Origin of the sequence: Bariatricus sp. HCP28S3_A7 (genome assembly GCF_052066375.1) — a bacterium.
Taxonomy (GTDB): domain Bacteria; phylum Bacillota; class Clostridia; order Lachnospirales; family Lachnospiraceae; genus Allocoprococcus.
Genome location: NZ_JBQHSG010000018.1, coordinates 1 through 46,437, shown reverse-complemented (window position 1 = coordinate 46,437; position 46,437 = coordinate 1). Strand labels below are relative to the sequence as shown.

37 protein-coding genes, 1 pseudogene and 1 riboswitch are annotated in these 46,437 nt (G+C 43.8%); of the genes and pseudogenes, 5 read left to right on the top strand and 33 right to left on the bottom strand.

Annotated elements, in window-relative coordinates; all coding sequences use genetic code 11:
• Positions 1–621 precede the first annotated feature (621 nt).
• The 28 genes and pseudogenes from ACTNA4_RS11715 to ACTNA4_RS11580 all read right to left on the bottom strand — a co-directional run bounded on the left by ACTNA4_RS11715 (position 622) and on the right by ACTNA4_RS11580 (position 33,554).
• Positions 622–1,014, bottom strand: a pseudogene (locus ACTNA4_RS11715) (glycosyltransferase family A protein).
• A 40-nt stretch (positions 1,015–1,054) separates the two neighbouring features.
• Positions 1,055–2,158 (bottom strand): NAD-dependent epimerase/dehydratase family protein, encoded by a 1,104-nt coding sequence (locus ACTNA4_RS11710; protein WP_441030214.1) that lies wholly within the window; start codon positions 2,156–2,158, stop codon positions 1,055–1,057.
• The gene (locus ACTNA4_RS11705) at positions 2,106–2,819 is read right to left on the bottom strand and encodes an IspD/TarI family cytidylyltransferase (protein ID WP_441030212.1); all 714 of its coding nucleotides are present in this window, start codon (positions 2,817–2,819) and stop codon (positions 2,106–2,108) included. The genes ACTNA4_RS11710 and ACTNA4_RS11705 overlap by 53 nt, the downstream gene beginning before the upstream one ends.
• Positions 2,820–2,880: 61 nt before the next feature.
• Positions 2,881–3,912: an acyltransferase family protein gene (locus ACTNA4_RS11700; protein ID WP_441030210.1), complete on the bottom strand. Its 1,032-nt coding sequence runs from the start codon at positions 3,910–3,912 to the stop codon at positions 2,881–2,883.
• A gap of 1 nt (position 3,913) precedes the next feature.
• On the bottom strand, positions 3,914–5,071 hold the full coding sequence (locus ACTNA4_RS11695) for a CDP-glycerol glycerophosphotransferase family protein (RefSeq protein WP_441030208.1): 1,158 nt from the start codon (positions 5,069–5,071) through the stop codon (positions 3,914–3,916).
• A gap of 156 nt (positions 5,072–5,227) precedes the next feature.
• Positions 5,228–6,673, bottom strand: coding sequence for a lipopolysaccharide biosynthesis protein (locus ACTNA4_RS11690; RefSeq protein ID WP_441030206.1), 1,446 nt, complete (start codon positions 6,671–6,673; stop codon positions 5,228–5,230).
• A 633-nt stretch (positions 6,674–7,306) separates the two neighbouring features.
• On the bottom strand, positions 7,307–8,338 hold the full coding sequence (locus ACTNA4_RS11685; RefSeq protein WP_441030204.1) for a glycosyltransferase family 2 protein: 1,032 nt from the start codon (positions 8,336–8,338) through the stop codon (positions 7,307–7,309).
• 135 nt (positions 8,339–8,473) lie between these two features.
• Complete coding sequence (locus tag ACTNA4_RS11680; protein ID WP_441030202.1) at positions 8,474–9,499, bottom strand: glycosyltransferase family 2 protein; 1,026 nt, start codon at positions 9,497–9,499, stop codon at positions 8,474–8,476.
• A gap of 18 nt (positions 9,500–9,517) precedes the next feature.
• Positions 9,518–10,210, bottom strand: a complete 693-nt coding sequence (locus ACTNA4_RS11675) for an acyltransferase (RefSeq protein WP_441030200.1) — start codon at positions 10,208–10,210, stop codon at positions 9,518–9,520.
• Positions 10,200–11,339, bottom strand: coding sequence for a glycosyltransferase family 4 protein (locus tag ACTNA4_RS11670; RefSeq protein ID WP_441030198.1), 1,140 nt, complete (start codon positions 11,337–11,339; stop codon positions 10,200–10,202). The genes ACTNA4_RS11675 and ACTNA4_RS11670 overlap by 11 nt, the downstream gene beginning before the upstream one ends.
• Positions 11,340–11,449: 110 nt before the next feature.
• Positions 11,450–12,430, bottom strand: a complete 981-nt coding sequence (locus ACTNA4_RS11665) for a glycosyltransferase (protein ID WP_441030196.1) — start codon at positions 12,428–12,430, stop codon at positions 11,450–11,452.
• Between the two features lie 14 nt (positions 12,431–12,444).
• Entirely contained in the window at positions 12,445–13,530 is a 1,086-nt protein-coding gene (locus tag ACTNA4_RS11660) for a glycosyltransferase family 4 protein (RefSeq protein ID WP_441030194.1), read from the bottom strand.
• Positions 13,531–13,541: 11 nt separating this feature from the next.
• The gene (locus ACTNA4_RS11655) at positions 13,542–14,339 is read right to left on the bottom strand and encodes a glycosyltransferase family 2 protein (RefSeq protein WP_441030192.1); all 798 of its coding nucleotides are present in this window, start codon (positions 14,337–14,339) and stop codon (positions 13,542–13,544) included.
• A 24-nt stretch (positions 14,340–14,363) separates the two neighbouring features.
• Positions 14,364–15,569: a glycosyltransferase gene (locus tag ACTNA4_RS11650; protein WP_441030190.1), complete on the bottom strand. Its 1,206-nt coding sequence runs from the start codon at positions 15,567–15,569 to the stop codon at positions 14,364–14,366.
• Positions 15,569–17,077 carry an exopolysaccharide Pel transporter PelG gene (pelG, locus tag ACTNA4_RS11645; RefSeq protein ID WP_441030188.1) on the bottom strand — a complete coding sequence of 503 codons (1,509 nt, stop codon included), beginning with the start codon at positions 17,075–17,077 and terminating at the stop codon, positions 15,569–15,571. Before pelG ends, ACTNA4_RS11650 begins: the two co-directional genes overlap by 1 nt.
• A 92-nt stretch (positions 17,078–17,169) precedes the next feature.
• Complete coding sequence (pelF, locus tag ACTNA4_RS11640) at positions 17,170–18,624, bottom strand: GT4 family glycosyltransferase PelF (RefSeq protein ID WP_441030186.1); 1,455 nt, start codon at positions 18,622–18,624, stop codon at positions 17,170–17,172.
• Between the two features lie 24 nt (positions 18,625–18,648).
• Positions 18,649–20,514, bottom strand: a complete 1,866-nt coding sequence (locus ACTNA4_RS11635; RefSeq protein WP_441030184.1) for a DUF2194 domain-containing protein — start codon at positions 20,512–20,514, stop codon at positions 18,649–18,651.
• A 61-nt stretch (positions 20,515–20,575) separates the two neighbouring features.
• Positions 20,576–21,502 (bottom strand): hypothetical protein, encoded by a 927-nt coding sequence (locus ACTNA4_RS11630; RefSeq protein WP_441030182.1) that lies wholly within the window; start codon positions 21,500–21,502, stop codon positions 20,576–20,578.
• Positions 21,499–23,682 (bottom strand): NAD-dependent epimerase/dehydratase family protein, encoded by a 2,184-nt coding sequence (locus ACTNA4_RS11625; RefSeq protein WP_441030180.1) that lies wholly within the window; start codon positions 23,680–23,682, stop codon positions 21,499–21,501. Before ACTNA4_RS11625 ends, ACTNA4_RS11630 begins: the two co-directional genes overlap by 4 nt.
• Positions 23,683–23,712: 30 nt before the next feature.
• Positions 23,713–26,034: a hypothetical protein gene (locus ACTNA4_RS11620; RefSeq protein WP_441030178.1), complete on the bottom strand. Its 2,322-nt coding sequence runs from the start codon at positions 26,032–26,034 to the stop codon at positions 23,713–23,715.
• Positions 26,035–26,094: 60 nt separating this feature from the next.
• Positions 26,095–26,523 (bottom strand): S24/S26 family peptidase, encoded by a 429-nt coding sequence (locus ACTNA4_RS11615; RefSeq protein ID WP_441030176.1) that lies wholly within the window; start codon positions 26,521–26,523, stop codon positions 26,095–26,097.
• Between the two features lie 14 nt (positions 26,524–26,537).
• The gene (locus ACTNA4_RS11610) at positions 26,538–26,804 is read right to left on the bottom strand and encodes a PqqD family protein (protein ID WP_320812919.1); all 267 of its coding nucleotides are present in this window, start codon (positions 26,802–26,804) and stop codon (positions 26,538–26,540) included.
• Positions 26,805–26,839: 35 nt separating this feature from the next.
• Complete coding sequence (locus ACTNA4_RS11605; RefSeq protein WP_441030174.1) at positions 26,840–27,031, bottom strand: hypothetical protein; 192 nt, start codon at positions 27,029–27,031, stop codon at positions 26,840–26,842.
• Between the two features lie 5 nt (positions 27,032–27,036).
• The gene (locus ACTNA4_RS11600) at positions 27,037–27,723 is read right to left on the bottom strand and encodes a hypothetical protein (RefSeq protein WP_441030172.1); all 687 of its coding nucleotides are present in this window, start codon (positions 27,721–27,723) and stop codon (positions 27,037–27,039) included.
• Positions 27,724–27,776: 53 nt separating this feature from the next.
• Positions 27,777–31,073, bottom strand: a complete 3,297-nt coding sequence (locus tag ACTNA4_RS11595; RefSeq protein ID WP_441030170.1) for an InlB B-repeat-containing protein — start codon at positions 31,071–31,073, stop codon at positions 27,777–27,779.
• A 223-nt stretch (positions 31,074–31,296) separates the two neighbouring features.
• The gene (locus ACTNA4_RS11590; protein WP_441030168.1) at positions 31,297–32,067 is read right to left on the bottom strand and encodes a response regulator; all 771 of its coding nucleotides are present in this window, start codon (positions 32,065–32,067) and stop codon (positions 31,297–31,299) included.
• The gene (locus ACTNA4_RS11585) at positions 32,064–33,374 is read right to left on the bottom strand and encodes a sensor histidine kinase (RefSeq protein ID WP_441030166.1); all 1,311 of its coding nucleotides are present in this window, start codon (positions 33,372–33,374) and stop codon (positions 32,064–32,066) included. The genes ACTNA4_RS11590 and ACTNA4_RS11585 overlap by 4 nt, the downstream gene beginning before the upstream one ends.
• A 45-nt stretch (positions 33,375–33,419) precedes the next feature.
• Positions 33,420–33,554, bottom strand: coding sequence for a hypothetical protein (locus ACTNA4_RS11580; RefSeq protein WP_441030164.1), 135 nt, complete (start codon positions 33,552–33,554; stop codon positions 33,420–33,422).
• 251 nt (positions 33,555–33,805) lie between these two features.
• A riboswitch (TPP riboswitch) is annotated at positions 33,806–33,913 on the top strand.
• Positions 33,914–34,121: 208 nt separating this feature from the next.
• Between ACTNA4_RS11580 and thiS the strand changes: the two genes are divergently transcribed.
• The 5 genes from thiS (at position 34,122) to ACTNA4_RS11555 (ending at position 37,757) form a co-directional block, all read left to right on the top strand.
• Positions 34,122–34,325 (top strand): sulfur carrier protein ThiS, encoded by a 204-nt coding sequence (gene thiS / locus ACTNA4_RS11575; RefSeq protein ID WP_427820152.1) that lies wholly within the window; start codon positions 34,122–34,124, stop codon positions 34,323–34,325.
• 6 nt (positions 34,326–34,331) lie between these two features.
• The gene (thiF, locus tag ACTNA4_RS11570; RefSeq protein ID WP_441030162.1) at positions 34,332–34,976 is read left to right on the top strand and encodes a sulfur carrier protein ThiS adenylyltransferase ThiF; all 645 of its coding nucleotides are present in this window, start codon (positions 34,332–34,334) and stop codon (positions 34,974–34,976) included.
• Between the two features lie 30 nt (positions 34,977–35,006).
• Positions 35,007–35,783: a thiazole synthase gene (locus tag ACTNA4_RS11565; protein WP_441030160.1), complete on the top strand. Its 777-nt coding sequence runs from the start codon at positions 35,007–35,009 to the stop codon at positions 35,781–35,783.
• A 12-nt stretch (positions 35,784–35,795) separates the two neighbouring features.
• Positions 35,796–37,037: a 2-iminoacetate synthase ThiH gene (gene thiH / locus ACTNA4_RS11560; RefSeq protein WP_277647370.1), complete on the top strand. Its 1,242-nt coding sequence runs from the start codon at positions 35,796–35,798 to the stop codon at positions 37,035–37,037.
• A 93-nt stretch (positions 37,038–37,130) separates the two neighbouring features.
• Positions 37,131–37,757, top strand: a complete 627-nt coding sequence (locus ACTNA4_RS11555; protein WP_427820155.1) for a thiamine phosphate synthase — start codon at positions 37,131–37,133, stop codon at positions 37,755–37,757.
• On the opposite strand, the gene ACTNA4_RS11550 is transcribed toward ACTNA4_RS11555, so the two are convergent.
• The 5 genes from ACTNA4_RS11550 to ACTNA4_RS11530 all read right to left on the bottom strand — a co-directional run bounded on the left by ACTNA4_RS11550 (position 37,688) and on the right by ACTNA4_RS11530 (position 45,557).
• Positions 37,688–40,387, bottom strand: coding sequence for an AAA family ATPase (locus ACTNA4_RS11550; protein ID WP_441030157.1), 2,700 nt, complete (start codon positions 40,385–40,387; stop codon positions 37,688–37,690). The genes ACTNA4_RS11555 and ACTNA4_RS11550 overlap by 70 nt on opposite strands.
• Positions 40,384–41,511 (bottom strand): exonuclease SbcCD subunit D, encoded by a 1,128-nt coding sequence (locus tag ACTNA4_RS11545; protein WP_441025246.1) that lies wholly within the window; start codon positions 41,509–41,511, stop codon positions 40,384–40,386. Before ACTNA4_RS11545 ends, ACTNA4_RS11550 begins: the two co-directional genes overlap by 4 nt.
• A gap of 67 nt (positions 41,512–41,578) precedes the next feature.
• The gene (locus tag ACTNA4_RS11540) at positions 41,579–43,036 is read right to left on the bottom strand and encodes an SPFH domain-containing protein (protein ID WP_441030155.1); all 1,458 of its coding nucleotides are present in this window, start codon (positions 43,034–43,036) and stop codon (positions 41,579–41,581) included.
• Positions 43,037–43,078: 42 nt separating this feature from the next.
• A complete protein-coding gene (locus tag ACTNA4_RS11535) occupies positions 43,079–43,678 on the bottom strand; it encodes a hypothetical protein (protein WP_441030153.1) in 600 nt (199 codons plus the stop codon).
• 178 nt (positions 43,679–43,856) lie between these two features.
• Complete coding sequence (locus ACTNA4_RS11530) at positions 43,857–45,557, bottom strand: Na/Pi cotransporter family protein (RefSeq protein ID WP_441030151.1); 1,701 nt, start codon at positions 45,555–45,557, stop codon at positions 43,857–43,859.
• Between the last annotated feature and the right edge of the window lie 880 nt (positions 45,558–46,437).

Genomic DNA, 46,437 nt, shown 5'->3' with positions numbered 1-46,437 from the left:
AGAGCAGACTTCCAGAATATCTGCGCGATGCGCTTCATACACAGGTTGCAGTGGCATAAATCGCTATTTTATTAGCTGAAATATTGAATTTTCAAGGTACAAATCCCATTTTGGGTATGGGAAGTCTTAGTTACCAAATCCAAAAAACAAACGGAAGATATATTTTGTACTTTACCATACAAAACAATAATCTTTCAAATAACGTACATTGTGACGCATCTGCAAATTTCATTCCTTCTCTGAATTTCTTATCATTCATACACGCAACAAATTTTGAATAAGAACCACTTTTCCTGATTCTCATACTATTTTGCGCATACTCATGTGCAACCATCTTCTTATAAAATTCATCCTCTAACTTATGTTCTTTACAAAAATCGTAAATATTTTCAACCAACTTCATATAATCCAGAATGTATTTTTCTGAAAAAAATGACTCGTCATTGCATTCTCATTATCTCTTCTATAAAAATATAGTACCTCATCCATGACCGCCACTTTCTTACAATAAAAAGCACAGTCACGAATATAACAAAACTCCTCAGCAAAACGTATGGGTGCAAATCTCTCTTTTTTTGCTATTTCTGATTTAATCATTGAATTCCACACAAAATATTTTCGTTAATCAGAAATGGTCTTTTGTAATATATCTCCACAATTTGTTTTGACGTTCCCAGTTTCCCTTGTATCACCTACTCCCAATTCACCTTGAAATTCTTTCTGTCTCGAAAAGACAATAGCACAGTCTGGATTCTGTACAAATAGTTGCATCATTTTCTTCAAATGTTTCAAGTGATATACATCACTATCAATACAAGTACTATAATAACTATTACACTTATCCAACACATAATTTCTTGCCATAGAACCCCTCGCTATTTCTATGAATTACTTTTATCCAAGAATCCTTTTTGCATAATCATTAGCAATTTTAGATGACTGATTTGTAGATCCTTCATTCACAATCAATAATTCCCAATTTTTATAACTCTGATTCTTTCCTGTGATAGTCATTCACTACCATCAAAACTTTTATCTTTCACTGACAACTACATTACATACAATCATCTACCAAACCGCTTTCTTTTAGTATCAATACAGTGTGCTCTAGCCCCTCTTTTGCAGTAAATGTTTCTATATAACCAATTTCTGTTATTTTCTTCATATTCAATGAAGAATTATTCATCGGATTAAATACGCCCTTTTCTTCTCTGGATGGTTCCCTAATTTTTAATTCGACACCACCTGCTTTTGCAAGTATCTGTGCCATCTCTCTAATACTAGTAACATCTTCTGTGCCGATATTGTATGCTTCACCTGACACCCCGTTTATAAGGCAAACTAAAATTGCCATTGCTGCATCTATGCAATAGCAATAGGATCTTTTTTGCAAACCAGTGCTAAGCATCTCCAAGTTTTCTCCTCTTGCTGCCTTATATGCAAAATCGGAGGATATTCTTTTATCTTTTGTTGATGCCGTTGGTCCATAAACATGACCCGGTCTCACTATGGAAACATCAATACCATATTCTGTTGCATATGATTTGCATAACATTTCAGATGCGCGTTTTGATTCAGAATAGGAATTTCTTATATTATCAAGATCAATATAGCCATAATTTGTTTCTACGAATGGATCTTCCTTATCTTTTTGACCATACACTTCACTCGAAGAAATATAAACCATACGAGTTTTCTTTCCAACGCAGTAATTTAAAAGATTGTTCACACCGTTAATATTGGAAAGCATTGTTTCAACAGGTTTATTTGTGTAAAGTTCTGGACTGGCACTTCCGGCTCCATGTATTATAAAATCTACATCTTCTGCTATTTGGAGTGGAAGTATTGCATCGTATACAATAGGTATAATTCTTTCGTCAAACCTTTTTTCAATTTTATTTTGGTTTCTCCCAGCGCCCAAAATATTTATTTTTATTCCTGTTATTTCTTGCAAAATCAAAAGAACGTCTATCAAAGAAGAACAAATTAGTCCAGTCGCACCAGTAACAAGAACACTTTTTCCATCGAATGAACTAAAATCATACTTTTCTAACGCTTTCTTTATATCGTTTCTGTAAAGCGTACTATTTAGTAGTCCCATATTCTTATTTAACCCAATCCTCCTTTTTAGCAGCCAGTAAAGCCTTAAAAATCTCAAGGTCATCTACTGTAGTGATTTTCAAATTTTTCTCAGAACCTTTTGAAAAATACGATTTTTTTCCCAAAGCTTCCATCAAAGAACATGTGGCAGCCATATTTGTAATCCCTTTCGTCTTTGCTTCCTGATATGCATTATAAATATCGCCTAATAAATATGTATGTGGCGTCTGAGTTCTCCATAGTTCTTCTCTCCTAATAGATTTGCAAGAACTATTTCCGCCTTTTGAAACAAATACAACTTCCGTACACGGAATCACGGCTACAGCTGATCCATGTTGTTTTTGTTTAACTAAACTGTCTGTAATGATTTCTGAGCTTACCATTGGTCGGTTTCCATCATGTATCATTACAATATCATCATTTAAATGATCTTTTTTGACAGCTTTAATACCATTGTAGATAGACTCCTGTCCAGTAGCACCTCCATTTACAACATATTTTAGTTTTGTAATATTATACTGCTTTGCGTAAGCCAATAAAATTTGTTCCCATCCCTCAAGAATGACCACACAAATCTCATCGATACTAGGATGATTCTGAAATGCCTCCAATGTATAAATGATAATAGGCTTGTTTTCTACATGTAAAAATTGTTTTGGAATATCCTGGTGCGTCCTAATTCCTTTACCAGCTGCAGTAAGAATTGCTATTGTAGACATTATTTTCCCTCCCTGTTATTTACAAAGACATTAATTTCATGAATAGTCAATATGAAAGCTTTTATAGATTACATTTCAATAGTAGTGCTCCCATTAACTTTTGATACAAAAAGGCAGCCAAACCAGTAACAACGGCGCATATAAGAAAATATACATATTGATTCATATCTATACCACTCAGCGCAATCATCGGGAGTCGCTGTAATATATATATTTCAAAAGTATGTTTCCCAAGCCAGTTCAACACAGGGTTTCCAATTTTGATTCTGCTCGTCGCAAAAACAACAAGCAGTACAAAAAAGATTCCCCGCAATTCAACCATCGCAAGCCAAATCATGCCATGACACTTTAGGGCACACAGATACGATGCCATAAACGCAACAACACAGGCCACAACTATCATTAAATATCTACCCATCTTTTCCATCAACGTTTTGATTTTCTGTTCATAATTTCCAAAAAGCATACCCAGTGGATAACAGAAAATCGTATTGTAGTACCAACTTCCCTTTCCACACAGAATCAACATAACGACGTAAACACAACAGCCCGCAGTCACAAAGAGCATTGTTGTCATACTGTCCTGCCTAGATATAATCCCTCCAAAATAGGAAAAAGCATATAGCACCAGTATAGCTAGAATATACCAATTGCTGTTTCCCACAGACTGCCATGCCGTAAAGGAAAGAAGAATCGTTGATGTGCTGTACACCTTTCCCATCAATAGATTAAGAAACAGAAATAGACACACCGCAATCGCAAATTGGATCCACACCCTGAAAATTCGCTTGGGGAATTTCTGCAAGTAATCATTTTTCGTTTTCAGCGACACCATTATTCCATATCCAGAATAAAAAAGGAAGGTTGTGACAATAAGCTGTTCTAAATATCCATCAACAGTCCAAAATATTCTGTCATAAGCTTCGCATACAATATATTCTTTAAAATGCCGTAGAAACACCAGCATCACAAAAACACCGTTGACCGCCGTTGCCTGCTCCCGCTTCAGATAGGTATTCAGATATCCCCCAGAAAAGTCAAGCTTTACCTCGATAAAAGTCAAAATTACTACACATAATAAAATTAAATCCATATTATTTTTCCTTGGAGTTCACATAGTTCTTTATTAAAACATTCAAAATCTCTTCGCCCGCATTTTTCGTGCCTTCTCTAAATTTCTTAACCGCCATCCGGCGTTTCTCCTTTAACGGGTCTATACCATCTTTAAGATTGTCCAAAATCTTTTTCAACTGATCCCATCCATTGGCATAGTAGAATGTTTTTGTCACATAAGCAATCTGAGTTGATAATTCCTCCTTTTTCCCGCAATAAATCACTGGTTTCCCCATGAGGAAAAATTCTATAAGCGTTGATGAATAGTCTGCAACCAGAACATCCGCCGTGTTTAAGGCATCATCGTAAGAGAACTTTTCATCCAACGAAATTTTCTCATTTTTTTCAATATTTTCTTTATACGTTAAGACATCTTTCTCTGACATTAAACCATATTCGATATAGTTTTCAAACATCAATGGATGGGGACGAATAACCAGACGATAGTAATCCTGACCATTAATATACTCGAGAAGGCTATCACTATAATTGAAAAAGTGGGATGCTAGATTCCCATCACCTATTTGCTTTGCGGCAGTCCACCTTGGTAACCATAGAATCGTGTTTTCCATTTTCCGAGCCTCGTGAGCATTTATGGTATCAAACCTCGGATATCCAATATTATAAAGACGCTTTCCAAATAAAAGCTCACTCAACCACATTCTGTTTTTTTTGCAATATGAATAGGAAACATCCCCATCAGCGAAAAGGAACGATATGTACTTCGTGAGACCCACATAAAACGGACCAGCATACAAATTTGGGTATTTATTCTCATTTGGCATTGCATATCCATACGGCACGTAGCATACTTTGGCAATTAATGCCAATTTTTCTAACGAATACACATCAGGGTACTGAATTGTATACGGCACATTCAGGAATATATAATCCGGCATAAGTTCAGTCAGATCATAATATGTCTCTGTCTCAAAATCATAAGTATCTATCACTTTTCCACCACATAGCTGCTGACAGAATTCAACTACCGATGCATAGGTATCCCAAAGAAGCTCTTTGTATTCATTTGCGCATCTAGGGATAGGAAGCAAATATACCTCGCATTCGTCATTAGCAACTGCCGCCTCAAAAACAGTACGTACCGAATTGAATACTTCCGTTCTCTGGACAATGAACACGATCCGCATCTTCTCATTGTAGCGTGTTCTCACGATTCGGTTTCTCTCAGTCAGATATTGTCCTCTCGCTGTCCAAATATTATCCATACAAGCGCGGTAGAAACGGCGAAGCCCTTTTGGCATACTCTTTTCGATTGCTTGCCAGTTCATCTTCGATCATTCCTTTCTTTTAAATTGTCTGAATATATTTATAACATAAAAAAACGGTTCTAGCTTTAAAATCGCGGACATTCCCACATAAATGACTGCGCCCACCACCACCTGCATCAACAACGTCAGAATCGTAGGCATAGGGATTAGAGCAATGGGGTAAATAACCGCCCCCATCAGTAGCGCAAGCGCGAAACACGGGAAAATATCTTTAACCTGCTCAAAATAGGAGTAGCCTAGTAGCTTCCTGTTCGGAGCTGAGTTAAACATAGTGGCGATCACGGAATAAATAAGACCGCTTACCGCGATCGCCACTATCCCAAAACGCATGGCCAGTAGCAGAATCATAATGGAAATGGTCTTTTTTACGATTTCCAGTTTGAGAAAGATGTCGCTTCTGCCAACCGCCTTGATTGCGTTAAGGTTTGCTGTCTGCAGGGGCTCCAGCCCCTGCGTAAAACAGGTAATCTGCAAGAATGGCACTGCCAGTAACCACTTTTCCGTGAGTAGCAGCACAACCAGCGGCTTGGCCACAACTGCCAGTCCAACCATCATGGGCCACATCAGATAGCTACTGGTCACAATCGCTCGTCTAGTGATTGCCTTGACGGTTTCCTGACTATCCTGCACTCCGGCCATAGTGGGAAGCAATACGCTGTCGATGGAGGCATTGATATTTGATACAATCAATGATGGAAAGGACTGTCCCTTTTCATAATATGCCAAATCCGCGGACGTATAGAGCTTTCCGATAATCAGCGTTCGAAGATTTGTATAAAACGTGTGAAGCAATGCGGAGGCCAACAACTTCCCTCCATATCTCAGAAGCCCCTTCAGTCTAGTAAAAGAGAACTGCAGTTTGGGTCTCCACCTTACAGTGAGCCAGAGAACCATAGTGTCGATTATTGCATTAAAGAGGCTCTGCGCCACCAACGCCCATATTCCAAATCCCATGTATGCCATGGAAATTCCAATCACTGCTGCGCCGATTGTTCCGCCTAGCGTCGCAAAGAAAAATCGCTTAAACTGTAATGTCCTGCTGACATAAGCCTGTTGGACATTCTTAATTCCGGCAATCAGCAGTGTAATTCCCAACACTCTGATCACCGATGTGAGTTCTGGGTTGTGATAAAAAGTGGCGATGAACGGTGCGCAGGAAAACAGTAGCAGGTACAGGACAATGCACATGACCAGATTAAAGAAGAATACCGAGGAAAAATCTAAATCGTCGGCATCCTTTTTCTGAATCAAGGCATTCCCCATCCCGCTGTCCACAAATACCTGCAGTATGGCTGTAAAAACTGTTACCAGAGCCATGAGTCCATATACCTCCGGTGCTAATAGTCTTGCCAGCACAATCGTTACTAAAAATGTCACTCCCTGCGCTCCACAGCGCTCCAAAAACCTCCATAGCAGAGAGGATACCGTTTTTTTCTTTAATTCATTTTCCACAAAAAAATCCCCGCGTATTTATATATTTTATTTAATATTTATTACAAATAGCCAATCTAATCGCTATGTTTTTACTCTCACAAAATGCAAATACTCTTTAAGCCTTTGCCGTATCATAAAGAAACCGCGTCAAACCTATTTATCTCTTACCAAATATTTTTATTCTCATCCGTTAATCTTAAAAATATCATACTTGGTGCATAAGAATTATTTATGCTTTCTGGTACAAATTACAATGTAAATATAGTTGAGTCCTCGTTTCGATACCGTTCTATCTGCTAACTGTCATTCCAAATCTGATCACCACCGCAAACAAATATTGTATATATAATTAGCACTTCAGATATGGAAACATATTCGTATCTCTGTTCACTATGCGAAATATTTTTCATAAATTGCTCAAATACTTGCCTCTTTTTATAGTCTTGTAAAGAACACATATCCAAGATAATATATTATATTTTTTATCGATATCCTATTTTTTGTTTTTAGTTGTTCTTAGAATTTAAAGACATAATCAATCTGCTCTTCCGAAATTCCCACATATCTTTCTAATACCAAAGGCAGCGCATATTCCTGCAGTAAACCGCCAAAGTTGTGTTATCATGATATAGCGTGACAATACCATCTTTTTCACTCTTTCCCATGTGCAACATCCTTCATCCTCTTAACCACTCTGTAATATAGAGGTCCAAGCAACAATATCAGCCCTTCGAGGCGATATTTTACGAGCATAAATTTCACACGTATAAGTCCATGCTCCAGTTCAAAGGGGTAGATGCTACGGTATCTATCGAATTCCATGATTTCTTTCAGCTTTAATAATTTCTTTCTTTTCTCCCTAAAGGAAAGCGGACAGAAGCTTGAACTCAACTGATAAATTGCCCACATATAATTACCATATGCTATCCCTGCATAGGGTAATGGATCCATATTCTCCAGAAGAGATCCAATAAATCTACATTGATGATTCCACTGCATACCAAGATACTCTATCGTACTCTCCACCCACCGATGACATGTAGAACCATCCAAATAACGATAATGATAAAACACATCTTCTATGTACGCTATTTTTTCAGCCATAGATAGGGCATCCATTAAATAGCAGACATCTTCCCCATTAAAAATACTTTCAAATTTTATGTTTTTTACTGTCTCTCTCCGGAATAAACAGTTCCACAGATTTTGTGGACTTTCTTTCCAAAAATGAATAAAATCCTCTTTTATTTCATTTTTTAACAGTATACGCTTTCCATTCCAACAGTACTTGCCGGTATTCTGTCCGTTACTCAATTCATATGCTACACCAAACTCTACAATATCTGCCTCTGTTTCCTTCATACGATGGATTGCACATTGTAAAAGACAATCATCAATCCAATCATCTGCATCCATAAAATAGATATATTCTCCTGTTGCATGGTCCAGTCCAATATTCCTGGTCGGTCCAGGCCCATGACTCTCCGAATCATTTTCTAACAGAATAATTCTGCAATCCGTTTTAGCGTATTCTATACAAATCTGTTTACTGTCATCCGTAGACATGTCATTAATGAGAAGTAATTCAAAATCTGTGTATGTCTGTTTCAGAACAGACTCGATTGCCTCACATAAATACTTTTCCGCATTATAGACTGGCATTATAATCGATACTTTTGACATATTATCCTCCGCTTTAATATTTACTACCTGTTCTGTATTCTCCGTTTCTTCCTCTTTCCATTTTGATAAATTATATACTACTGACTCGTTACTCCAACTTGCAAAGTGAAAATTTATCCTGTGTGAAATAGTTTGTTAATTAGTGTAAATCATACCACATATTTTGAAATATAAAGTCCCCACTAAAATCAACATCATCTCCAAATTATACTTTACAAGCAATTTCACAATTTTCCTAATACCTGAATAACTAGTACATTTAAATTTATTTTTAAAATTATTAATGTCCATCATATTAGCAATATATTTTATCTGTCTATACTTTTTTGTTAATGACAATGGACATCTCTTTTCACATAAGCAATATAAACACCATGTATATCTTTCTATTGCTGTATTTTTCACTATTTGAGAACTGTCATCTAATCCACAATATTCAAGAAATTTTCTTTCCTTATCCCATATCGCAATATATGATTCCATAAACATATCGTCCCATTTATCCGAATGTGTAATAGAATCTTTCACAATCCTATAATGATAATATTCCTTATCTATTCCACATACTTTTCTGACATTACATAATAAATCCATTTGAAAACAAATGTCTTCGCCAGTTTTGTATTTATTTTGCCGTACATTCAGCAACAACTCAGTTCTGATTAACTCCTTGCATGACGCCCATGTCCCGCGTACAATCTCATTTGCAATATTCTTAAAATCCTGATATTCAAAATTTCCACATGGCTTCAAAGGTTTTTTTATCTTTTTTCCATTATCCTCAATAATATATCCAAACGGAACAATATCAGCCCCCTTTTGTTCTGCTAAAGTAACTGTGTCCTGCAACAAATCTTTCTCAATCCAGTCATCTGAATCAATGAAATATGTATACTTTCCCTGTATTTGTTCCATTCCATAGTTTCGCGCGCTACCCGGTCCATGCTCCCCTGATTCATTTTTATAGAATCGAATTCTGCTATCTTTTGCAACATACGATTCTATAATCGAAACACTTTTATCCTTAGAACCATCATCAACTATCAGCAGTTCCCAATTTTTATAACTTTGAGAAATCACACTTTCAATTGATTCTGATAAAAACCGTTCACAATTATATACAGGCATAATGATACTTACCAATGGTTGATTCTCATTCATCTTGATACTTTCCTCCAATTACCGTTCCCACTCAATCTCTTCTTCAATCACTTTTGCCGGACATCCTCCAAGCAATAGTTTCTCTCCTTCAAACTGCTTTGTCACAAGGCTATGATATGCAACAATACTTCCATCCGGTATGCAACTGTTCTTCAAAATATGCGAAAAGGAAGCCACCCATACATGAGCACCTATTTTGATTTCTCCGTGATTACAAACTTTTTCTTTGTTTTTATGTCTTACCTTATGATTATCTGAATCCAGTATTTCCACGTTCCAACCAAACAAAGCATGATCTCCAATGATAATTCTGTCATTGCATGAAATAGTACAATTTTTATTACAGAAAAAATCATCTCCTATTTCTAGCAATCCCAAATCCAAAATCAAAGATATTCCAGAAGACATAGTACATCTACCATTGAATTGAATGGATGAATTTTCATTTAATAGCAAATAATTCTTTTTCCCCTGTTCTCTTCCTTCGGTACCTCCCCATCCAATCCGAACCATGAATGTCGTCGGTTCACAACCAAACTTAATATTTCTACTCAATTTATCAATATGCGTTCTATATCCAATAAATAATGGCAGTTTTAAAGCTGTCTTAAACGGAAGACAACGAAAATTCACATAAATAGTAATTGGTAAACTTATAATCAAAGAAAAGATATCTCTTATCTTTAACGAAAACACATCTTTAATTTCCATTTTTGTTCTCCATATTTTCAAACATAATTTTATTGATTAAATCAATGAAATTCTTGTAGTAAATTGCTTCATTATATCTTTTACTTTGTATCTTAGCATCCTCTGATATTTTTCTTCTTATTTCAGGATACTCTTTTAGATACAGAATTGCCCTTCTCAAATTATCTTCAATATTTCCTCTTTCAATAATCAAAGTACTATTCTGGTTTATATATTCTGTCATTCCACCAGAATTTGTCACTATTGTCGGAATCCCTTCAGCCATAGCCTCAACAACAACCAATCCTGCTGCCTCTTCCCAAAGTGAAGGCACACACTGCACGTCCGCTAACAAACTATACTTATATAATTCACCATTATCTATATACCCTGTAAATATAATACGCTCGCTATTATCCTTAGCCAATTTCTTCACTTTTCTTTCATAAGATGAAAATGCCCATTTCCCAAAATTTGCGCTTCCAATACAGAGTAACTTTACATGTTTATCATCAATTGAAAGAACAGCCTTCATCAATTCCAATATACCTTTTACCTGTATCAATCGTCCCACATACAAAACAACAAAGTCATCTTCCTGCAATCCCAATTTTTTTCTCAGTTTTTTTCTTTCTTCTTCCGAAATTGTTTTATTAAACTTGTCTAAATCAATCGCATTCCTTAAAACATGTGTATCTACCGGAATCTTGCATGCTTTTTCATATTCCCTGACAACAAACTCACTTACCCCAATCATATGTCCATACCCTTTAACGACTTCTTCTTTCGGAATAAAATGAATATGCGCATGGAATACAAGTTGTTCTCTCGTATACCCTTTTGCTATATCAATAACCGCCTTCTCATCTCCGCCTTCTACAATCAATAAATCAAATTTTTCATTCTGAATCACCGGAGCGATTTCATTATAATGTCTTTGTAGCACTCTAATTGTTTTACCTGTCAATTCTCTGACTGCCAAAAACACGGCATGCTTCGCCAAATTCCAAAAAGTATTAGTATGAGTCCACACAAACCTCACATCCGGATATTTTTTTGCTGCTTCTACCGCCTCTTTATGATAAACAGAAAAAATCGTCAAACGAAATCCATCTTCCTTTGAGTACTTTTTTACAATACTTGTAATCAATGTTTCGATTGCTCCACCGCATACCGCCGGAACCGGCATAACACCGCCCATTATGATTCCTATGTTATACATTGTAATATCCCTTTCAGTTCGTTCTTCCCCGCTTTAATCTATAAAAACCTTTCCAACGCTCCCCGGAATTTCATCCCCACAGCAAACGTAAAACATGGATTTATCCCAATAAGCACAAGTGAAATCTTTTGAATTTTAGACAGTTCCTTCTTCTTCAATTCTTTAACGATATCCTTCGTTCGTTTTTCTGCCTGGATAAAACTTTTTTTCTCATTACTATTCGCTATCAGTCTTTTACTCTCTTCCAAATATTCCAAAGAATATATCAATACCTTATATGCCTGCTCTGCATAATTCTGTTCTTTTAAATATATAAAAATTCTCTCTTGAAACGCCTCCATAATATCAAAATCTCTCGCAATACGTTTCTTTCCCATGATTCCACTGTTGCGTTGCCTATAATAATACAGACACTCTGGAATCGTCAGAACCTTAATATTCATCTGATAAATATCGTTTGCCCAAAACTCATCCTCATGATATTTTCCAAATCGAAACCTTTCCTTTCCGAAAGTTTCTCTTTTATATAGTTTGTTCCACGCAACTGTCCAAATTCCATAATTACGTTCATTTTTTTTGATATAGAATACTTCTGTTCCAGACAGGATCTCGAATTTTGCATTGGTGGGAAAATCTTTTTCTCTGTCATTTTCGAAATAATAAAGGAAATTACAAGCTACAATATCTGCATCCTTATCTATCATACTTTTGTACATACATTCCACCATCGTAGGCGCGATATAGTCATCACTATCAACAAACATGAAATAGTTACCGGTCATTTGGTCCATTCCTCTATTTCGCGCATCAGAAAGTCCCCCATTTTCTTTATGGATTACCACTACCCGCTCATCCATCCCGGCATACCCATCACAAATCTCCCCCGATCGATCCGTCGATCCATCATCCACCAAAATCAATTCAAAATCTGTAAATGTCTGCGCTAATATACTGTCCACACATTGTCTGATATAGTTTTCCACCTGATACACAGGCACAATAATACTAACTTCTGCCATGCTTTTATCCTCTGCTATACCAATTCATTTAGAACATTTTTCCATTTTTCAATAATAAAGTCATCCTGATATCTTTCGAACCCTATCATCGTATTCGCCGCCAACTCTTCTAACATATCCGGATTGTCTATCAGATGATTAATTACACGAATCATATACTCCCATTCAAACGGATAAATTAAAATCCCATTCTTATGATCTGTAATAATCTCCGAAGGCCCGATTTTTACATCAAAACTAACACAAGGCACATGCATTTGTAACGCCTCTACAAGGCACATTCCAAATCCCTCATATCTGGATGTTAAAACAAAGAGTTTCGCTCTATTAAGATACCATTCTACGTTATCTACCGTTCCTTTTAATATCAACTTTTCTTCCAGTCCATTTTCCAAAATAGCCTGCTCTAAAATATTTCTTTCTTCACCATCTCCCAGGATCAACCATTTCCAATCCCGATGCTCTTTTAACACAGAAACTGCTATTTTCGCCAGATAATCGATTCCTTTTTGATAGGTCAGCCTACCTACCGTCACAATCCAGTTTTCGCGTTGCACCTCTTCATCGTATTTCATGGGAGTTACCATATTATAGACTGCACTGATTCGATCTTTTCTTCCAAGAATTCTCTTGTAATTTTCTTTGTCTTCTTCGGTGAGTACCACAATATAATCTGCAAAATGAACCGTTAATTTCGAAATCAATTTTCGATAAAGAATCTGCTGTTCAAATTCACAGTTAAAATGCTCCCACGACACCACCTTCGTCTTCAGCCCCCCGGCCGCTGGTATCGCGAGCACATCCAGCACAATATCAATGTCAATGATAATATCAATCTGCTTGTCCTTCAGGAATTTCCGCAGTTTCCCTATGAGTGGAAGATATCCCGGCCCCGGATTGATCCATTTCTCACCCAGCTTATACCTGCGAATGCCCGGATGCAGGGGATAGAATGGTTCTTTCTGTTGTTCGGTCAGGCTGATGATGCAGATATCATATGCCTCGTCTGCCTGCAGCGCATTGGCAAGCTGTACGGCCACCCGCTCTGTTCCGCCGCTTCTTGTAATATCTCCTGAAAAAAAGCAGATTTTCTTACTCACTGATTGCCTCCCTACGCAGTTCTGTTAATCTCACATTGTTTTACTATCTCAATATTCCCTACATTTTCCATATTCTCTATATTCCCTATGTTCTCAATTTTCTCGCTGTCCTTCGTAATTTTATTTTCCTTCCGGAACCATTGGGAAATGAGAATCGCCGAAAGCACTTTCAACATATATTTCGTCGCGTTGATCGGGGTCAGATAGCTTTGTCCTGCTTTTCTGTCCTCCATTTTCGCTTTGACTTCCCGCACATCGGCTCCCATGCGGATCAGATATGCGATTGTATCGGGCTCCGGTGTGTACTCTTCATCCTGGGCGAAGCGGCGAATCATGGTTCTGTTATAAAGGCGCATTCCGCTGGTCGGATCGGATATATGCTTTCCTGTTGTCATGCGTATGGCAGCCGTGATCATTTTCCCTCCTAGCGTTCTCATACGAACCGGCATTCTGGTTTTATAGAATCTGGAGGCGATCACGATATCACAGTTTGTATTTTCCATGCAGGTTACCATGTCTCCTATATATTCCGGTAAATGCTGACCGTCTGCGTCGAACTGCAAGGCCGCATCGTAATCGTGTTCCAGTGCATAATTCATTCCGGTCTGTATGGCTCTGGTCAGTCCGTGATTGACGGGATGATGGATCACGTGATAGCCGTTTTTTCTGCACAGTTCTTCCGTGTTATCGATTGAGCCGTCATTTACAATGACGTAGTCGTATTGTGGGCAGATCTCTTTCAGGTGTTCGATCACTTTTTCTAAAGTTTGTGCTTCATTGTATGCTGGTATGATAATTAGTATTTTCAACGTTTTTTCCTCTTATGTAGGTTCTTAATCGACCATGGCCAGAAATTGTTCCAGTCCTTTCGTATGATACAGTACTTTTTTCTTTGCTTCTTCTCCGTATTTTCTACATTCTTCCGGATGCCGGATCATCCAGAGCAGGGTTTCGCTCAATGTTTCCGGTGTGAGATCGCACAGGCGTCCGTCTATCCCGTCCTGGATCTGCTCTCTGTTGCCGCTGCAGTCTGTTGCAAGGATTGGTTTTCCAAGTGTCTGCGCCTCCTGTATGGCGATGCTCTTTCCTTCATATCCGGTAGCGTGTACATAGAGATCACAGTTCTTACAGTAGGGGAATGGATTTGCCTTTATTCCCAGGAGGATGAATTCCCCGCGAAGGCCCGCGTCCTCGATCTGCTGCTCCAGACTTTGGCGGAGTTCTCCTTCTCCCAGTACATACCACCTCACCGGCACATCGCAGATCTTTTTCAGCTGTGCGAGTGTCTGAATGGCGATATCGTACCGTTTCTGGGCAGTCAGCCTTCCGATCGTCAGGATCCGTATGCCCTTGAAATCGTCTTCAAAGCCTTTTCCCTGGTCTGCCATCCTGCGGATTCTGTCCTGATTGACCAGGTTATGAAAGACCCCCACTTTCTTTTCATATTCCGGATAGACTTCCAGATAATGCTCCTTCACTTCATCCGATACGGTGAAGATCTGATCGAATCTACTGTAGCAGTCCAGATCCAGCTCTCTTGTGTATCCGGCTTTGCCGTAATCGATATGGACGAATGCGGCTTTTTTCTTTGCTTTTACATGGTCCGCGACATAATAGGTTGCTCCGCCCTCCAGATAGGCGACTGCAAGATCGTATTCTTTCCGGATCCTCGGGGCCCCGTCCGCAAGCAGTCGCCAGCACAGCTTGTCCGGCAGGATTTTCCCGGTTCTTCGCATCATGCGAAGGTTTTTCATAAGATACGGTGCCCGCCTGAGGAACAGGCCTTTTCCGATTCCGGCTTTCAGCACGCTTTTCATCAGAAGGTTTCTTCCTTCTTCTGTAAGTACGGATACATCCTTGTAATTCTGATTCAGAAGCCGCACATGACGGGGCAGTTCGTGGATTAATTCTCCCTGTCCGGTGAGGACAAATAAAGAGAGCTCATATTTTTCCGGATCCAACGCGTCGAACAGATCCAGCATCGCCCGTTCGGCACCGCCATACCCCAGTGTATTGATGACAAATAGTATATTTTTCATCAGTTCTTCGCTTCCTCCTCTTTTGTAGCATGCTCCTCGATTTCCAGGCTTGCCTCCGATTTTTTCTGCTCCCTGAGATCAAATACTTTCGGAGAAGGTTTGATTCCTTTAGCCTGTTTCATAATATTTCCTCTGCAGAACATGTGCTCATCCAGATTGCGTTCCAGCCACCTGAGCCGCAGATAGGCGACCGTAAATCCAATCACCGAACCGATCCAGATCCCGGTTCCGTAGAAAATATGGCTTAGATTCACTGCAGCCAGGCTGGCGAGAAAAGTACCCAGGCAAAAGCAGACCGCGGTAAAAAGTGCCCCGTTTAAATCTTCAAAATAATACAGGAAGATAATCTCCGAGTACATCAGGAACAGGACAAAGTATCCGGCTGCCACCATCGGGTAGATTCGCATGACCAGACCGGCATAGCCCATACCCGGCAGGAAAATTACAAAGATCAGGTAAATGAATACGGACACAATAAACTGCAGGCGCACCAATGTCATCAGTTCGCTTCCAAGCTGACGGAACATCCGCTTTCTCGTATTGCGGATATCAATGCCCCTTCCTCCAAATACGGCATCTGCATACGCACGATAGCGTTCATGGAAATACATTTCCACGCGGGAGATGAAGATGACACTTGCCGATACGTTAGTGAACATCGCAAGACAGGTTGCCATATCATAGGGCTGGTTGCACACGAAGGTGCGGACCAGATGCATGGCCATATCCGTTCCCCAGAACACGAAATTATGAATAAAAAGTCCCAGGGTATAGAGAAAATTAATCAGGATCAATTGCCAGTATTTCCGGAAGTATTCAAATACTCTCCTGTATTCCTCACTGTTATCCGGAAAGAACTGATGGATCTTCGCCCATTCCAGTACTGCTGTGAAGAAGAATCCCACCGTCAGCGCCAGAAGCATACTGTACGTGATGCTGACTTTGCATACATAACGCAGGAAGAGTGACAGTAAAAATGCGGTTGCCATTCCCATAAAAAAATAAAAGGAAATCAATCTATACTCTTTACAGATGGACAGATATAGCATGTTGTAGAATACGATGACCAGACTGACAAAGCAGCAGTAGCCTGTAAACACGTAATAGATCGGCACACCTCCGACCAGGTGCTCCCAGAAGCAAAATGGAATCGCGAACAGGCAGCTGAAACAGATATTGGTCATAAGCCCGACTCTGTGGCATGGCTGTACATCTTCAAATCGTTCCTCGAAGATCACATCCGACATATAGCGGGATAACACCGCGTTAAATGGTGATGTCGTAAGGAGGGAGAAGATAAAAATATACAGAATCGTACAGGAAAAGATTTCCCGGTCTATATAACGGACTGTATTAAACTTCAGTACCTTCTGCATCAGCATCAGGTTGATGATCACAACAAGTACCGGTGCGATCGTTACAACCGTGCTGTAGAAGAACCCTATTATGTTGGTGGTAATCGTATTCTTACGATAAATGCGGTTCAGTTTTACACCGATTCCTGCCATACGCTTCTCCTTTCTGCATGCGTGCCCTGGCCATGCGTATCTCTGCCATGCGTGTCTATGCCATGCATTTTTCTGTCACCCGGTTCATCCTGTCACTGTCTATTTTCTTCCGTCTGTTCTTCCCACTCCAGATTCTGCCTCTGTGCCGCTTCCCGGTAAATGGCTTCATACGTTTTTTTCATATCTTCGATCTTATATTTTCTTATCAGGCGCTGATAACCGGCCCCTGCCATCTCTCTTCGTATCTGCGGATTCTCTGCCAGATGCACCATGGCATTTGCGATTTCCTCGATGTTCATGATATGGGTGAGGATTCCGGCATCGCCGAATTCATCGTCTTCTCCATGCAGCAGTCCTCTGCAGTTTCCTACATCGGTCGCTATCACCGGCACGTGCGCCGCAAAGCTTTCCAGAATTGTGAGCGGCTGCCCTTCGCTGATGCTGGTCAGGATGGTCATATCCATCCAGCCCAGATAATCGGTGACCTGGATTCTGCCTGTGAATTCCACATCCGGAATTCCCATCATCTCCACCATCTGAAAGCATTCTGCCGCGTACTCCGGCTCCTCATCGTAAGGACCCATGATCCATAATTTCAGTTTCGGATACCTTTTCCTGGCGTAAGCGAATGCCTGGATCAACGTCTTCACATCCTTGATCGGTGCCACGCGAAGGATGGCTCCGATGTGGACATAGTCCTTTTTGTCTTTTGGAGTTTTCGGAAGGTTCTCAAACCGTTTACAATCAATCCCGTTAGGGGTGATCTTCGTCTTTTCCTCCGGACAGCCCAGCTCGATCTGAAGCTCTTTTGCATGCTGATAGAGGCTGGTCACGACATCCGCCCTGTTATATGCAACTTGAGACATCTTCTTGAACTGCTGAATCCAGATTTTCTTATAAAGACGCTGTACCCACTCTGCCTTGATGAGTTCTTCTTCTCTTTCTCTGGTGTATATTCCATGCTCGGACAGGATGAACTGTGCATTGTAAAAATGTTTTCCCATGCTCCCCAGAATTCCTGCATAGCCGGTCGAGACTGCATGATATACATCTGCCTGCGGAATTTCCATCGACAGTGCCAGGAAGAGCGGCAGATACATCGACCGCATCGTCCACAGGAAATCCGAGAACACGATATCCGGGTACTGCAGGTTATAGCAGTCCAGCACCGCATGATAGAAGTCCTCTCCCATCAGGAACTGATTGATCGAAATGTTATGATTCCGAAAGAAATCAAATATCTCCTCCCACTCCACTTCCTGGTTCAGAAGCAGGCTTCTAATTGCATGGTATTCCTTCTGATTCAGTCTGGTCTTATGTCTCTTGTTGACACTTCCCCAGTCTACATCTTCCAGATATAGTTCATGGACTTCGGTTACATTCTCCGGCAGTTCATAGGCAAATTTCCCGCTCAGCTCCCGGTTTGCTATGATCGTAAGCAGGATAAACTCCTGTTTCGGAAAGGTCTGGATCATACTATGGACCCAGCCGGACACCCCGCCCACCACATAGGGGTAGCACCCTTCTGCTATAATACAGATTCGCATTGCTGTACCTCTTCTATGATTCGATTATTTGTAGTAAGTTTCTATGTCAGATTTCAAAGTAACGGAAGCATTTTCTGAGGTTATCTTAAGAAGATATGCACCTTCTTCGATCTGTTTCCAGCTTCCTCCGGTCATCTTCTCCGGCGTTTCTCCATGTGTTCTTAACAGAAGATACGCATCACCGGAAAAATTCCTGGTTTCTATCAGAATCTGGTCTCCTTTTCTGGTACTTTTCACGCTTCCATTTAAGAAATTGCGGACTCTGTTATCACTCTCGCTGATCGTCGTCTTATCGAATTTGGCATACGGTTTCCAGTAGGTATCAATGTTCGCGGCCATCTTCTCTGCGACGCTTTGCCATTCATCTTTACGGCTCTCGGGCCATAAGATCCGATACATATCCACCTGAATGTTGCTGTAGCCAAGCGCTGTCTCCAGACTTTTCAGCCGTAGATTATCCCGGTGACTATGCTTATAGGAATCGGTTGTTGTATTCTGAAGGGTGATCTGATCCGTCAGCCACGACAGGATCTGTCCGTCTTCTTCATACGCGCCTACGACTGTTCGGATGTCCCGGAAGTATTTCATCTTTCCGTCTTCAGCTGTCAATTCCGTAAGCCAGTCCTGATTCTCCTTCCGAACGAATCCGGCTGCGAATATATAATCCATGTTCCAGCTTTTTAAGGTGTCGCTCTCATCCTTTACCGAGGAGGCGAGATCGTCACTCTCGATTCGTCCCAGAGATACTCCGGCTTCCGCTGATGTTTCATTAAAATATTTCAGATAATCGATCAGGTCATCCTGATTCGGCTCTTTCTTTGATTGATCCTTTTGTTTGACCGAAACGAAAGAGGTGATCTTCCAGTTCCCTTTCTGAGCACCCGCAACAAGGGAGGGCCAGAGAATGTCCCGGCAGAACTGCTGCGTTGTCATACCGTAGACTTCCGCCATCTTCTTTTCATTTTCCACAGTCAGATCCGGGAAACCTGCCACCGAGAGATTCTGTGCATTTACCACCGAATAAAGTGCATACTCTTCGGACTCATAGATCATGGCATCCAGCATTCCCAGGGCATTCTCCCCTTTCATATAATCGCCGTTGACCGCGAAAACGAAGCTGTTTCCCGTGCCGGTTCTCCAGATGATTGCCGGCATATCTTCATTTTCCAGACTCATGGAGTTCTTCTCCTCTTCGGAAAGAAAGCCGACCATATAAGACTTGGTTCTGGACGAAATATCATACCATGGTATTTCCCGTTCCATATCGACCAGTTCTTTCTCTTCTCCTTTGATGAACGAATAGTGGGTCTCACCGCCCAGGAGGAAACCGCCGAAGAGACGGATCTCCTGCAGTTTCACCGATTCCGCACGGAGATGCTGTATCCCGAGAAGGTCCTGTAATTCTCTGCTTTTTTCAATCGTCTGGTAAGAGGGCAGGCGGTAGAAGATGATCACAGTGCCCTGCTCTGCATACCGTGTCAGCCTCTTGACTGCATCTTCTGTTTCATGCTCAAGAAGCTCCCCATCCATAAGCAGGTAGACCTGCTGGCTCTCCACCCCCGACGCATCTATGCTTGCCGCATACAGCGTGTCGAAAGCCCGAAAGGATTTCTTCCGATATCCGGCCCATTCTTTCATCGCCTGGTAATACCCGTTATCCTCGGAACCGACATAAAAGATCGGACGTTCTGATGAACCGTTCTCGGGCGTTCCATCCGGCGTTCCTTCTGCATCAGAATCCTGCCTGATTCTGTCGATGACTTCCGTCTCCGCCGAATGATTGACATCGTAATCATTCAAATATTCTTTTAGTACGACAGAAGAGAGAAAGAGCACAAGTATGACGCTGATCATTATCATCATCGTCGCAAAATTACGTTTTGAAAGCATCGCTCTTTTCCTCCTTCCTATATGCTCCATTCTTTTCCCATTTACGCCTCGCTGCGAGGCTTTATCTCTGGATCATTCGGATCAGTTCCAGCGTCTTATTATCCACGACGACCGTGGACTCCCTCAACTGATCCATCACTTCAAAGAATTGATCCTTCTGGTTCGTCTCAAAATAGAGCTTCATTCGCATTGTGTACGATGCCAGATGATCCGGATACTGCTCTGCGAAGCGTTTTCCCCATACATCTGCAACGTCGTATTTTTCCAGTTCCATATTTCTTTTCATGATCCATTCGTAGCTTTCGGCGATCAGTCTGTCCGGAGAATACAAATACATTTTTTCGCAGAGTTCCTCCATCTGATTTACATAATCGACCTGCTCCACATTTGTAAATACTTTCTGTCTCAGCATCTGATCCATATACTGAATCAGATCCATAATCCGTTCCTGGCACTCTTCATCCCGGATGTCGCTTTCTTCAATCTTTTTCTGCGCCCTTCTGACATTTTCACGGAACTGATCCATCTTGTTCTGCAAAAAGGATGCAGAGTAATGCGCCACTTCGGAATCATCACTGTCCAGAGCAAGTGCGATCGCCGAAAGCGATTCTTCGGTCTCTCCCAGAAGTACGTTCAGCATGTTCTTACGTTTCTTCTCCCGATCCGATACCAGAATCGATTCTTCCATCGAAACGATATTTCTTTCACGCTCTTCATCAGCTTTGATTCGCGGAGTATGTCTCTTCTTACTGAATTCGACGTCCGTAAGATCCCTTTCGCCGAATTTGATAAAATGGTACTTCAAAAAGGCCGTCAGGAAATATAAGATTCCTACAATCGGACAGATCAGCATAATTACGGTATGCATCACGTATTGTTTGCGGTTATCGGTATCCTTTTTGAAGATCAGATACCAGATCAGGTACCCTGCCGCAATCAGTGTATTCAGAATAATTACGATAAGAAATATGATTCCACTGCGCGTCATAATCCCATCTCCTCGCTGATCACGGTGCGGATTCCCTTCTGCTCCAGGTTCCCCTGGACAAATCCACAGTCTTTCCGGTCTATACTGGTAAGCAGGATATAGAGCTTTCCATCGTTCCGGTATCCGATATAATCGGTTACACGAAGCATATTTGAAATGGTCACTCCCGCTTGTTCCATACCGTCTTCGGCCACTACCACCTGCATTAAAATGTACTCCGTCAGATTCTGCATTCCGGCTTCATGGTACGTCGAGATCAGCTCCTCAAATACTTCCGGCCGAAGTGCCGGGCTCTCATCCTGATATCGCTCATTTCTAAGAAGATCCAGATAGGTAGTCGACCTTTTAACTGCTTTTTGAATCAGCTTACTGATGACCGTCAGACGGTTCGATTCATCGATCGTCATCCGCTCAAAGGGAATGCTCCACAGCAGGATCATCATATCCATGTTATCTTCTTCGTATATGCAATATGCCATCATCGGATACTGCGGATCCATTGTCCGGTTCAGGTATACTTCCTCTCTGGAAAATGCTTCATAAAGCGGTCCTTTATCCGGAAGATGTACGGTATGGCCCATGGATGCCGCTTTTTCCGAAGTATATCCGAACAGTCTCGCGTAATGCTCCGTATGGATCCGGTAAAGAGAAACGTCCTGGCAGTCCATTACATTTCGGATCAGGGTGATCGCATGGAACAGGATCTTCAACGGATTATCTTTATCCAGCTGCTCAACCAGGTCGTAGACCGTGCCCAAACTGCAATCGTAATTCACGACCTGTGTAATCAGCCCTTCCTTCACACGAAGGTTACTGTCATTGATATCCGCAATATCGGTCACCCGCTCCGACAGGAAATCCACTTCCTGCTCGTTCTCTTCCTTGATGAAATTCAGCTGGTCTTTCATATAGCCCACGATCAGACCGACAATGAAGATCTCCGCGATCCACACGTATGTATTGTAATCAGTCACCACGGCAATTCCCGACTTGTTGTACATCTTCCGGAAGACATATCCCGCTGTGGCAAGAAGTGCCGAGAACGTGGCCTGCCTCTGCCCGTGCACAACTGCAAACACGAGAACGTAGATCAGATAAAAGTCAATTTTCGAAAAATACTGGCTTCCGGTCGCACGGTTATTCAGCATGAAAAACGGGATAAAAAATATCATGTTTTCGATATATGGCACCAGCGCGCCCAGAAAATCCCTTGTTTTAAAATAAATCCTGTGCCAGATATCCCATCCGGGACTGGAGCGGTCCAGAAATTTCCCGCTGTGTTTTTTCATATATGAAAGTGTCTTCTCGATGGTCTCCTCCGGCTCGCAACAGATCTTGAATCCGAATTCTTCCTTGATCCGATCATTTGCCAGAATGACATTTTTCTTGTCATCCAGCGTATTGTCGATCTTCTCCAGCTCTCTTCCCAGATGTTCTTCGATCGTATCTGCGATCTTCTGCTCGGAAAATGCCTTGCCGGAAGCAATATGGTAAAGTCCATACTTGTGCTCTTCACAGGCGATCAATTTATAAATGCTCTTCACCGCATCTCCCATATAGGTAAGACCGTACTTATGATTTCTCCGATAAGAAATCGTGCCGCTTTGGACCGCATCCAGACATTTTCTCTCGCATATTCCCCAGGCAGCCTCTCTCCGGTCTTGCGGAACATCATACAGTCTGTCAAGACGCAGGATGATGACATCCCTTTTAAGCTGTTTCCGGTAAAAATCACAGCTCTCCTCTGCCTGAAAAAGCATCAGCGAACGGATTCCTCTGGGCTCCGGCTCAACACTTTCTTTCACCGGAATCAAATACGAATTGCCGTATACCTCCACGGACGATAAGAAAATCAGCCGTCCCTTCTCCAGTACCGCCCAGGAAAGCAGGATGTTCTGCAGTCCCGCTGCGTACTGAATCGCTTCCCGCCTCAGATCGTCCCCCGGCAGATTTCCGTCAAACGCCCCAAGAAGGATCGTCACATCCGGATTCACACTCCGGAATACCTCTTCCACGGAAGCACTGTCATAAGGGAAATCATACCGTTCAAACGCATATTCATAACGTTCGGCCGGATTCCTGTTTCCCGATAGCACGTAGATCTTGTGTCCTTCTTTATATAATTTTAATGAAAGTTTTCTCATCATAGGCGATATGCCGCCTACAAGCATGATATCCATATCTTACTCCATTTTATGTTTCCATTCTCTTTAGTTATAGCCGTAATTAATTGCAAAATTATATAAGCGATAAACATTCTGCTCGATGTAGTAGCAGACAAAATTATCATTTTCAAAATAGACCTTCATCTCGTTCGGATATAATTCCATAAATCTCTGCGCCCAGTAATACATTCTGGACATGGTGATGGAACGCCGCGGTCCATTGTAGGCAGCCAGTCCGCTGTTATCCGGGAGTGCCTGCTCTGCCTGTTCCTCCGATACCTCCGGAATCTCTCCGCCATAACCATTCGCATAGTTAAGCGGCTTCTTCTCAATATAGAAATAGACCTTTTCAGTCGGGATCGTCACTTCCTTCGTACGATTCCAGTACTCCATATCCTCCAGAAATTCGATGGTTTCTGTGTGTCGTCCGTATTCTTCTATCATACGAAGTTCATCATTGGCAGACACGATGGTCCACGTATCGTTCTGTCCTTCGTTGTCTTTCAAAATATTGGTCGTGCAGAGGATTGCCTCATTCATTTCCAGCCCCCCTCCGCCAAAAGATCCCCGGATCCAGTCATACTTCGTACTAACTACGATCACCATAGATGCGATCACAAAACCGGCTGCCTGCTGCAGCTTCACAAGCCGCGCCAGCAGGAGAATATTGACTGCGCCATCCAGTGTCATGATGATAAGAACCGGTATCAGATAGGCAAAATAAATACATGCCCGATACGGCTCCATCAGCATCGGCCAGCCAAGCGCGCCACTGACAAGCAGAAGTCCCAGAAATATTTCCGCTGACACCATCGCAAAGATACCGGATCCCCGCATCGGCTCGATCAGATATCTCTGAATCACCCCGATCACGAGTGCAATACCGATTCCATACAGCACATAATTCATATTTTCCAGAGAAAATGCATTATTCTTGCATCCCCACAAAATGGTTTCTCTGTATCTCCATCCAACCCACAATACAGCCGCAAAAATGAGCAGGCTCCGCACCTGGGACAACAATTTCAGAAACAGGGAATACTCCTGCACTTCTTTATTTTCAAACGAGATCTTTCCGCTTTTTATTCCCCGTACGATCAGCACGATTCCGCCAACCGTGATCAGCACCACGCCGATACAGATGATCCGGAAAATCAAAACCGTATAGTCGCGAAGTCCGATGACATTCATCGCCCAGTACATCGAGCCCTGTAAGGATTTCCCGGTAAGAAATGCCACCGCCATCGGCAGAAACGCCATCAGAAAGCTGAGAACTCCCGACAGCATAATTCTCCAGAAATACTCCTTTCTCCAGAACCAGTATCCATAACCGACCGCAACGCCGATACAGATGATTCCCGCGATGATCGTGTCATAAAAATGTGAAGACAGCGTCATCGAGAAACTCATGGCAAATCCAAGCAAATGCCAGGAGGATGTACAGCGGATGCAGTTGATCCCCGCATCCAGCTCCTCTTTTCTCGTCTTGAAGAATTCCATAACGAAGAAGATAGGCGGAAGAATGTACAGCATTCCATACTCCTGGGGGAGCGTCGCCCCGTATCGGGAATAAGCGATCCCCACAAAATATCTCGAGCCGACGAACAGCATCACTCCCAGATACGGGAGAAATCTCGTCTTACAATGCCCTTTCAAAAACACAAGGATCATCACTGCGATCATACTATACTGAACCAGCCAGAACAGACGCAGCGTTACGTACACCGGAATCCCCAGCATCGTAGCCAGGTAATACAGCATGCAGTGCATCCCCATCGGATAAATACCTGCAACGTAAATATTATTTTCAATCAATCCATTGATCCAGTAGTTGTGTACCGGAATGTCCGAAGCTCCATATCCCCAGTTATGCAGAATCCCCGGCCCGCAGACTTTCCACACCAGCAAACCGAAGATCACAAGAAAGGGAACGTCCAGAATATTCTCCTTCACCAGACGCCATAGATTGCGAACGGCCGCTCTCAAAGGCACTTTGAGCTCATTCCACCGATTCCTTACAAAACTCTTAAAGCCAAGCTCCCGCAGAATATAATGCCTGCACTCATCCAGTACTTTCCTGACATAAGAGATAACCGGCACATTATAAAGCTTCACAAACAGCAAAAACGCCGGAACAAACGTAAACAAAAAAAGCGTGGCCCGGTAAGAAATATGGAGCAGTTCCAGAACCTGCACCAGATTGATCACATAGAAATTGCCGATGGTGAAATAGATCAGGAAACGCACTGCCGCCGGGAATCTCCTGGCTTTGCGGTAAAAAACAAGAGCTGGAAGTCCTACCGTAAAACCAATATATCCGACGAATAATTGTGTGAACTGAATGACATTTAATGTCTCCATCGACATCGGCAGCTTCCTCCTCTCCTGTATATCTTAACTTCTTATCTTACTACTTATCCTAACCACTTACCTTAGCCATTTCTTCTCCAGACCGCTTAATCGCAAAAATGCCAGACAGCATCTTCGGATCAGCAGATTCCGGTTCCAGATTATCTTATAGATCCGGTACCACCAGGTGTTATCATCTACATAATGACCATTTTTTAAAAATCCCTGCATGACAGCAAGGATCTGTTCTTTCTGTATCTCTTCCTCGAGCCTCCACTGATGATCTCCACACACCAGAAATGTGTCTTCTTCTATTTTTCTCATAATTCTGTGCAGAATATATGCGCCATTCTTTCTCCGGTAGAGAACAACGTCCCCCTCCTGTAATGGCTTTCCTTCTATTCGAATGACCTGTACCATGCACTTTCCCTCCTGCAGAATCGGCAACATACTGTTGCCTACAGTCGGCACGACTGCATATCCAAGTTCTTCTAAACACTGCTTCAAATTCCCTGTCTCTTTCATCGTATTAATATGTGGCAGGCATCCAGCTCCGACAGGAACGCATCCAGATCTGCTGCCACCTGCTCCGGTTTCATCTCATATTCCAGTGCAAGTCCCTCGATCAGGCGCTCTCTATTCGTATCCTGCTGCAGCATCCTGCAGACAAATTCCCCGGAATGATTCAAAACGATCATTCCCTTGAAGTCCGTTTCATTGTCAGATAACGGCACAAGTACCACATTGCCGTGTACCCTTCTTAATATATGATCCTCTATCAGACGCATAGCTTTCCCTTCTCAGTAAATTCTTTTCTGCTCTGCTATTCAATCGTAGTGTTGGTTCCCTTCATGAATTTATTCAAAGCGTTTGCTGCGTATTCAGCAGTCGGATCCGGATCCGTTGTCGTACCTCCCCCTCCAATGTCTCCGCTTGCTGTCAATATCTGATCGTTATCGTCAAATTGATAAATCTTCAGTCTGGGTGGTTCATATGGTTTTTTTGCCTTATTCATCAAAATCACTTTCCTTTCATTACCTGATACGCTAGTTCTGCCGCTTCCATCCCCCGTGTACAGGTCATCTCATATATATTGATCCGTGTCACGATTTGTTCCATCATATCGAGCAAACGGTTCATTCCATCGTTACTCTTCGGACGGTAGGTGTTATTCAGCAATAACGCCAGTGCCGTATCCTCCGTAACCGGCCAAATCCGGTTCTCATCTCCCTGCTTCAGAAAGCAGATTCCCTTAAGCGGAACTCCCCGATTCACCTGCAGATTGGTCTTTCCGGCAAATGGGGTGCCCCATGCGGTGATCCGGTCTTCTTCCGGCCAGATCACGGGTTTATCATCATTTAAAATGTAGCTCTGTGGAAATCGTTCTCTCCACAACTCCGTGTGTGTCGATTTGCCGGTGCCGGACGGACCGGAAAACAGATACGCTTCTCCCTCATAAACTACTGCCGAAGCATGGAGGAAAAATCGTCCGTACGGTATGATTCCCCGGCAAAATGCTGCACTGCAGCAAATGTATTCCCTCTCATTTTCTGAGGGCCTGTCCATCACCACACGCGCTTCGTCGTATGGATCCGGTTTTACTGTCATGATAGGGACACCTGATGATCTATAAGATTCACTCTGGTGCATAAGACGTCCGTATTTTGGAAACATCTCTAATTTTAGTCCGGCAATCTCATAGATCATGTTCTGGTTTTCCCTTCTTTCCTGATAAATGATTTGTTATGTCTGCTCCCACTTTATTTTGAATAATGGGATTTGCCTCTATACTCTCCCGAGGAGGTATTGACCACGCCATTGTCATTAGTTACTTTGGTTCCGGATGTGCCGTTGACTGTAATCGTGGCTGTCGCTCCCGGAGCGTAGAGGTTGTCGATGATGAAGCCATATGTTGTATTCGCCTGTAGTCCGGATGCATCCCAGTAATAAGTAAGCGTTGTTGCTCCGCTGATCTGCTGGATGCTTCCTTTGTTGTATACAACACCGGCACTGTCAGTCAGGATGGACGTGCCATTGCCAGTAAATTTCCCGGTGCCTCCTACTTTTACATAGGCAGAGGCTGGGACAGTTACGGTAATCTGGATGGTACTCACATCCGTCATGGTATTAAGAGAGTACTTGAAACCAGTCGCGATTGTATTGCCGAATTTGCTGTCAAGTCCATAATCATTTGTATTCTTTCCGGTTCCGGCATCTCTGCCATCGAATGCAGATGGAATCTGCGTTCCTGCACTTTCGGCAATGAAAGAGAGATATACTTTATTTTCAACAGTCGGATTATACACAATCTCAAATCTTGCATAGTATGTAACACCATTAGTTGCCGATATCGTTGTAGTCGAATATGTGGCATTCGTACTTAACTGCTTCCCATCTTTATCATACCATCCAAGGAATTTATATCCGGAATTTGCTGTTGCTTTGGAACTTGCCGCCGCTCCATCCACATCCGTCACAGATGCTACCGAAACCTTGCCTCCAACGTTATCCGTCTTGAAACTTCCATTGGCTTGCTTTGTCTGCGCGACAAATTTGACGGTATATACGGTCTCAAATCTGGCATAATATGTGGCATCACCTGTTGTAGTATAACTGATTGTTGCGCCATCATTAATAAGCATAGTATCTGCAACCTTGTTGCCAGTCGAGTCATACCACCCCACAAATTTATAACCGGTTCCTGCCGTTGCCGTGGAACTGATCGGCATTCCAACCGCATCGGTATAAGTATAACGTCCAAGCGTTCCGATTTTATCATCTGTCGTATCTTCCCAGGTATCTCCATTTTTCACCTGGCGGATATAGGTCTGCGTCACACTGCCTGAAAATCTGGCATAGTATGTATTGACACTTTCCTTGGTTTCCACATAGGTGTAGGTAGTATTTGTTGTAATCAAATTTCCCTTTGCGTCATACCATCCCTCAAATGTAAAACCATCTTCTGCAGTTGCTGTGGCTGTTATCGTCTCATCTGTTTCAGCATGGTAGGATTTGCCGCCATTCGCATTATATGCAGCATTATAATTCGTATCGGATGTATCTGTCACACTGGTAATTTCGACGGTGCCGCCGTTGGCAGAATCCGTATAGTTAGTGCCGCTGCCCACCTGTGGAATAAACGCCTGACGCCAACGCCACTGTGCTACCATGGTGAGACCTTTATGGTCATTTGCATACGCCCTTTCTTCCCCGTTATCTTTCCAAGTCACACCATCAATCTCATTACCCGTTTTATTAATTGTTTTCGTCAATGACACGTTCCCATTATAAATGTTAAAATGTTGTGCTGCTGTCTCTTCTGTCGCTCCTTTGACAGAGTAATTACATGCTATGGTATGTACGGCTGGAAGTATTAACTTGCCTAACTGATCCTCATTTACATGTGTTTCTTTTTCGCCAGTTTTTTCCAGTTTATCACCGGTCAGTAACCAGCCCATAAATTTCCAGCCGTCATTCTGACCTTCCGCCGCGTGGGATACATACGGGGAAATAAACGACTCCTTCGGCGTGGCACCAGTCGTCGCATCCACTCCGCCTGTATTTTCTGTAAGCATAGCCGGTTTGAAGCTGTACACATTCGGTGCTTCATTTGTGTTATAGGTTCTTTCCACCACGTAATCCTCACCGCCATTAGGGTCATAGGTGACGGTAGGATTTTTGATGAAGACAAAGTGTAAATCCGTTGCCGAAGTAACGTTATCCAGATAATAAGTATAAATGATATCGCCAGCGTCATTCGTTGATTTGATCCATTTTCCCTTTTTCTGTTCATCAGTCAGGCTGCCGGTATCTTCGATTTCTTTTCCTGCCAGTTGCAAAAATTCAGTCTTCGGATTTCCATTTTCATCCTGTTTTGTATAATAGACACCCACAAACTCGCATCCGGCATCAGCATCAGCTTTCTTTACAATAGCCTGGATTTTCAGTGGCTCGCCATCCGTCACATATGTGGTCAACTTGTTATCTACGGTAACCGTATGACCGCTGTTCGCTGTCCCCCCGCCCGCGGTCGTTCCGTCGCTGCCGCCGACCACGGCGCTGCCGTGGGTGGTTGAGCTTCCTGACAACGGATGGTAAAGCTGGAAATTGATATTATCAAGGAAGTTTCCATATGTCTTTGCTTTATCAGCAGTGGTCGCAGGCTGATCAAAGCCAACGGAAACAAAGGCAAAGAGGGTCTCCGTCTGACCAGCCGGCACGGTATAGAGATAATACTTACTCAGATCCACCGTTGTACTGCCGGATCCATTATCACTCCCCGCGGAGCCTTCCGCGTTGGAGCCATAGGAGTTCCATGGATTTGTACCACTTGTTGCCCTGCTGGACGCCATGATCCAGATATGCCATTCTTCCGTATAAATCGTACTCGGAGTCAGACTGAACGCATTATTACCCGCATTGTCTTTAAAGGTACCATTTGCAGCAAACTTTTTGCTATATACAGTAAGTCGTTCCCCTAATCCGGCACTGGTCTTAACAGATGTTTTTCCCTGAGCAATCAGCCAGTCCACCATCTGCATCAGCTGATCTCGTCCTGCTTTGCTTGGTTTTGAGGGAGCCACGCTCTGCTTCGGTCCAATCACCAACGCCATAGTATCCGTACCATTACGAGCGCCATGATCTAGCCCCCATTCGTAAACGCTGGAGGGGGTGGTCTTGACATTCTGGTAAAGGGTACTTTCTTCATCCGCGTTCAGCTCTGCAGCGTAGTCCCCTTTCGACGGCTTTACAGTTACATTCGGAATGTATACGCTTTTATTTTCTCTTAACAGTTCAATGACTTTAGGACTATAGGCCGTGGTATTCCATGAGGGCACATCACTTTGATTAAGTTGCAGGTAGCTATTCGTCCACGTCTGCCCCTCTTCAAAACTACCATTCTGCAGCTTTCTATTATTATCTTTTGTACTATTCGTTGAACTCTCCGCACCAAACACCAATACCGCCGCCACTCCCAGAATCAATCCGATCCGAAGCAGCGTCCCCGGTATGCTGGCCGACCACCTTTTCACCTGTTTCTTCTTATTATCTGCCATCTATAATCCCACCTTGCATTAACATCCGTACTCCAAATGTCCTGAAACCATATTTTTCTTGTCTGCATTCTAACACAATCCCCATTACAAACCTATTACAAATCCCTCGTTTATAACGAATCAAGTGCAAAATTTCTATACAGAAGTAAACAAAATAAAGCTATTATCCAGATTACATCTTACTACACTCGTAAATTTATTTCAATATGCAACACAATATAACTTATTTCCACAGCAGTGCGCACGTTTCCTCTGCCCAACTGTACTGGGTCATATACTCACCGCGGAATTCCGGTTTTCCGGTTTGCAGAAAGCTGTAGTAATCGCAGTCAATCCTCTCCTTATCCAGAGAGTAATAATAGCCATTCTGTTGTAAGATTTCTTCTGCATGGACCGCTTCCAGTGCATTTCGCAAATCATAGAACAGCTGGTGTAAATAGTTCATACTTTTTTCATCATCGTCGCTCTCCGGCCACATGATGGCACAGATCTGTTTTGCCGTCATCTCTGCCCCTTTTCGGTCCACCAGCACTGCAAGCAGTTCTTTCGACCTGGAACGTTTAAAGCGTAATGCCTCGCCCCGGAACAAAACTTCAAAGTAACCAAAGCATTTCACGGTCAAAAGCTTTTCTTTTGTTTTCGCTCCTTTGATATGATCAATTTCTCTCTGTACATCTTCCGCAGTGACAGGCTTCAACAGATAACCGGATACATGAAGTCGAAAGGCATCTACTGCATATTGGGAAAATCCGGTGCAAAAGATGATTTTGCAGTTTGGCCGTATCTCTGTAATGCTTTCTGCAAGGGCAAGACCGCCCATGCCGCGCATACTGATATCAAGAAATGCAATATCCACCGAATGATTCCTGCTCCACTCCAGCGCAGCCGAGCAAGTGGAAAATTCCTCCACCGAAGTGATATCCGGTGACGCCAGAACCGACTTCGTCAAAGCCGTCAGCATAGGTCTCTCATCATCTACCGTTATCGCAATCATTTATCTTCATCCTCCTTTGGTATCCTGATCAAAGCTGTGGTTCCTTTTCCCGGTGCACTGTCTATCATCAATGTACCATTACACATGGCTTCCAGACGGCCACGGATATTCCGGATCCCGATATGCTTTGTCTCATCGCGAAGCACGGACGGATCAAAGCCCACGCCATCGTCGACTACGCTGACACAATAATACCTGTCCGTCTCGAAGGTGCGGATCGTCACCGTACCTCCGGATTCCAACTTCATCAGTCCATGTTTGATGGCATTTTCCACCAGAGGCTGAATGGTCAGGGCCGGCAACAGGAACTCACTGGAATGCAGATCAAATTGAATCGTCATATCCGGGAATCGAGTCTGTTCGATATCCGCATAGTGCCGTACATGCTCCAGTTCCCTGGAAATTCCGATAAGCGCCGCATTATCAATCTGACTGAAATTCCCACGAAGATACAAACTGAAATCGTGGACCAGCTTCGATGCCCTCTCCGGCTGTTCCAGGCAGAGCTGTTCAATCGTTCCCAGTGTATTATAGATAAAATGGGGCTGGATCTGGCTGATCATAGTAGCAATCCGGCTTTCACCAAGCTGACGTTCTTTTTCCGCCAGTTCCTTCTTCTTTTCTGCCAGCTGCCTGGTCAGTTCCCCCTGAAACAGCATATACAGCGCAATCAGTGACATGGTGGTTGCCATACATTTGGGCGTGGTATCCCAGAACAGCTGAAGCGGCATCGCTGCCAGTGGGAAAATGCTGAAAGTCAGAAGGATGAACGTGCCTCTGCGTGTCAATGTCTTCCGATACTTTAAGACATAGATTATTTGCGTAAAAATGATACTCAAATCAAAGAGATTGACAATCATGTAAAGATCTGTATATGTAAATGTTCCTGTGGCATCGATATAGAATAATGTACCGTTATAGACGGACATAATGTTCAGCACCGCAGAGACGGCACATGATACAGCAATTGCATGTGCAAATTTCCAGGAAACCTTCTTTTTTTCCCGAAGAAAGCTTACCAGACAGTATGCAAAACAGATCAGCACCAGATAGCCGCATCCGCAGGAAAGTACAAATCCGGTTTTCAACAGAACCACTCTGCCCGGCACACCGTCTGTCAGCCAGATGAGCACTTCACCTGTCAGCATAAAGATATTCGCAAACATAAGTCGAATAAAATTCTGCATAAATGGTTTGTTACGTCCCTCATCCGTGAGCGCACCGCCCAGGAGAAAAATATTGATCAATATGGCAAAACAAAGTAAACCCACATTCAATTCTATCATTTCATTTAGCATACTTATCATAAACCACTCTTACGTCTTTCTGTTCCCGTCTTTCTGTTCCCGTCTTCAGATCAACTTTAAATCCGCCGCTCCGCAGATCAGCTGAACAGCCCGGTTAATGCATCGGTCTCCACCAGCATTTTCCGGTGCCTCATTCATAACGACACCTGCCCACTCTGCCAGCATTGACACCACTATCATGACAAATATCGCCATTTTGTTGCTTTTTTATACATTTAGAGTGTACCATTTTGTCCATATTTGTTCAAGCAATTATAATATTATCTTTTTATAACTGTTCAGAGCCAAGCACTTTTTTGTACATATCTATTTGGCGGATACGCCACACTGAGGAAACACGAGGTGTTTTCGAGGTTGGCTCTGAACAGTTACATCTTTTTTATTTAATCTATTCTTGACAATCCTTTTACATGTCTTTATACTGAATCTTGTAAATTGATCCGGGGAGCTTGTGCGCCAGGCTGAGAGGAAGTTCAGAACTTCGACCCGCATACCTGATTTGGATAATGCCAACGTAGGAACAAACGCAAAAGAGCTAAGATCGCGGGAGAAGCCTATGGCATCTCCCGTTTTTTCATGCAATCATTCAAACCGGCAATTTACATTTTACAAATATATACAGGGAACAATTGAGATTGAACCAGCATTATGAGTTCATGAAGGGGTGCACCACCACGGGTACATTTCTTTGTGGACTTCTTTTTTTGCAGAAATGACCTTGATTGTTCAGAAAGGAGGATCGCATTCATGATTCATATCACAGTCAACGGTTCTAAAGTAGAACTCGAAAATCCGGTCACGGTCACGGAATTCTTAACATCGCGCAATTACACGCTGACCCGGATCGCAGTGGAATTAAACGGCGCTATTCTTCCTAAATCCGCCTATTCTGCCACAACACTTACGGAAGCGGATACCATGGAAGTTGTAACTTTTGTAGGAGGAGGCTAGATCATTATGAGAGACACGATTGTATCGAAAGAAGACATCCATGAGGCTTTAGTAATACGCCATTCTGAAGAAGTGCAGAAGCGCCTTGAGGCGGGCCGCGTTGCCATCGCAGGGCTCGGCGGTCTGGGTTCCAATGTGGCATTTGCCCTGACGCGTATCGGTGTCGGGCATCTTCATCTCGTCGATTTTGACGTTGTGGACCTGACCAACTTAAACCGACAGCAATATTTTCTGGAGCATGTCGGAATGCCGAAAACAGAGGCTTTGAAATCCGAGCTTCTGCGCATCAATCCTTATCTTGATATCGTAACCGATCAGGTACGTGTGACCGAAGAAAATATTGAGATACTTTTTAATAATGAAGACATTATCTGCGAAGCATTTGATGTGCCGGAATGCAAGGCCATGCTGGTAAATGGCGTTCTGGAGCATTTTCCGGAGAAAAAACTGGTATCGGCTTCCGGAATGGCGGGGTTTGAGAGCAGTAATCTGATCCATACCCGGCGGGTCCTGCCAAACTTCTATCTCTGCGGAGATGAGGTCACCGAGCCTGCCTACGCGAGGGGGTTAATGGCTCCCCGGGTTGCAATCTGCGCGGCCCATGAAGCAAATATGATCACGCGCCTGTTACTTGGCGAAGAATGTGTATAAGAAGAAGCAAAACAGAAAGAAGGAAACCTTATGAGTAAGACAAATGACAAATTTATCCTCGGAGGACATGAATTCACCTCCCGTTTTATCCTCGGCTCCGGCAAATTTTCGCTGGACCTTGTAAAAGCATGTATCGAGAAGGCGGATGCTCAGATCATTACGCTTGCGCTGCGCCGTGCAAATGAGGGTGGTCTCGCCAATATTCTGGACTATATCCCGGATACCGTTACCCTCCTTCCGAACACCTCCGGCGCCAGAACTGCGGACGAAGCAGTCCGGATCGCCCGCCTTTCCCGCGAAGTGTGCGGAAGTGATTTTGTTAAAATTGAAGTGGTACATGACTCCAAATATCTACTGCCGGACAATTATGAGACTATCAAGGCGACAGAGATTCTCGCAAAAGAAGGTTTTGTCGTAATGCCGTATATGTATCCGGATCTGAATGCCGCACGTGATCTTGCAAATGCAGGTGCTGCCTGCATCATGCCGCTTGGTTCTCCGATCGGCTCCAACAAGGGTCTTTGTACCAGAGAATTTATTCAGATCCTGATCAACGAAATCGATCTTCCGATCATTGTCGATGCCGGAATCGGCCGTCCTTCCCAGGCCTGCGAAGCGATGGAAATGGGTGCTGCTGCCGTCATGGCAAATACCGCAATCGCTACTGCAGGTGATATACCGGCTATGGCTGAGGCCTTTAAGAAGGCAATCGAAGCGGGCCGAAGCGCTTATCTTTCCGGCATGGGAAGAACACTCGACAAAGGTGCCAGCGCATCTTCACCGCTGACCGGGTATCTTCAGGATTAGGAGGTGCGATTTATGAGTCAGGATACCATAACAGAGAATTCTTCCAAGGAGCACTGGAACGAGAGTATCGTAAATGAAGTGATTCTGGAGGATTTAAAGCAAAACCGAATCGACCACATGACGTATCTGCCGGGAATGGAGGATCCGCATTCCGATATCATGGACAAAGTCATTGATGCCATGAACCATTATGATTACGAGAAATATACGGAAGCTGACGTGCGCCGCGCCCTTGCCCATGACAACCGGACTCCGGAGGATTTCGCAGCGCTTCTTTCTCCTGCCGCCCTCCCGCTCCTTGAGGAGATCGCGCAGGAGGCACGACGGGAGACACGGAAGCATTTCGGCAACAGTGTTTACATGTTCACACCGCTCTATATTGCCAATTACTGTGAAAATTATTGTATTTACTGCGGTTTTAATTGCCATAACAAGATCAATCGTGCTATGCTTAACCCGGAACAGATTGAAAAAGAGATGCAGGCCATCGCTGAAACCGGACTTCAGGAGATTCTGATCCTGACCGGTGAAAGCCGTGCCAAATCCGATGTAAAATACATTGGTGAGGCCTGCAAGATCGCCCGGAAATATTTCCGGGTTATTGGCCTTGAGGTGTATCCGATGAACTCGGACGAATATGCTTATCTCCACGAATGCGGAGCCGACTACGTAACCGTTTTCCAGGAGACCTATAACTCCGATAAATATGAGACGCTGCATCTGGCGGGACACAAACGTATTTTCCCGTATCGTCTGAACGCACAGGAACGTGCTCTGATGGGCGGAATGCGTGGTGTCGGCTTCGGTGCTCTTCTGGGACTGGATGATTTCCGCAAAGATGCATTTGCCACAGGCTATCACGCCTACCTGCTTCAGCGGAAATACCCACACGCCGAGATCGCATTTTCCTGCCCCCGGCTCCGCCCGATCATCAACAATGACCGGATCAATCCGATGGATGTTCACGAGCCCCAGCTTCTTCAGGTTGTGTGCGCTTACCGTTTGTTCATGCCATTTGCCAGCATCACAGTCTCCACTCGTGAGTGCGCAAGAGTGCGTGATAATATGGTAAATATTGCCGCAACGAAGATCTCCGCCGGCGTCAGCACCGGTATCGGGGAACATGCGGATGATATTGAAGAAAAAGGCGATGACCAGTTCGAAATCTCCGATGACCGTTCTGTCAAAGAAGTTTATGACGCGCTTCTGGCGCATGATCTTCAGCCCGTTATGAATGATTATATTTATGTATAGCAATGCATCTGACTCTCCTGGTACGGCGTTTTGCAGGCGCCACACCGGCACCGCCATTTGCAGATTGCCGTACCAGGAAAGGATGATTGATATATGAATGATACGAATAACGATTGCGAACATAATCCATTTCAGAATGTGATCGCCGTTACCAACCGGCACTTAAGTAAACGGCCCTTTTTAGAGCAGATCGAGAGGATCTGCAAATGCCATCCGGAGGCAATCATGCTGCGCGAAAAAGATCTTTCGGCAGACGAGTATAAAAAACTTGCCGCACAGGTTCTGGAAATCTGCAAGGCTTATGATATCCCCTGCATTTTGCACACCTATATTCATGTTGCGAAAGAACTCGGAACGGGAAATATTCATCTGCCGCTTGAACTCTTTCGCAAATTTGCTGTCGAGATAAAAGAAGGGACCCTGCCGTATACATTCTACGAACCTTTCGTAAGTATTGGCACTTCCGTTCATTCGGTAGGTGAAGCAAAAACAGCGGAACGGCTGGGGGCCTCTTATATTACTGCAGGTCATATTTATGCCACCGACTGCAAAAAGGATCTGCCGCCGAGAGGGACGGAGTTTCTTCGCAGTATCTGTCAGGCTGTGAATATTCCGGTCTACGCTATCGGGGGAATTAACCCGGGAACCGGTCAGATTGAAGAAGTGATGAAGTGTGGGGCAATCGGAGGCTGCATTATGTCGGGGATGATGGAAATATAACTTCCATTCTTCCCTTTCAGGATTTCCAATTTTACAGGAATCACATCCTTCAGCATTTCTACATGGGATATGATTCCGACCAGGCCGTTGGCCTTTTGTATTCCCTGAAGGACTTCCAATGCATCGTAAACGGAATGTTGATCCAGCGTTCCGAATCCTTCATCGACAAACATGGCTCCAAGGCGCATGCCGTTGCCCTGGGTCTGTACGATGGTCGAAAGGCCAATTGCAAGGCTGAGTGCGACAAGGAATTTTTCTCCTCCGGACAGGGTCGTCACGCTTCTTCTTCCTCCGCTTAATGCATCCAGTACTTCCAGTTCCAGACCGCCTTTATGGCTGGTTCCTGCGATTTCATTCGTCCGATAGAGGCGGTAGCGCCCGCCATGCACCTGTTTTAAGAGGCGATTGGCCTCTACGGTGACCGAGGAAAGCATCACGCCGAGCACATATCTTTGAAGGCTGATCCCGGATCTTCCCCGGAGACGTCCTGCAAATTCCAGATTCGCATCGACACGGATGCGTTCTGTCTCATATTTTGCTTTCCGTTTGGCGAGGGATTCTTCTATTCGTTTTATGCGCTGAACCTCCTGCTGTGCCAGAATCAATTCTTTGGATCTGTTTTTCTGCTCAGTCTCAGCAATCTGCAGTTCGTATTCCATCTCTTTCAGCTTCGGCCGGATCTTTCCTTCCAGTTTTTCCTGTTGTTTTTGCTCTTCAGTTCTCACATTTTCCAAAGTAGTCCGATAGGAAATCAATGTCTCCCGGCAAGTGTTCTTTTCCTTTGTCTGCATCAGGCTGCGAATAAATTCTTCCTCATCTGCAAATCCATGCTCTGATAATGCCTGCTTCCATATCGTTTGCTGTTCTTCAAATCGCAGTTTTCCCTCTTTGGATGCTTCTTGTGCTTTTGCGAGCTGCACGTTCGCTGCAGTCACTTCTCCCTGAACTGCTGTCAGCAACTGCTGGATCTGTTTCTCTTCTTCCCGGAAAGAAAGAATCCATGTTTCTGATGTTTTACGCTCCTTCAAAAGCTGCATCGCATTTTCGATACCGCTAATTTTCTGCCCCAGAAGTTCTTCATAGGCAGTTTGAAGGGCAATCATATTCTGCTCAGCTTTTCCGGCCTCCTGCTGTAAATTCTGGTATACCGCTTCCGCGTTCCTGCGAAGTTCTGCATTCCTGCTGACTGCTTTGGTGCATGCGTTGAGCTTGTTATTCAGGGTATCCAATTCCTTTTCTGTCACCTTCTTCTGGCTCAGTCTCGCCGGCTTCGGATGTTCCCTGCTTCCGCACACCGGGCAGGGCTCTCCAGGTATCAGCTTCTCAGCCAGCGTACCACTGATTCCGTCCAGATACTGTTTCTGAGCAGCGGTATATGCATCCATACACTTTTGCTGACTTTCCATCGCTTCCATCCAAACAACATTGGCCTGTTCAAAAGACTGTTTCTTGTCCGCAAGCTTTTTCTTCAGCAGGTTCCATTCTTTTTCAGCGTTTTCTGCCATGCCTTTCTTCTGTTCCAAAGATTCATACAGACCCTCTGCACGCTCCAACAATGCAAGACGTTTGGTTTCCCGATCGTATGTCACCCGCATTTCTTCATGCTTATTCTGCTTGTTCTGTATTCCCTGCAGTCTGCATTCAGCCGCAATTTTTTCTTCTTCTGCGGACTTCTGGGCATTCTTTCGCCGGGCATATTCCTCTTTGGCTCTGACCGTCTCTGCATATAAAGGCTGGATCTGATCCGCTATATCCGATTTGGCAAGCCTTTGCGCGGTCGCTTCCATCTTTCCCGCTTTTGCTTTCAGCTGCTCCATTTTTATCTGCCATTTTTCCAGAACTTCAAATTCCGCATTCAGTAGTACTGCCTGCTCATAACGCCTTTTCTTTTCTGCCATTTCTTTTTCCACACGTTCGGCAAGACTTTGCAGACGGATCAGTTCCTGCTCTTTTTGGGCTGCCAGGATCTGCAGTTCTTCCACATTTTCACAGGAATAGTCTTTCAGGCGGCTTTGGATATCTGCTCTTTCACGGATGAGCTTTTGGTCTTCTTCCGTAATTCTCCGATAAATCTCCTCCGCGATCTTTTGCCATTTGTCCGCCCCAAACAGACTGACGAGGATGCTTTCTTTTTCTGCCGAATCCGAAACCAGAAATCGCTCAAACTGTCCCTGCGGAAGGATCACGACCTGTCGGAACTGCTCATCGTTTAAGCCGATGATTTCTTCTGCCTTGGCGCTCACGTTCTGCTTTTTAGGATTTGCAAATATCGGAACATAATTTCCATCCTCCAGAACCATACAATTGTGATAATCCTTCAGATTCTTTCTCCCATAACGCAAAGAACGTGTGAATTTATATCTCTTTTGACCGGCATCAAATACAAATTCCACCATTGTCTCATCTTCTTTTTCCGCCAGTTTGCAGCGCATCACGCTCATATCCCCCCGCAGTCCGCCGCTGGATTTACCATAAAGTGCATAACAGATAGCGTCCAGAATCGTCGTTTTCCCGGCGCCCGTCTCACCGCAGATCAGAAAGAGCCCACTCTTTTCGAGTGCCTCAAAATCAATAAACTGTTCTTCCATATAAGGACCAAAACAGCGAAATCTAAGCGATACAGGTCTCATGATAATTCACCTTCTTTCTCACACCATTCCAGTACTTCCTTAAAAAGTGAAAGCTGTTCTTCATTTGGAAGGGCTCCGCCATTTTCCCCGCAAAATCTCATCATGATATCCACTTCGTCCAGCGACTGAAGTTCTCCTACCGTCAATGCCGTCTGACCGTCCCCTTCTTCCAATGCTTTCCCGTAAAGCTCCAATAAATAAGGAAACTTCTGCTGCAATGCGGACAACAGTTCCAGACCGGCATACCGGTCACTTACATAGAGCCTCAGATAATCCTCTGACAGATCTTCCCTTTCTATGATTTCTTCATAGGTCCCCCGCACAGTTTTACGGTCATGCAGCATCTGAATCGGTATGGTTCGAATCTCGGAAGATTCGGTATCGATGAGCACGACTCCTTTTTGCTGGCCCTCTTCATTTCCAAAGGAATACTTTACCGGGCTTCCCGAATAACAGATATGCTCGTCGATCATCTGCGGCTTGTGAATATGCCCGAGCGCAACATAATCGAAGCCTTCGAATACATCTTTGGAAACAGCCGATGCCTGTCCGACTCTCGCCGACCGGTCCGATTCGGAAAGCTCTGCACTTACGATCAGCGCATGTGCCACCACAATATTGAAACGAGACGGATCCATCTCTTCCCGGATATGGTCGCAGACGACTTTCATTGCTTTCTCCTGAGAAGTAATCTCTGTACTTTTCTCAGGGAACAAGGCGATGACCTCCTCGCGGTTAAAAAAGGGCAGCGGGTAAATCGCTGTATTCCCGGCAAGGATCGGTGTGATCTCTCGGGGCAGGCGGCCCGACACATAAAGTCCCGCTCCTTTAAGCAGCTCACTGCATGCTGCGAGCCGCTCTGCACCATCGTGATTTCCTGCGATCACGACCATCTTTTTCCCCATATCCGCACAGATTCTGGTTGTTGCCTCATTATAAACAGAGATTGCTTCCGCATTGGAAACACTGCTGTCATACACATCTCCCGCAAGCAGAAGGATATCTGCCTGTTCTTCTTCTATGATGCTATATAATTGTTCCAAGAAGAAACGCTGGTCACCTGCCAGCGTTCCGGTTCCGACCGACATTCCAAGATGCCAGTCCGAAGTATGCAATATTCTCATGAATTTTCAGCTCCTTATCTCAAATCCAGATATCCACTCTCAGGAAGATATACATCCAGAAAATTCTTTACTGGATATCCTCATCATTAAAAGGATCCCCGCATTCCGGACAGAAGCGTGGCGGATTTGCCGGGTCATCCGGTTCCCATCCGCATTTATCGCAGCGGTAGAGCGGGATGCCTGCCGGTTTTTTCGCTCCGCATTCTGTACAGAATTTTCCTTTGTTCACCGTTCCACAAGAGCAGGTCCATCCGTCATCGGCCGGTTTTGGCGATCCACATTCCGGACAGAATTTTCCGTTTACTGTTGCGCCGCATTTACATTTCCATGATCCAACAGGCGCTGGTTCCGGCTTCTTTTTCCCGCATTCCGGGCAGAATTTGCCTTTTACAACTGCGCCGCAGCTGCATTTCCACGTGTCGGTCGCAGCTGCCTGTTGCTGTGCTGCCTGCTGCTTTGCCGCTGCCTGACGGTTTGCCTCCTGCTGTGCCGCCTGCTGCTGAACTCCGGCATTGTAGAAATTCTGCGCGGCTTGGAATCCTCCTGTACCGCCGCCTGCATTCATTGCCATTCCCATACCGAAGAATCCGTTCATGGAGCCGTTCGGATTGGATGCGGCATTTTCCATTGTAGCTGCAGTTGCATCTGTCATGCGCCCTGCCATCATAAATGGATTGCTTCCCATAGAAGCGGCGTCTTCCATCTGATTGATCTTCTTCATATCCTCTTCCGTCAGCGTGATCGGATTGAGGGCAATTCGCTGGATCGTAATACCTCTGCGTTCTGACCATTCATTCCGCAACGTATTGTTCATCGCGTCTTTCAGTTCATTTGCATGCGCAGGAATCTGAGCCGGACGAAGCTGCAGCTCAGAAAGTGCTGCAAAAGCAGGCTGCAGAGCATCGATAAACTCGGTCTTCAGCTGTCCTTCAATCTCATCTTTTGTAAATTCCTGTTCTACGTTTCCACAGACCTCTGAATAGAATAGGATCGGGTTTGTAATCTTATAAGAATAAACACCGTTGCATCTGACCTGAACCGTTCTGCGGATACCGATTTCTTTATTTACCACGTCAAACATAAACGGATTCGGTGTTCCGAATTTGTTATCCATAATCTCTTTGGTGTTAAAGTAATATACTCGCTGATCCTTTCCGGCGTCCCCGCCATATGCAAAACGTTTTCCGATATTCAGGAATGCCTGCTTGATGCCGTCTCCCAGATCCCCCGTAAAAATACTTGGCTCTGACGAAGTATTATAAGTGTACTCTCCCGGTTCTGCGCAGAATTCTACGATTTTCCCCTGATCCACGATGATCATGCACTGCCCGTTCGCCACAGCGATTCCGGAACCATTGGTGATTACATTATCGTTCCCCCTTGTGTTGGATGAACGTCCGCTCGTTCTTTTCTTTCCTTTCACAACCAGAACATCATTGGCAAGTGCATCACAGTAGAAAAACTCCAGCCACTGATCTGCCAATGTCCCGCCGATTGCCCCCATTCCTGCTTTAATTAATCCCATAATTGAATTCTCCTTTCACTGCTTGTTAATTATCTTTATGTATTATCCTTTCGCAAGTTCCACTCCTGTAATCACCCACTTAAATGGGTTCTGCACTTCACTGACCGGTGAAATGTGAACGACTGCATACTCCTCAATCTCTCCTTTGAACAACAATGTAATATCTACATTCCGGTCATCGGTCACTTCCATCGACCGAACGACTACTGTAGAGTCATCTACTGTAAAATTGGCTTTCACAATAACAGAATCTTCCGCACTTTCCGGCCAGATGATGCCATCGCTCTCCTTGATATCAGGGTACACTCCCGTTTCCGGAAACATGGCCTCCGCATACTTGTTCAACGTTTCATAATCCAGATAAATATTGCCTTCCGTCTCTTCCGAAAAACCGGACAGCCACATCTGCGCGTTCCCCAATTCCTGATACTCTTCGGAATACAGATCCGTGTAAAATGTCAACCGGAAATCATCATTTTCCGTTTCGTCTGTGTTGTCCACGGAAACGGGCTTATTGTCGCCATCCGTTGCTGTCTCTAAATTTTCAGACCCCGTCTGTTCTTTTTCCGTTTCATTTTCCTTGCACCCTGCACAGCCGACAAGCAGTACCATAATCAAAATCCATGCCAGTATCCGTTTCATCGCATCACCTCCTGAGCATTTTCTATATTACTAATTTACCATGATTTGAGACAAAATAATATAGTGATAAACATTATTTTTCGTTAACTTCTGTAAAATTCATACCATTAAAAAAGGTGCACAATCTGTATTTAATCAAATTGTGCACCTTGTCATATGATAAATTCTATTTTCCCGCTCAGCTCGCCTGCTCTTGCCGGACATTCATAAAATTACGCAGCTTTGTCTGACCGGTCACCGCATCTGCTATATTGACACAGCAATTTCCCATTCTGTCGATATCGTGCAGGATCTGTCCGAACGGTACTGTGAGATTTGCCACGCATTTTCCCTTCCCGACACGGTTCATATGCGCTTTTCTCATCTCAATATCCAGATCCATGACCTTTTCCTTCTTTTTCTGGATTTCTGCACTGCCATCCTCGTTTCCCGTCACCATCATCTCCAGCACATCGGCATACATGTCACCCATAAGGATCAGACTGCTTTCCAGATCTTTTAACGCTTCCTTTGAATACCGCTTTTTCTTACCAAGGCGTTCCATCAGCGCTTCTGCTATATCTCCGCACAATGATCCGAGACGTTCCACATCACTCAAAACATACATCATTCCCGCCGTCTGGGATGTCTGTTCTTCCGTCATAACACCGGCCGCAAAAAGATCCGAGAGATAATCTGTGATATGCTTGCTCAATGTCTGAACATTTTCCACATTCTCAAGCACATGCTGAAGCAGATCTTTTTCTTCTTTTCTGACTGTCTTTGCAAGCTCCTCCAGTACACCGCCTGCAAGCTCGCTGCAGCGGATCACTTCTTTGGTCACCAGTTCCAATGCCGCCGCAGGCTGTGCTGTCAGTTTTTCATCCAGGAAAAGCGGTTCGCCCGGCGCATGCACCATTTTCCTTCCATCCGGCACAAGTGTCATAACTATTTTCACCAGAATTCCGATAAGTGGAATCCAGATAAGCGTCATTACGATATTAAATATAGTGTGCGCATTCGCAATCTGCCTCGCGATCACTTCCACTTCCGGTCCTTTCGGTGAGATCCACTGGACGAACTGCGCATATGGTTTCACAAACCAGATGAATAAACATGCTCCGGACACGTTGAATACACAATGTGCCACTGCGGTTCTCCTGGCATCCTTCGGCTGCCCTACACTTGCCAGAATTGCCGTAATCGTCGTTCCGATATTATCTCCAAGAAGAATCGGGATCGCGCCCGCAAGTCCGAGAATACTCGTCACGCCATCCGGCCCCGCCTGCGATGCAAAATTCTGCAATACCGCAATGGTTGCACTGCTGCTCTGCACAACCAGCGTCATCAAAGTACCTACCAGAACTCCCAGAACCGGAATGTCCGCCACCTTCCCGATCAGATCCGTAAACACCGGGCTGGACGCCAGCGGTTTCATAACGTCACCCATCGTCTCAATTCCAAGGAACAAAAGTCCAAAAGCAAATACCGTCTGTCCGATGTTCTTCACCTTTTCATTTTTCGCAAGAAATGACGCAATGAAGCCTCCAAAAATAAACACATATATGTAGTCACTGATCTTAAATGCTATAATCTGTGCGGTCATCGTTGTACCGATATTTGCACCCAAAATAATCGAAATCGCCTGAGGCAGGTTCATCAAACCGGCACTGACAAATCCAATCGTCATGACCGTCGTCGCACTGCTGCTCTGCAGCACCGCCGTCGTCAGCGCTCCTGCAAGCACGCCCATGACAGGATTGCGCGTCAGAAGGGCAAGAATGCTCTTCATCCTCTCCCCTGCCGCTTTCTGCAGACATTCACTCATCAGATTCATACCATAAATAAAAATGGCAAGTCCTCCCAGTAAACCAAATACAATTCTTGTTGAATCGCTCATAGTGTTCTCCTTATTCACATTCTCATATTGATCCTATTATCTTCTTTACTATAATTTGAGAATGTAAAATACATATCGGAGAAATGTTAAATCTGTGTAAAATGAAGACTGATATGCATGATTTGGAAGAGGGAAACTTTTGCTGACTTATTGCCCATTCATCCCTTGCGCCTTGTGGATTGATATGATATATTATAAGCACAAAGAGAACAACCGCCCACAAGGGGATTGGCCTCATTGTTGTAATTCAGTATAGAATCACCACCCTTTTTGGTCAAAGTTCTGGGGTGGTTTTTCTATGCCTTAATTCATTATCTGATAAACGTAAATACGAATGTCAGTAACGCCAGAATGAACATGCCAAAAGTCATCAAATCCTTGAAATCAAAAGGTTTCTTGTCCACCAGCACCACCCCCATTCTATGTAGAATAGAGGTCAGCCACCCTATAACACGGTTGTTCCTGATAGAAGTTTATCATATTTTAGTCTGTTTTTCATTGAACTTGTAATTTAATCTGCTTCTACATTGCTTTCCACATTCTGATGTATTGCTCCAGTAAATTCATCCCTTGCGTTTTGTAGTTTGATATGATATATTATAAACACAAGGAGAACAACCGCCCACAAGGGGTTGACCTCGACATATGGTTAAAGAATCACCACTCCATCTCTCGTCAAAGTTCTGGGGTGGTTTTTCTATGCTTTAAAACATTATCTGATAAACGTAAATACGAATGTCAGTAATGCCAGAATGAACATGCCAAAAGCCATCAAATCCTTGAAATCAAAAGGTTTCTTGTCCACCAGCACCACCCCCATTCTATGTAGAATAGAGGTCAGCCACCCTATAACACGGTTGTTCCTGATAGAAGTTTATCA

Coding starts and splice junctions, on each gene's coding strand:
- ACTNA4_RS11580 (WP_441030164.1), bottom strand. CDS start 33,554: ATGATAGTGGTGTCAATGCTGGCAGAGTGGGCAGGTGTCGTTATGAAT.
- ACTNA4_RS11545 (WP_441025246.1), bottom strand. CDS start 41,511: ATGAGAATATTGCATACTTCGGACTGGCATCTTGGAATGTCGGTCGGA.
- ACTNA4_RS11540 (WP_441030155.1), bottom strand. CDS start 43,036: ATGGGATTAATTAAAGCAGGAATGGGGGCAATCGGCGGGACATTGGCA.
- ACTNA4_RS11610 (WP_320812919.1), bottom strand. CDS start 26,804: ATGCGTCTGATAGAGGATCATATATTAAGAAGGGTACACGGCAATGTG.
- ACTNA4_RS11685 (WP_441030204.1), bottom strand. CDS start 8,338: ATGTCAAAAGTATCGATTATAATGCCAGTCTATAATGCGGAAAAGTAT.
- ACTNA4_RS11555 (WP_427820155.1), top strand. CDS start 37,131: ATGAATGATACGAATAACGATTGCGAACATAATCCATTTCAGAATGTG.
- thiF (WP_441030162.1), top strand. CDS start 34,332: ATGAGAGACACGATTGTATCGAAAGAAGACATCCATGAGGCTTTAGTA.
- thiH (WP_277647370.1), top strand. CDS start 35,796: ATGAGTCAGGATACCATAACAGAGAATTCTTCCAAGGAGCACTGGAAC.
- ACTNA4_RS11605 (WP_441030174.1), bottom strand. CDS start 27,031: ATGAATAAGGCAAAAAAACCATATGAACCACCCAGACTGAAGATTTAT.
- pelG (WP_441030188.1), bottom strand. CDS start 17,077: ATGGCAGGAATCGGTGTAAAACTGAACCGCATTTATCGTAAGAATACG.
- ACTNA4_RS11530 (WP_441030151.1), bottom strand. CDS start 45,557: ATGAGCGATTCAACAAGAATTGTATTTGGTTTACTGGGAGGACTTGCC.
- ACTNA4_RS11650 (WP_441030190.1), bottom strand. CDS start 15,569: ATGAAAAATATACTATTTGTCATCAATACACTGGGGTATGGCGGTGCC.
- ACTNA4_RS11550 (WP_441030157.1), bottom strand. CDS start 40,387: ATGAGACCTGTATCGCTTAGATTTCGCTGTTTTGGTCCTTATATGGAA.
- ACTNA4_RS11585 (WP_441030166.1), bottom strand. CDS start 33,374: ATGATAAGTATGCTAAATGAAATGATAGAATTGAATGTGGGTTTACTT.
- ACTNA4_RS11680 (WP_441030202.1), bottom strand. CDS start 9,499: ATGAATGAGAATCAACCATTGGTAAGTATCATTATGCCTGTATATAAT.
- ACTNA4_RS11625 (WP_441030180.1), bottom strand. CDS start 23,682: ATGGATATCATGCTTGTAGGCGGCATATCGCCTATGATGAGAAAACTT.
- ACTNA4_RS11590 (WP_441030168.1), bottom strand. CDS start 32,067: ATGATTGCGATAACGGTAGATGATGAGAGACCTATGCTGACGGCTTTG.
- thiS (WP_427820152.1), top strand. CDS start 34,122: ATGATTCATATCACAGTCAACGGTTCTAAAGTAGAACTCGAAAATCCG.
- ACTNA4_RS11700 (WP_441030210.1), bottom strand. CDS start 3,912: ATGGATTTAATTTTATTATGTGTAGTAATTTTGACTTTTATCGAGGTA.
- pelF (WP_441030186.1), bottom strand. CDS start 18,624: ATGCGAATCTGTATTATAGCAGAAGGGTGCTACCCCTATGTGGTGGGC.
- ACTNA4_RS11600 (WP_441030172.1), bottom strand. CDS start 27,723: ATGATCTATGAGATTGCCGGACTAAAATTAGAGATGTTTCCAAAATAC.
- ACTNA4_RS11675 (WP_441030200.1), bottom strand. CDS start 10,210: ATGGAAATTAAAGATGTGTTTTCGTTAAAGATAAGAGATATCTTTTCT.
- ACTNA4_RS11630 (WP_441030182.1), bottom strand. CDS start 21,502: ATGACGCGCAGTGGAATCATATTTCTTATCGTAATTATTCTGAATACA.
- ACTNA4_RS11705 (WP_441030212.1), bottom strand. CDS start 2,819: ATGTCTACAATAGCAATTCTTACTGCAGCTGGTAAAGGAATTAGGACG.
- ACTNA4_RS11665 (WP_441030196.1), bottom strand. CDS start 12,430: ATGGCAGAAGTTAGTATTATTGTGCCTGTGTATCAGGTGGAAAACTAT.
- ACTNA4_RS11565 (WP_441030160.1), top strand. CDS start 35,007: ATGAGTAAGACAAATGACAAATTTATCCTCGGAGGACATGAATTCACC.
- ACTNA4_RS11595 (WP_441030170.1), bottom strand. CDS start 31,073: ATGGCAGATAATAAGAAGAAACAGGTGAAAAGGTGGTCGGCCAGCATA.
- ACTNA4_RS11620 (WP_441030178.1), bottom strand. CDS start 26,034: ATGTCGATGGAGACATTAAATGTCATTCAGTTCACACAATTATTCGTC.
- ACTNA4_RS11635 (WP_441030184.1), bottom strand. CDS start 20,514: ATGCTTTCAAAACGTAATTTTGCGACGATGATGATAATGATCAGCGTC.
- ACTNA4_RS11535 (WP_441030153.1), bottom strand. CDS start 43,678: ATGAAACGGATACTGGCATGGATTTTGATTATGGTACTGCTTGTCGGC.